Annotated in this window: 53 protein-coding genes (1 of these 53 cut by a window edge); 27 read left to right on the top strand and 26 right to left on the bottom strand. The window is 59.6% G+C overall.

Features of this window, described 5'->3' with window-relative positions; all coding sequences use genetic code 11:
• Positions 1-132: 132 nt before the first annotated feature.
• Positions 133-849 carry a response regulator transcription factor gene (locus ACI514_RS25300; RefSeq protein ID WP_405122600.1) on the bottom strand — a complete coding sequence of 239 codons (717 nt, stop codon included), beginning with the start codon at positions 847-849 and terminating at the stop codon, positions 133-135.
• A 169-nt stretch (positions 850-1018) separates the two neighbouring features.
• Between ACI514_RS25300 and ACI514_RS25295 the strand changes: the two genes are divergently transcribed.
• Positions 1019-2551 (top strand): HAMP domain-containing sensor histidine kinase, encoded by a 1533-nt coding sequence (locus tag ACI514_RS25295; RefSeq protein WP_160054429.1) that lies wholly within the window; start codon positions 1019-1021, stop codon positions 2549-2551.
• Between the two features lie 168 nt (positions 2552-2719).
• Here ACI514_RS25295 and ACI514_RS25290 read toward each other — a convergent pair whose 3' ends face one another.
• From ACI514_RS25290 to glyQ, 4 genes are all read right to left on the bottom strand, one after another.
• Positions 2720-3499, bottom strand: coding sequence for a 1-acyl-sn-glycerol-3-phosphate acyltransferase (locus tag ACI514_RS25290; RefSeq protein WP_160054431.1), 780 nt, complete (start codon positions 3497-3499; stop codon positions 2720-2722).
• An 83-nt stretch (positions 3500-3582) separates the two neighbouring features.
• A complete protein-coding gene (gene gmhB, locus ACI514_RS25285) occupies positions 3583-4122 on the bottom strand; it encodes a D-glycero-beta-D-manno-heptose 1,7-bisphosphate 7-phosphatase (protein WP_174244422.1) in 540 nt (179 codons plus the stop codon).
• 4 nt (positions 4123-4126) lie between these two features.
• On the bottom strand, positions 4127-6181 hold the full coding sequence (gene glyS, locus ACI514_RS25280; RefSeq protein ID WP_405122599.1) for a glycine--tRNA ligase subunit beta: 2055 nt from the start codon (positions 6179-6181) through the stop codon (positions 4127-4129).
• The gene (gene glyQ / locus ACI514_RS25275; protein WP_034152298.1) at positions 6178-7131 is read right to left on the bottom strand and encodes a glycine--tRNA ligase subunit alpha; all 954 of its coding nucleotides are present in this window, start codon (positions 7129-7131) and stop codon (positions 6178-6180) included. Before glyQ ends, glyS begins: the two co-directional genes overlap by 4 nt.
• Before the next feature lie 81 nt (positions 7132-7212).
• Here glyQ and ACI514_RS25270 point away from each other — a divergent pair, with 81 nt between their 5' ends.
• From ACI514_RS25270 to ACI514_RS25260, 3 genes are all read left to right on the top strand, one after another.
• Positions 7213-7770: a DNA-3-methyladenine glycosylase I gene (locus ACI514_RS25270; RefSeq protein WP_405122598.1), complete on the top strand. Its 558-nt coding sequence runs from the start codon at positions 7213-7215 to the stop codon at positions 7768-7770.
• A gap of 40 nt (positions 7771-7810) precedes the next feature.
• Positions 7811-8698: a lysophospholipid acyltransferase gene (locus tag ACI514_RS25265; protein ID WP_405122597.1), complete on the top strand. Its 888-nt coding sequence runs from the start codon at positions 7811-7813 to the stop codon at positions 8696-8698.
• Positions 8699-8771: 73 nt separating this feature from the next.
• Complete coding sequence (locus ACI514_RS25260) at positions 8772-9011, top strand: PilZ domain-containing protein (protein ID WP_095119686.1); 240 nt, start codon at positions 8772-8774, stop codon at positions 9009-9011.
• A 1-nt stretch (position 9012) separates the two neighbouring features.
• On the opposite strand, the gene ACI514_RS25255 is transcribed toward ACI514_RS25260, so the two are convergent.
• The 5 genes from ACI514_RS25255 to def all read right to left on the bottom strand — a co-directional run bounded on the left by ACI514_RS25255 (position 9013) and on the right by def (position 13708).
• Positions 9013-9327: a tetratricopeptide repeat protein gene (locus ACI514_RS25255; RefSeq protein ID WP_095119685.1), complete on the bottom strand. Its 315-nt coding sequence runs from the start codon at positions 9325-9327 to the stop codon at positions 9013-9015.
• 150 nt (positions 9328-9477) lie between these two features.
• Entirely contained in the window at positions 9478-10854 is a 1377-nt protein-coding gene (gene trkA / locus ACI514_RS25250; protein WP_077575169.1) for a Trk system potassium transporter TrkA, read from the bottom strand.
• A gap of 22 nt (positions 10855-10876) precedes the next feature.
• Positions 10877-12187, bottom strand: a complete 1311-nt coding sequence (rsmB, locus tag ACI514_RS25245) for a 16S rRNA (cytosine(967)-C(5))-methyltransferase RsmB (RefSeq protein ID WP_160054441.1) — start codon at positions 12185-12187, stop codon at positions 10877-10879.
• Complete coding sequence (fmt, locus tag ACI514_RS25240; protein WP_405122596.1) at positions 12184-13143, bottom strand: methionyl-tRNA formyltransferase; 960 nt, start codon at positions 13141-13143, stop codon at positions 12184-12186. Before fmt ends, rsmB begins: the two co-directional genes overlap by 4 nt.
• A gap of 58 nt (positions 13144-13201) precedes the next feature.
• Positions 13202-13708, bottom strand: coding sequence for a peptide deformylase (gene def, locus ACI514_RS25235; protein WP_038359594.1), 507 nt, complete (start codon positions 13706-13708; stop codon positions 13202-13204).
• Positions 13709-13868: 160 nt separating this feature from the next.
• On the opposite strand from def, the gene ACI514_RS25230 reads away from it, so the two are divergent.
• The 8 genes from ACI514_RS25230 (at position 13869) to ACI514_RS25195 (ending at position 22030) form a co-directional block, all read left to right on the top strand.
• Entirely contained in the window at positions 13869-14894 is a 1026-nt protein-coding gene (locus ACI514_RS25230) for a LysM peptidoglycan-binding domain-containing protein (protein ID WP_405122595.1), read from the top strand.
• Between the two features lie 80 nt (positions 14895-14974).
• Positions 14975-16075, top strand: coding sequence for a DNA-processing protein DprA (gene dprA / locus ACI514_RS25225; RefSeq protein ID WP_160054447.1), 1101 nt, complete (start codon positions 14975-14977; stop codon positions 16073-16075).
• 55 nt (positions 16076-16130) lie between these two features.
• Positions 16131-16688, top strand: coding sequence for an L-threonylcarbamoyladenylate synthase (locus tag ACI514_RS25220; protein ID WP_160054449.1), 558 nt, complete (start codon positions 16131-16133; stop codon positions 16686-16688).
• A 268-nt stretch (positions 16689-16956) separates the two neighbouring features.
• A complete protein-coding gene (locus ACI514_RS25215) occupies positions 16957-17625 on the top strand; it encodes a hypothetical protein (protein ID WP_160054451.1) in 669 nt (222 codons plus the stop codon).
• Positions 17603-18337 (top strand): iron-containing redox enzyme family protein, encoded by a 735-nt coding sequence (locus ACI514_RS25210; RefSeq protein ID WP_160054453.1) that lies wholly within the window; start codon positions 17603-17605, stop codon positions 18335-18337. Before ACI514_RS25215 ends, ACI514_RS25210 begins: the two co-directional genes overlap by 23 nt.
• A gap of 42 nt (positions 18338-18379) precedes the next feature.
• Positions 18380-19474, top strand: a complete 1095-nt coding sequence (locus ACI514_RS25205) for a DUF3419 family protein (RefSeq protein WP_405122594.1) — start codon at positions 18380-18382, stop codon at positions 19472-19474.
• Positions 19471-20739 (top strand): aminotransferase class I/II-fold pyridoxal phosphate-dependent enzyme, encoded by a 1269-nt coding sequence (locus ACI514_RS25200; protein WP_405122593.1) that lies wholly within the window; start codon positions 19471-19473, stop codon positions 20737-20739. The genes ACI514_RS25205 and ACI514_RS25200 overlap by 4 nt, the downstream gene beginning before the upstream one ends.
• Before the next feature lie 4 nt (positions 20740-20743).
• Complete coding sequence (locus ACI514_RS25195) at positions 20744-22030, top strand: phenylacetate--CoA ligase family protein (protein ID WP_238785188.1); 1287 nt, start codon at positions 20744-20746, stop codon at positions 22028-22030.
• A gap of 55 nt (positions 22031-22085) precedes the next feature.
• On the opposite strand, the gene ACI514_RS25190 is transcribed toward ACI514_RS25195, so the two are convergent.
• Positions 22086-23063 carry an NADPH:quinone reductase gene (locus tag ACI514_RS25190; RefSeq protein ID WP_405122592.1) on the bottom strand — a complete coding sequence of 326 codons (978 nt, stop codon included), beginning with the start codon at positions 23061-23063 and terminating at the stop codon, positions 22086-22088.
• Positions 23064-23213: 150 nt separating this feature from the next.
• On the opposite strand from ACI514_RS25190, the gene hemF reads away from it, so the two are divergent.
• Together hemF and aroE are read left to right on the top strand one after the other, a co-directional pair.
• Entirely contained in the window at positions 23214-24128 is a 915-nt protein-coding gene (hemF, locus tag ACI514_RS25185) for an oxygen-dependent coproporphyrinogen oxidase (protein ID WP_160054461.1), read from the top strand.
• Between the two features lie 9 nt (positions 24129-24137).
• Positions 24138-24959 (top strand): shikimate dehydrogenase, encoded by an 822-nt coding sequence (aroE, locus tag ACI514_RS25180; RefSeq protein ID WP_160054463.1) that lies wholly within the window; start codon positions 24138-24140, stop codon positions 24957-24959.
• Between the two features lie 114 nt (positions 24960-25073).
• On the opposite strand, the gene ACI514_RS25175 is transcribed toward aroE, so the two are convergent.
• The 3 genes from ACI514_RS25175 to betC form a co-directional block, all read right to left on the bottom strand.
• Positions 25074-26642, bottom strand: coding sequence for a SulP family inorganic anion transporter (locus ACI514_RS25175; protein ID WP_405122591.1), 1569 nt, complete (start codon positions 26640-26642; stop codon positions 25074-25076).
• 257 nt (positions 26643-26899) lie between these two features.
• Entirely contained in the window at positions 26900-27820 is a 921-nt protein-coding gene (gene choX, locus ACI514_RS25170) for a choline ABC transporter substrate-binding protein (RefSeq protein ID WP_405122590.1), read from the bottom strand.
• Positions 27821-27836: 16 nt separating this feature from the next.
• Entirely contained in the window at positions 27837-29351 is a 1515-nt protein-coding gene (gene betC, locus ACI514_RS25165) for a choline-sulfatase (protein ID WP_405122589.1), read from the bottom strand.
• A gap of 114 nt (positions 29352-29465) precedes the next feature.
• On the opposite strand from betC, the gene ACI514_RS25160 reads away from it, so the two are divergent.
• Positions 29466-30416, top strand: coding sequence for a choline sulfate utilization transcriptional regulator (locus ACI514_RS25160; protein WP_160054471.1), 951 nt, complete (start codon positions 29466-29468; stop codon positions 30414-30416).
• Positions 30417-30488: 72 nt separating this feature from the next.
• Here the strand turns inward: ACI514_RS25160 and ACI514_RS25155 are convergent, their stop codons facing one another.
• A complete protein-coding gene (locus tag ACI514_RS25155) occupies positions 30489-31154 on the bottom strand; it encodes an NAD(P)-dependent oxidoreductase (RefSeq protein ID WP_405122588.1) in 666 nt (221 codons plus the stop codon).
• Positions 31155-31236: 82 nt separating this feature from the next.
• Between ACI514_RS25155 and ACI514_RS25150 the strand changes: the two genes are divergently transcribed.
• The gene (locus tag ACI514_RS25150) at positions 31237-31563 is read left to right on the top strand and encodes a DOPA 4,5-dioxygenase family protein (protein ID WP_160054473.1); all 327 of its coding nucleotides are present in this window, start codon (positions 31237-31239) and stop codon (positions 31561-31563) included.
• 16 nt (positions 31564-31579) lie between these two features.
• Here ACI514_RS25150 and ACI514_RS25145 read toward each other — a convergent pair whose 3' ends face one another.
• Positions 31580-31981: a GFA family protein gene (locus ACI514_RS25145; protein WP_160054475.1), complete on the bottom strand. Its 402-nt coding sequence runs from the start codon at positions 31979-31981 to the stop codon at positions 31580-31582.
• Between the two features lie 322 nt (positions 31982-32303).
• Here ACI514_RS25145 and ACI514_RS25140 point away from each other — a divergent pair, with 322 nt between their 5' ends.
• The 9 genes from ACI514_RS25140 (at position 32304) to ACI514_RS25100 (ending at position 42791) form a co-directional block, all read left to right on the top strand.
• The gene (locus tag ACI514_RS25140; protein ID WP_095119664.1) at positions 32304-33611 is read left to right on the top strand and encodes a CitMHS family transporter; all 1308 of its coding nucleotides are present in this window, start codon (positions 32304-32306) and stop codon (positions 33609-33611) included.
• Between the two features lie 85 nt (positions 33612-33696).
• The gene (locus tag ACI514_RS25135; protein ID WP_034152222.1) at positions 33697-34464 is read left to right on the top strand and encodes a TerC family protein; all 768 of its coding nucleotides are present in this window, start codon (positions 33697-33699) and stop codon (positions 34462-34464) included.
• 327 nt (positions 34465-34791) lie between these two features.
• Positions 34792-36450: a Na/Pi cotransporter family protein gene (locus tag ACI514_RS25130; protein ID WP_137218434.1), complete on the top strand. Its 1659-nt coding sequence runs from the start codon at positions 34792-34794 to the stop codon at positions 36448-36450.
• A gap of 166 nt (positions 36451-36616) precedes the next feature.
• Positions 36617-38008, top strand: coding sequence for a pitrilysin family protein (locus tag ACI514_RS25125; protein ID WP_160054479.1), 1392 nt, complete (start codon positions 36617-36619; stop codon positions 38006-38008).
• A gap of 191 nt (positions 38009-38199) precedes the next feature.
• Positions 38200-39228 carry a DUF5924 family protein gene (locus ACI514_RS25120; protein WP_405122587.1) on the top strand — a complete coding sequence of 343 codons (1029 nt, stop codon included), beginning with the start codon at positions 38200-38202 and terminating at the stop codon, positions 39226-39228.
• Between the two features lie 54 nt (positions 39229-39282).
• A complete protein-coding gene (locus ACI514_RS25115; protein ID WP_160054483.1) occupies positions 39283-40431 on the top strand; it encodes an ABC transporter permease in 1149 nt (382 codons plus the stop codon).
• Positions 40428-41231 (top strand): ABC transporter ATP-binding protein, encoded by an 804-nt coding sequence (locus tag ACI514_RS25110; RefSeq protein WP_007911797.1) that lies wholly within the window; start codon positions 40428-40430, stop codon positions 41229-41231. The genes ACI514_RS25115 and ACI514_RS25110 overlap by 4 nt, the downstream gene beginning before the upstream one ends.
• 1 nt (position 41232) lies before the next feature.
• The gene (locus tag ACI514_RS25105; protein WP_116028634.1) at positions 41233-42171 is read left to right on the top strand and encodes an MlaD family protein; all 939 of its coding nucleotides are present in this window, start codon (positions 41233-41235) and stop codon (positions 42169-42171) included.
• Positions 42168-42791: an ABC-type transport auxiliary lipoprotein family protein gene (locus ACI514_RS25100; protein ID WP_160054487.1), complete on the top strand. Its 624-nt coding sequence runs from the start codon at positions 42168-42170 to the stop codon at positions 42789-42791. The genes ACI514_RS25105 and ACI514_RS25100 overlap by 4 nt, the downstream gene beginning before the upstream one ends.
• A 116-nt stretch (positions 42792-42907) precedes the next feature.
• Here ACI514_RS25100 and ACI514_RS25095 read toward each other — a convergent pair whose 3' ends face one another.
• From ACI514_RS25095 to ACI514_RS25075, 5 genes are all read right to left on the bottom strand, one after another.
• Positions 42908-44137 (bottom strand): nucleoside recognition domain-containing protein, encoded by a 1230-nt coding sequence (locus ACI514_RS25095; protein ID WP_150731535.1) that lies wholly within the window; start codon positions 44135-44137, stop codon positions 42908-42910.
• Between the two features lie 197 nt (positions 44138-44334).
• Positions 44335-45666, bottom strand: coding sequence for a glutamate/aspartate:proton symporter GltP (gene gltP / locus ACI514_RS25090; protein ID WP_034152229.1), 1332 nt, complete (start codon positions 45664-45666; stop codon positions 44335-44337).
• A gap of 702 nt (positions 45667-46368) precedes the next feature.
• The gene (locus ACI514_RS25085; RefSeq protein WP_160054491.1) at positions 46369-46833 is read right to left on the bottom strand and encodes an inhibitor of vertebrate lysozyme family protein; all 465 of its coding nucleotides are present in this window, start codon (positions 46831-46833) and stop codon (positions 46369-46371) included.
• A 2-nt stretch (positions 46834-46835) separates the two neighbouring features.
• Positions 46836-47000: a DUF1328 domain-containing protein gene (locus ACI514_RS25080; protein WP_003177151.1), complete on the bottom strand. Its 165-nt coding sequence runs from the start codon at positions 46998-47000 to the stop codon at positions 46836-46838.
• Positions 47001-47072: 72 nt separating this feature from the next.
• Entirely contained in the window at positions 47073-47357 is a 285-nt protein-coding gene (locus ACI514_RS25075; RefSeq protein WP_405122586.1) for a hypothetical protein, read from the bottom strand.
• 427 nt (positions 47358-47784) lie between these two features.
• On the opposite strand from ACI514_RS25075, the gene algB reads away from it, so the two are divergent.
• Positions 47785-49131, top strand: a complete 1347-nt coding sequence (gene algB, locus ACI514_RS25070) for a sigma-54-dependent response regulator transcription factor AlgB (RefSeq protein WP_047297450.1) — start codon at positions 47785-47787, stop codon at positions 49129-49131.
• A gap of 10 nt (positions 49132-49141) precedes the next feature.
• Complete coding sequence (locus ACI514_RS25065; protein WP_405122585.1) at positions 49142-50932, top strand: ATP-binding protein; 1791 nt, start codon at positions 49142-49144, stop codon at positions 50930-50932.
• Here the strand turns inward: ACI514_RS25065 and ACI514_RS25060 are convergent.
• The 5 genes from ACI514_RS25060 to ACI514_RS25040 form a co-directional block, all read right to left on the bottom strand.
• The gene (locus tag ACI514_RS25060; protein WP_174244487.1) at positions 50929-52542 is read right to left on the bottom strand and encodes an EAL domain-containing protein; all 1614 of its coding nucleotides are present in this window, start codon (positions 52540-52542) and stop codon (positions 50929-50931) included. The genes ACI514_RS25065 and ACI514_RS25060 overlap by 4 nt on opposite strands.
• 76 nt (positions 52543-52618) lie before the next feature.
• Positions 52619-53401: an N-acetylmuramoyl-L-alanine amidase gene (locus tag ACI514_RS25055; protein WP_405122584.1), complete on the bottom strand. Its 783-nt coding sequence runs from the start codon at positions 53399-53401 to the stop codon at positions 52619-52621.
• A gap of 101 nt (positions 53402-53502) precedes the next feature.
• The gene (locus ACI514_RS25050; RefSeq protein WP_405122583.1) at positions 53503-55578 is read right to left on the bottom strand and encodes a diguanylate cyclase; all 2076 of its coding nucleotides are present in this window, start codon (positions 55576-55578) and stop codon (positions 53503-53505) included.
• A complete protein-coding gene (locus ACI514_RS25045) occupies positions 55575-56453 on the bottom strand; it encodes an endonuclease/exonuclease/phosphatase family protein (protein ID WP_007911779.1) in 879 nt (292 codons plus the stop codon). The genes ACI514_RS25050 and ACI514_RS25045 overlap by 4 nt, the downstream gene beginning before the upstream one ends.
• Before the next feature lie 14 nt (positions 56454-56467).
• Positions 56468-56880, bottom strand: the 3' portion of a protein-coding gene (locus ACI514_RS25040) for a thiol:disulfide interchange protein DsbA/DsbL (protein ID WP_160054503.1). The gene runs 229 nt beyond the window's last position; 413 of the gene's 642 nt are visible here — the last part of the coding sequence; the start codon falls outside the window, past its right edge; it ends in the stop codon at positions 56468-56470.

Below are 56880 nucleotides of genomic sequence, written 5' to 3'. Positions count from 1 at the left end.
GTATTCAACCTGGCGTCAACCGACAAGTGCTCCACCCCATTGATCAAGGCCTGTCGCCGGCAACATCTTGGTCAAGATGGGAAACTTAACTTGGAGCTTGCAGGCGCTTTTGATCAATTTATTGCACGTAACTCACTCGTTTACCGCTGCCACACTCTCCAACCGATACCCATATCCATAAATAGTCAGTAACTGCCACCCTCGATCCGCCGTCAGCCCGAGTTTGTTGCGCAATCTATAGATATGCGTATCCAACGGCCGTGACGATGCCATCTCCTCATGCGGCCAAAACCGCTCATACAGATAATCCCGAGACAATGGCCGGCCCAGATTGCTGAACAGACACCGAGCCAGTCGATACTCACGCTCGGTCATGACGATGGGTTTGCCCTCGCGGGTGACGGTCAGTTCGGCGTCATCGAAGGTCAGGTCATTGAAGCTCAATACTTCGCTAGCCGCCCGTTGCTGGCTATGCCGACGCAACACCGCAGCCACCCGCGCCTTCAACTCATTCGGCCGAAACGGCTTGCTCACATAATCATCAGCCCCGGCATTCAACGCCTGAACAATATCGCTCTCGCCATCACGACTGGTCAGCATAATCGCCGCCGGTGGCGCTTCCATATGCTCGCGGGTCCAGCGCAGCAGGGCCAGACCGGTGAGGTCGGGCAGTTGCCAATCGAGGATCAGCAGGTCGAAGGTTTCCCGGCGCAGTTGGCGCAGCAGGTCCTCACCGCGTTCGAAACTGTGCAGTGACCACGGCTGTTCGCCGGTATCGGCCATCTGCTGCAGGGTTTGCTCGACCCGGCGCAGTTCGGCGGGTTCGTCGTCCAGTATCGCAACGCGCATACGCGATAGTTCCTTGTTGCTTGGGCAGTTGGGCGTCAACCATAGTCGCTTGGTCATCACCTTGAAAGTAAGCGGCCCGCCGTTGGTCGACGTCCGCTATGATTCTTCGGGTCTACGTCTCAGACCTGTGACCTATGAAAGCATTCACCCTGCCCCGCCCTTTTTCCCCATGAACAATCAGCGCCGGCGCGAAAGCCGTGAGCCGAGTCAGGTGCAGCGACTGTTTCGACAGTTGGTGCGTGAGTGGTTGTGGATAAGTCTAGTGCTGTTGCCGCTGACTGCGTTGCTGTCTTATCGCGCGCAGATCAACCTGCACGATGCGACTCCAGTTATGGGCGCGTTGTTGTCAGTTGCTTTGGTGGCGGGCAGTCTTGGATTTCTGTTATGGCGCCCGCGTTGGGCGCTCTGGGTAACGTTGATCGGCATGGCGTGCGCGTTGCTGACCAGTGCAGGTTTAGCGGAAGCGCGTCGTTGGTGGTCGCCGACGCCGGCAGTGCTGGGGATGTTGTTCGGTTATCTGATCTGGAACTGGCGGCGCCTGAGTGTAGTGCTGACCTATTTCGGTTGGGAGCTGGCACGGCTCGACAGCGAGCCGAAAGTTTTCCCCGAACGCCGTCGCTCGCAATTCACGGGTGCTGATCGCCTGCAGGGCCAGATCATGGCGCTTGAGCAAGCCATGAGCCGTACCCGCGATACCCGGCGCTTTATTGCCGACGGCTTGGAGTATCTGCCAGTCGCCACGCTGATCAGCGATCCCAAGGGCCAGATCCTGCTGGGCAATCGCAAGGCTCGCCAGCTATTCGATCACAACTTGGTGGGGGACGATGTTCTCGATCAACTGGCGAGCCTCGGTTACCCGGATTTATCCACAGAAGCGCGACCGACTTTGTCCGCCCTGCCGCTGTTGGAGTTTCGCGATAGCAAGGAACGCAGCCTGCGTCTCGAGCGTGCCGCCCTCCTTCCGGTGGACGGTGACACGCCAATTGGCTGGCTCCTGAGCCTCACTGACCTCAGCGCTGAACGCGAGGCCGAGGAACAACGTAGCGTGTTGCTGCGCTTCCTTTCCCACGACCTGCGCGCCCCGCACTCGGCGATCCTCGCCTTGCTCGATGTGCACCGTCATCAAGTGGGGGCCGATGCGCCGTTGTTCGAACAAATCGAACGCCAGGTACGTCGCGCGCTGGATCTGACTGACGGGTTTGTTCTGCTGGCGCGTGCCGAATCCGAGGCTTACCAATTTCAGCCGACGTTGTTCGCGATGTTGGTGCTGGACGTGCTGGATCAAGCGTTGCCCATCGCCCAGCAGAAACGTATCGAGCTGCTGCATGACATGGATGAAGAGTCGCAAGAACGTCTGATCAATGCTGATCAGGGCTTGCTGACCCGCGCGCTGTTCAACCTCTTGGAGAACGCGATCAAGTACAGCCCGGCAGATACCACTATCACCCTGCGCTTCAGTTGCCGCGAGGAATGGTTGCACTGTGAATTGATCGATCAAGGCAAGGGCATCGCCGCTGATGAATTGCCCGACCTGTTCAGTCAATACCGACGTTTTTCTTCCGCGCAGGGCATCGACGGCGTGGGCCTCGGCTTATCGATGGTCAAAGCGGTAGTCGATCATCACGGCGGCAAAATTGAATGCCGCAGCGCGGTTGATCAAGGCACCACCTTCCTGCTTGAGTTACCGCTTGTCCCCGACTGATCAGGCACAAAAAAACCGGCTATATCAGCCGGTTTTCTTACAACCGAAAAAAACTTATGCACCTTTTACGGTCTTTTATGAGCTTGAGAAATATATAAGTAAATCAATCACTTATTATCAATATTCAAGCGTTTTCAACAAAACCGTACACAGGTTATCCACAAAATCTCAGACAGCCACTTGATCGCTTGCAGCAGGTGCCTGCGGGGCCGGTGGCAGCGAGCCCATTTCGCGCTGAGTCTTCTCGTTCCAGGCTTGCACCCGGTCGTTCAGCTCGGCGATGGCGCGCGGGCCTGTGCCTTCGGCATACATCGGTTCGCCGATGACTACGGTGATCACCCCGGACTTCTTGCCCCAGCCGATTTTCGGCCAGAACTTGCCGGCATTGTGTGCAATCGGCAGCACAGGAAGCGCCGCATTCACCGCCAAAGCGCTACCACTGCGGGAGAACTTGCCGACAGTGCCGTAAGGAACGCGTGTACCTTCCGGGAAGATCAGCACCCAAACGTTGTCCTTCAGCAACTCATCACCCTTCGCCGCGACTTGTTTCAAAGCAGCTTTCGGGTTATCGCGATCAATCGCGATCGGCCGCAACATGGCCATCGCCCAGCCGAAGAACGGCACGTAAAGCAGTTCGCGCTTGAGCACCTGGCTCAACGGCGAGAAATAAGCGGAGAGAAAGAACGTCTCCCAAGTGCTCTGGTGGTTCGACTGAATCACGCAGGGCCTGTCAGGCACGTTTTGCGCGCCTTTGATTTCGTAACGGATACCGAGAAACACCTTGGTCAACCACAAGGCGCAGCGACACCAGTACACGTTGATAAAACGATAACGCGCCTTGAATGGCAAAAACGGCGCGATAAAAAAACTCAAGCTGCACCACAGCAGGGAGGTGGTGCCCAGCAGCAGGTAAAAGAGAAAAATCCTGATGGCCCGCAGTATCGACATAGTGACGTTTACCGTGACGGGGCAATGCCCGAGTGTTCAAGCGCACTCCCGATCAATCCCTGGTCAGGAACTTCAGAAGTACTCTAGTTGTGGATAAGTTCTGCGGCAATCGCCGCCAGATCGTCAAAAATCAGAGTGCCAACCGGCAGGGTTTTGCCCTGAGTCTTTGCGCCTTTTCCGGTCTTTACCAAAACTGGCTGTGAATCGACGGCTTTGGCGGCCTCCAGGTCACCAAGGCTGTCGCCGACGAACCAGACATTGGTCAGCTCGACGTTGTAATGCGCCGCGATGGTTTTCAACATTCCCGGTTTCGGTTTGCGGCAATCGCAGCCTTCGTCCGGCCCGTGCGGGCAATACACGATCAGCCCGACGTCACCGCCCTGCTCCGCCACCAACTCGCGCAAACGCGCGTGCATGGCATCGAGGGTGGCGAGGTCGTAATAGCCGCGAGCAATGCCCGACTGGTTGGTGGCCACCGCCACCGTCCAGCCGGCCTTGCTCAACTGCGCAATCGCTTCGATCGAGCCGGGCAACGGAATCCACTCCGCCACGGACTTGATGTAAGCGTCGGAGTCGTAATTGATCACTCCGTCCCGATCGAGAATCAGCAGTTTCAACAGCAATCCCTCAACCCAGCAGCGAAATGTCGGCAACACCGAGGAACAGGCCACGCAGACGCGCCAGCAGCGCGTAACGGTTGGCCCGCACATTGGCGTCGTCGGCATTGACCATCACCGCGTCGAAGAACGCATCCACCGGCTCACGCAATGCCGCCAGGCGGGCCAGCGATTCGTTGTACTGACGCGCCGCGGCCATTGGCTGCACCGCTTGATCCGCTTGCTGGATCGCCGAGTACAGCGAGAACTCATTGGCGTTGTCGAAATACTTGGCTTGCACCTCGGTCGGCACCGCGCCTTCGAGTTTGCTCAGCAGGTTCGATACACGCTTGTTCACCGCCGCCAGCGCTGCCGCTTCCGGCAGTTTGCGGAAGGCCTGAACCGCTTGCACACGCTGATCGAAGTCCAGCGCCGATCCCGGCTTCAGGGCACGCACCGACAGGTAAGTCGCCACTTCAACGCCTTCGTCTTCGTAACGTGCACGGAGACGGTCGAAGATGAACTCCAATACGGACTCGTTGAGGCCGGCAGCCTTGACCTTGGCACCGAACGCATTCACCGCGAATGCGACGGCGTCGTTCAGGTCCAGATCGAGTTTTTTCTCGATGAGGATACGCAGCACGCCGAGTGCCGCACGGCGCAGGGCGTACGGGTCTTTGCTACCGGTTGGCAGCATGCCGATACCGAAGATACCGACCAGGGTGTCGAGCTTGTCAGCGATCGCGACGGCTGCACCGGTCAGGGTGGCTGGCAGTTCTGCACCGGCACCGCGTGGCATGTACTGCTCGTTGAGCGCCAGCGCGACGTCTTCCGGCTCGCCATCATTGAGGGCGTAGTAATAGCCGGCGACACCTTGCATCTCCGGGAACTCGCCGACCATTTCGGTGGCCAGGTCGCACTTCGACAGCAGGCCAGCGCGAGCAGCCCACGAAGCGTTGCCGCCAATGCGTGCGGCGATGTACGCAGCCAGTTTCGATACGCGTTCGGCCTTGTCGTAGACGCTGCCGAGTTTTTCCTGGAACACCACGTTCTTCAGGCGATCATTGAAAGCTTCGAGTTTCTGCTTCTTGTCTTGCTTGAAGAAGAACTCGGCGTCGGTCAGGCGTGGGCGAACCACTTTTTCGTTACCGGCGATGATCTGCTGCGGATCTTTACTTTCGATGTTGGCCACAGTGATGAAACGTGGCAGCAACTTGCCGTCGGCATCCAGCAGGCAGAAGTACTTCTGGTTGTCCTGCATGGTGGTGATCAGCGCTTCCTGCGGCACGTCGAGGAAACGTTCCTCGAACGAGCACACCAGCGGCACCGGCCATTCAACCAGCGCGGTCACTTCGTCAAGCAGTGCCGGCGGAACGATTGCCGTGCCTTCCTGACGGGTGGCCAGTTCTTCGGTGCGCTTGCTGATGATCTCGCGACGCTCGTTTGCATCGGCGAGTACATAAGCGGCACGCAGGTCGGCGAGGTAGCTCGACGGCGAACCGATGCGCACGCTTTGCGGGTGATGGAAACGGTGACCACGGGAATCACGGCCAGCCTTTTGCGCGAGGATGGTGCAATCGATGACCTGGTCACCGAGCAGCATCACCAGCCATTGGGTCGGACGCACGAACTCTTCCTTGCGCGCACCCCAACGCATGCGTTTCGGGATTGGCAGGTCGTTCAGCGAATCTTCGACGATGGTCGGCAGCAGGCTCGCGGTCGGCTTGCCGGCGATACTCTGGCTGTAACGCAGTTTCGGACCGCTCTGATCGATTTCGCTCAGATCAACGCCGCACTTCTTGGCAAAGCCCAGGGCTGCCTGAGTCGGATTGCCTTCAGCGTCGAACGCCGCCTGACGTGGCGGGCCGTCGAGGTTGATGCTGCGATCCGGTTGCTGGGTCGCCAGCGCGGTGATCAGCACAGCCAAACGACGTGGCGCGGCGTAGACGGTTTTAGTCTCGTAGCTCAGGCCGGCGGCTTGCAGGCCTTTGTCGATACCGGCGAGGAACGCCTCAGCCAAGGTGTTCAGGGCTTTCGGTGGCAGTTCTTCGGTGCCCAGTTCAACCAGAAAATCTTGCGCACTCATTGTGCAGCCTCCAGCTTGGCCAGTACTTCGTCACGCAGATCCGGGGTCGCCATCGGGAAGCCCAGCTTGGCGCGTGCCAGCAGGTAGGCTTGCGCAACGGAACGCGCCAGGGTGCGTACGCGCAGAATGTATTGCTGACGCGCGGTTACCGAGATCGCCCGGCGCGCATCCAGCAGGTTGAAGGTGTGCGACGCCTTCAGGACCATTTCGTAGCTCGGCAACGGCAGCGGCTGGTCGAGTTCGATCAGACGTTTGGCTTCGCCTTCATAAAAGTCGAACAGTTCGAACAGCTTGTCGACGTTGGCGTGTTCGAAGTTGTAAGTGGACTGCTCCACTTCGTTCTGGTGGAACACGTCGCCGTAGGTGACTTTGCCCATCGGGCCGTCAGCCCAGACCAGGTCGTAGACCGAATCCACGCCCTGCAGGTACATGGCCAGACGCTCAAGACCGTAAGTGATCTCGCCGGTCACCGGGTAGCACTCGATACCGCCCGCCTGCTGGAAGTAAGTGAACTGAGTCACTTCCATGCCGTTCAGCCAGACTTCCCAGCCCAGACCCCAGGCGCCGAGGGTCGGCGATTCCCAGTTGTCTTCGACGAAGCGAATGTCGTGGACCAGTGGGTCCAGGCCGACATGCTTGAGCGAGCCCAGGTACAGCTCCTGAAAGTTGTCCGGGTTCGGCTTGAGGACCACCTGGAACTGGTAGTAGTGCTGCAGACGGTTCGGGTTTTCACCGTAACGGCCGTCAGTCGGACGGCGGCTTGGCTGCACGTAGGCGGCGTTCCAGGTTTCCGGGCCGATGGCGCGGAGGAAGGTCGCGGTGTGGAAAGTGCCGGCGCCTACTTCCATATCGTAGGGCTGAAGTACCACACAACCTTGCTCGGCCCAGTATTGCTGGAGCGCGAGGATCAAGTCTTGGAAGGTACGCACGGCTGGCGTAGGCTGGCTCACGAAATTCACCTGTTTCTTGGGCTGCGATTTAAAGAGCGGGAGTATACCCGATTCATTGCTGCGCACGCCCCCTGGAGCCTTATGCCACGCTGCTTTTGGTGTACCGAAGATCCGCTGTACATGGCTTATCACGACCAGGAGTGGGGCACGCCGCTACGCGATGCGCAGGGTTTGTTCGAGTTGCTTTTGCTCGAAGGGTTCCAGGCCGGGTTGTCCTGGATCACCGTGCTGCGCAAGCGCGAGCGTTATCGCGAGGTGTTGTTCGGCTTCGACGTACAGCGTGTGGCGCAGATGAGCGACGCCGAAATCGACGAATTGATGCTTGATCCGGGGATTATTCGCAACCGCCTCAAACTCAACGCCGCCCGTCGTAATGCCCAGGCCTGGCTGGCGCTGGAGGACCCGGTGGCGTTGCTCTGGTCGTTCGTTGGCGATCAACCGATCATCAATCATTTCAAGGATCGCAGCGAAGTCCCTGCGATCACCCCCGAAGCGCTGGCGATGAGCAAAGCCTTGAAAAAGGCCGGGTTCACGTTCGTCGGCCCGACCATTTGCTACGCGCTGATGCAGGCCTCGGGCATGGTCATGGACCACACGCAGGACTGCGACCGCTACGCGCAGCTCGCCAACGGCGGTTAGAATGGCCGCCTCGCGAACCGCACAAGATCAGGAGTGACCTGTGGAAAAGTTTAAAGGCGCCTTGCTGGTAGGCGCTCTGCGGCTGTTTGCCCTGCTGCCATGGCGGGCGGTGCAGGCCGTGGGTTCGGCGATCGGCTGGATCATGTGGAAAACCCCCAACCGTTCCCGCGAAGTGGTGCGGATCAACCTCGCCAAATGTTTTCCACAGATGGATCCGGTCGAACGTGAACGTCTGGTCGGCCAGAGTTTGAAAGACATCGGCAAGTCGTTGACCGAAAGCGCCTGCGCGTGGATCTGGCCGGCGCAGCGTTCGATCGACCTGGTGCGTGAAGTCGAAGGTCTCGACGTGCTCAAGGATGCGCTGGCCTCGGGCAAAGGCGTGGTCGGCATCACCAGCCACCTCGGCAACTGGGAAGTGCTCAACCACTTCTATTGCAGCCAGTGCAAACCGATCATTTTCTACCGTCCGCCGAAGCTCAAGGCTGTGGATGAATTGCTGCGCAAACAGCGTGTGCAACTGGGCAACAAAGTCGCTGCTTCCACCAAGGAAGGCATCCTCAGCGTCATCAAGGAAGTGCGCAAAGGTGGTGCAGTGGGCATTCCCGCTGACCCGGAACCGGCCGAATCCGCCGGGATCTTCGTGCCGTTCTTCGCGACTCAAGCGCTGACCAGTAAATTCGTGCCGAACATGTTGGCCGGCGGCAAAGCCGTTGGCGTGTTCCTGCATGCGCTGCGCCTGCCAGACGGTTCTGGCTACAAAGTGATCCTCGAAGCGGCGCCGGAAGCCATGTACAGCACCGATACCGCCGAATCCTGCGCAGCGATGAGTAAAGTCGTCGAGCGTTATGTGGCGGCGTATCCAAGCCAGTACATGTGGAGCATGAAGCGCTTCAAAAAGCGTCCGCCGGGCGAAGAGCGCTGGTACTGAGCTGATTGGCATGATCTGTGGATAACCTCACTGGTGAGGTTATCCACAACCGTTCATCAAAGGGCGCAAGAAGATGTCCGAACAACGCAAATCCTTCCGCATCAAGATCACCCACGACAGCTTCGGCGAATGCCTCGGACAGACGCGCAACCTGTCGCCTACCGGGGTGTTTGTGCAGCATCCGGTTTTGGCTTCTTTGCCCAAAGGTGCAGTGGTTTACGGCCAGGTGCAGGGGTTACCCACAGGCGCGCCACGGGTGCGCATGGAAGTGGTGACAGTGAATGCCGAAGGCATCGGTCTTCGTTACCTTTGATTCACTGCGCCTGACGATCCAGTTTCTTTAGAAACACCGTCATTTCCTTTTCGGCCTGCTTGTCGCCATGGGCGCGGGCCGCTTCCAGACCTTGTTCCCACGCTTGCCGCGCGGCGACGTGATCGCCCAGCGCCAGATGCGCCTTGCCCAATAGTTTCCATGCCGCCGAATACTTCGGATCAAAACCGACACAGCGCTGGAAATGCTCGGCAGCCTTGGCGTTTTCGCCCAGATCCAGATAACCCTTGCCCAGGCCGAAGCGCAGCAATGAGTTATCCACACCCTTGGCGAGCATTTTTTCCAGGGATTCGAGCATGGGAGATTCCTTGAATGAGGTGTGTCAGGGATGAGTCTTGCTATGGGATACCGCTATCGCGAGCAGGCTCACTCCTACAGGGGAACGCATTCCAAATGTGGGAGCGAGCCTGCTCGCGATGACACCAGTCTGATCCCCCGATAATCCGGATCAGAAGAAGCTCAACCCCACATGAAACAGCTTCTCCACATCGCGAATATGCTTTTTATCCACAAGGAACAGAATCACATGGTCGCCCGCTTCGATCACCGTGTCATCGTGGGCGATGATCACCTGTTCGTTGCGGATCACGGCACCAATCGTGGTGCCCGGCGGCAGGCCGATCTTCTCGATCGGTTTACCGATCACCTTGCTCGACTTCGCATCACCGTGGGCAATCGCCTCAATGGCTTCCGCCGCACCGCGACGCAGTGAGTGCACGCTGACGATATCGCCACGACGGACGTGGGCCAGCAGGGTGCCGATGGTCGCCAGTTGCGGGCTGATGGCGATGTCGATATCGCCGCCCTGAATCAGGTCGACGTAGGCCGGGTTGTTGATGATCGTCATGACCTTCTTCGCCCCCAGCCGTTTGGCCAGCAGCGACGACATGATGTTGGCTTCGTCATCGTTGGTCAGCGCTAGAAAAATGTCGGCGTCGGCGATGTTCTCTTCCAGCAGCAAATCGCGGTCGGACGCGCTGCCCTGCAGCACCACGGTGCTGTCGAGGGTGTCGGAGAGATAACGGCAACGCGCCGGGTTCATCTCGATGATCTTCACCTGATAGCGGCTTTCGATGGCCTCGGCCAGCCGTTCACCGATCTGCCCGCCGCCCGCGATGACGATGCGTTTGTAGGTTTCGTCGAGACGGCGCATTTCGCTCATGACCGCACGAATATTCTCACGGGCGGCGATGAAGAAGACTTCGTCATCGGCCTCGATCACCGTATCGCCCTGGGGCAGGATCGGTCGGTCACGGCGGAAAATCGCGGCCACGCGCGTCTCGACATTCGGCATATGTTCGCGCAACTGACGCAATTGCTGACCGACCAGCGGCCCGCCGTAATAAGCGCGCACCGCCACCAGTTGCGCCGCGCCTTCGGCGAAGTCGATCACCTGCAAGGCGCCCGGATGCTGGATCAGGCGCTTGATATAGTTGGTCACCACTTGCTCGGGGCTGATCAGCACGTCGACCGGAATCGCTTCGTTCTGGAACAGCTGTTCTTCGCGATGGAGGTAAGACGCTTCGCGCACCCTGGCGATCTTGGTCGGGGTGTGGAACAGCGTGTGGGCGACCTGGCAGGCGACCATGTTGGTTTCGTCGCTGTTGGTCACCGCCACCAGCATGTCGGCGTCGTCGGCGCCGGCCTGACGCAGCACCGACGGCAGCGAGCCACGGCCCTGCACGGTACGAATATCGAGGCGGTCGCCGAGGTCGCGCAGGCGCTCGCCGTCGGTATCGACCACGGTGATGTCGTTGGCTTCGCTGGCGAGGTGCTCAGCCAGCGAACCGCCGACCTGCCCCGCCCCGAGGATGATGATTTTCATCCAGTCACTCCATTGAACCCATTTAGCCGCGCGCGGCAGCGATCTTGATCAGCTTGGCGTAGTAGAACCCGTCATGCCCGCCCTGCTGGGCCAGCAATTGGCGACCATGGGGCTGTTTGATCCCGGCACTGGTGGCCAGATCCAGTTCGCGGGCACCCGGCGTACGCTCGAGGAACGCGGCGATGACTTCGGTGTTTTCGGTCGGCAGCGTCGAGCAGGTGGCGTACAGCAGGATGCCGCCGACTTCGAGGGTTTTCCACATCGCATCGAGCAGTTCGCCTTGCAGTTGCGCGAGGGCGACGATGTCGGCCGGCTGACGGGTCAGCTTGATGTCCGGATGGCGACGGATCACGCCGGTGGCCGAGCACGGCGCGTCGAGCAGGATGCGCTGGAAGGGTTTGCCGTCCCACCATTTCTCGGTGTCGCGACCGTCGGCGGCGATCAGTTCCGCGTTCAAGCCGAGGCGTTCGAGGTTTTCCTTAACGCGCACCAGCCGTTTGGCTTCCAGATCCACCGCCACCACACCGGCCAGCGCCGGTTCGGCTTCGAGGATGTGGCAGGTCTTGCCGCCGGGCGCGCAACAGGCGTCGAGCACGCGTTGCCCCGGCGCCAGATCGAGCAGATCGGCAGCCAGTTGCGCCGCTTCGTCCTGCACGCTGATCCAGCCTTCGGCGAAACCTGGCAGGCTGCGCACGTCAGCAGCGGCTTCGAGGATGATGCCGTCGCGGCTGTAAATGCACGGTGTTGCGGCAATCCCGGCCTCAGTCAGCAAACCAAGGTAAGCGTCGCGGCTGTGATGGCGGCGATTGACCCGCAGAATCATCGGCGGATGCGCATTGTTCGCTTCGCAGATTGCTTCCCACTGTTCCGGCCAGAAAGCCTTGAGGGATTTTTGCAGCCAGCGCGGGTGAGCGGTACGCACCACTGGATCACGTTCCAGCTCGGCGAAAATCGTCTCGCTTTCGCGCTGGGCATTGCGCAACACGGCGTTGAGCAGGCCTTTGGCCCACGGCTTTTTCAGCTTCTCGGCGCAACCGACGGTTTCGCCAATGGCGGCGTGGGCCGGCACGCGGGTGTAAAGCAATTGGTAGAGGCCGACCAGCAGCAAGGCTTCGACATCGGCGTCGGCAGCCTTGAACGGTTTCTGCAGCAGCTTTTCCGCCAGCGCCGAAAGACGTGGCTGCCAGCGCGCGGTGCCGAAGGCCAGATCCTGAGTGAAACCGCGATCGCGATCCTCGACCTTGTCCAGTTGCGTCGGCAGGGAGCTGTTCAGCGAGGCTTTGCCGCTGAGCACGGCGGCGAGTGCCTTGGCGGCGGCCAGACGCGGATTCATTGCGCGTCCACCGTTGCACCCAACACAGTGCCGACGGCGAATTTCTCACGACGGCTGTTGAACAGGTCGCTGAAGTTCAGCGCTTTACCGCCGGGCAATTGCAGGCGGGTCAGGCACAGCGCCTGCTCACCGCAGGCGACGACCAGGCCGTCCTTGCTGGCGCTGAGGATTTCACCCGGTGCGCCTTTACCTTCGGCGAGTGTTGCCGCCAGGACTTTCAGCGCTTCACCGTTAAGGGTGCTGTGGGTGATCGGCCATGGGTTGAAGGCGCGCACCAGTCGCTCCAGCTCAACCGCCGGACGGCTCCAGTCGATGCGCGCTTCGTCCTTGTTCAGCTTGTGTGCATAAGTGGCGAGCTCATCATTCTGCACTTCGCCTTCCAGCGTGCCAGCAGCCAGACCGGCAATCGCTTGCACCACGGCTGGTGGGCCCATTTCTGCGAGGCGATCATGCAAGGAGCCACCAGTGTCTTCACCGGTGATTGGCGTGACGACCTTGAGCAGCATCGGCCCGGTGTCGAGGCCGGCTTCCATGCGCATCACGGTTACGCCGCTCTCGGCATCACCGTGCTCTACGGCGCGTTGAATCGGCGCCGCACCGCGCCAGCGTGGCAGCAGCGAGGCATGACTGTTGATGCAGCCCAAACGCGGGATATCCAGCACCACTTGCGGCAGGATCAGTCCGTAGGCGACCACTACCAGCAGATCCGGTTTCAGCGCGGCCAGTTCAGCCTGAGCCTCAGGATTGCGCAATGTCGGCGGCTGCAACACCTGGATATGGTTTTCCAGGGCGAGCTGTTTGACCGGGCTCGGCATCAGTTTTTGCCCGCGACCGGCCGGACGATCCGGTTGGGTGTAAGCCGCAACGATCTCGTAAGGGCTGTTCAGCAAGGCCTTGAGGTGTTCGGCGGCGAATTCCGGGGTGCCGGCAAAAACGATGCGCAGTGGCTCAGTCATGAAGGGCGTCTCTTGAAAAGAAAAAGGCTTGCCGCAGCAAGCCTTTGAAGGAGGGGCATCAAGCGTTCTGGCGGTGCTGCTTTTCCAGTTTCTTCTTGATCCGGTCGCGTTTGAGCGTGGACAGGTAATCGACGAACAATTTGCCGTTGAGGTGGTCGCATTCGTGCTGGATGCACACCGCGAGCAGGCCTTCGGCGATCAGCTCATAGGGCTTGCCGTCGCGGTCCAGCGCCTTGATTTTGACCTTTTGCGGGCGATCGACATTTTCGTAGAAACCCGGTACCGAGAGGCAGCCTTCCTGGTATTGGTCCATTTCTTCGGTCAGCGATTCGAACTCGGGGTTGATGAACACCCGCGGTTCGGTGCGGTCTTCGGAAAGGTCCATCACGACGATACGTTTGTGCACGTTGACCTGGGTCGCGGCAAGGCCGATGCCCGGCGCTTCATACATTGTTTCAAACATGTCATCGACCAACTGACGCACTTCGTCGTCCACTACAGCCACAGGCTTGGCGATAGTGCGCAGACGCGGGTCCGGGAATTCGAGGATGTTTAAAATGGCCATAGGCTTTGATTGCTGCACACGTTGAGTAAAGTCGGGCGATGGCCTGGCAGGTCCGAAGATGCAGGCTACCGTTGTGAAGCGTAGCTTGTGCATTTTGCACAAGCGAGCCACGGGGGCTCTGACGGTTCACGCGAATGCACATGATAAAGGGATTCACTGCATGAGGAAAACACTACTCGCCCTGCTGCTGTTGGCCTCGGCCGGCGTGGCGCAAGGGCAAGTGCAACTCAGGGATGGTTTTCCACAGCAATACACGGTGGTTTCGGGGGATACGCTCTGGGACATTTCCGGCAAATACCTGCGCGAGCCCTGGCAGTGGCCACAACTGTGGCGGGCCAATCCGCAAATCGAAAACCCCAACCTGATCTATCCCGGCGACACGCTGACGCTCAGTTATGTCGATGGCCAGCCGCGTCTGACCGTCAATCGCGGCGAGTCGCGCGGCACCATCAAGCTCTCGCCACGAATCCGCACCAGCCCGGTGGCCGAGGCGATTCCGAGCATTCCACTGAAATCGATCAACAGCTTTCTGCTGAGCAACCGCATCGTCGACAAGGCCGAAGATTTCGACAAGGCGCCGTACATCGTCGCCGGCGATGCCGAGCGCGTGCTCAGCGGCACCGGTGACCGTATATTTGCACGTGGCCATTTCGACCCGAATCAGCCGGTTTACGGGATCTTCCGTCAGGGCAAGGTCTACACCGATCCTGAGACCAAGGAGTTCCTCGGGATCAACGCAGACGATATCGGTGGCGGTGAGATCGTCGCCACCGAAGGCGACGTCGCCACCCTCGCCCTGCAACGCACCACCCAGGAAGTGCGCCTCGGCGATCGTTTGTTCAGCGGCGAAGAGCGCTCGATCAACTCGACCTTCATGCCCAGCGCACCGACCACCAGTATCAACGGCGTGATCATCGACGTGCCGCGTGGCGTCACCCAGATCGGCTTGATGGATGTGGTCACCCTGAACAAGGGCAAGCGCGACGGTCTGGCCGAAGGCAATGTGCTGGTGGTGATGAAGACCGGGGAAACCGTGCGCGACCGTGTCACCGGCCAACCGCTGAAGATCCCCGACGAACGCGCCGGGTTGCTGATGGTGTTCCGCACCTACGACAAACTCAGCTACGGCCTCGTTCTCAACGCTTCACGCTCGCTGGCGGTGCTCGACAAGGTGCGAAATCCGTAAGCTTGCTTAACAAGTTACCAACAGAGTTATCCACAGCTTGTTCCGAATGGTTCGGGGCTTATAACGATCAAGGATGATCCATGATATTGCCTGTCTGTACGCCGGTTTCCCCAGCGGAACTGGAAGCGCGCCTGCGCCTGCACCGCTTGCCGGATGTCGGCCCGAAGCGCTTTGCCAAATTGCTTGAAGCCTTCGGCTCGGCCTCAAAAGCCATCAGCGCTCCGGCCAGTGCGTGGCGTTCGTTGGGTTTGCCGGCGACGTGCGCCGAAGCGCGGCGCTGTCCAGACGTTCGCGACGGTGCCAGCCATGCAATGCGCTGGCTAGAGCGGCCAGAGCATCATTTGCTGATGTGGGATCAAGCCGATTACCCGGCGCTGCTGGCGCAGATTCCTGATCCGCCGCCAATGTTGTTCGTTGCCGGTGATCCGCTGATTCTCGAGAAACCGCAACTGGCGATGGTGGGTAGCCGTCGCGCGTCGCGTCCGGGAATGGACACCGCCGCAGCATTTTCCCGCTGCCTCGCCGGGGCCGGTTTTGTCATCACCAGCGGGTTGGCGTTGGGTATCGATGCCGCTGCGCATCAGGCTGCTCTGGATGTTGGCGGGCTGACCGTGGGCGTACTCGGCACCGGGTTGGAAAACTTTTATCCACAGCGCAATCGACGCTTGGCTGATGCGATGATTGCGTCCGGCAGCGCGGTGCTTTCGGAGTTTCCTCTGGACGCCGGGCCGACCGCGAGCAACTTCCCGCGACGCAACCGCATCATCAGTGGTTTGTCCCTTGGCGTTCTGGTAGTCGAGGCGAGCGTTGCCAGCGGCTCTTTGATTACCGCAAGGCTGGCGGCGGAACAGGGGCGCGAGGTTTACGCGATTCCCGGTTCGATTCATCACCCCGGTGCGCGCGGTTGTCACCAGTTGATTCGAGACGGTGCAGTGCTGGTGGAAACCATCGAACACATCCTCGAAGCGTTGCGTGGCTGGCAGCATTTGCCGTTGTCCACGGATTCTCCGAAAGTCGATCATCCGTTGCTCGCCCTGCTCCACGCCGCGCCGCACACCAGCGAAGGCTTGGCCGACAGCAGCGGCTGGGCATTACCGAAAGTGCTGGCGGCCCTCACCGAACTGGAAATGGATGGCCGTGCGGTGTGCGAAAACGGTCGCTGGTTGGCCAGGACGCGCTAGGTTTTACAAGGAAGATCGGTAAACTGCGCGAAACCTGTTTGCGGAGAGTTTTTTCATGGTCAACAGTTGGCGTGTGCAGCAAGCCGCACGAGAGATTCGCGCCGGAGCGGTGATTGCCTATCCAACCGAAGCCGTCTGGGGGCTGGGTTGCGACCCGTGGAACGAAGAGGCAGTGGATCGGTTGCTGGCGATCAAGAATCGTTCGGTGGTCAAAGGGCTGATCCTGGTCGCCGACAACATTCGCCAGTTCGACTTCCTGTTCGAAGACTTCCCGCAAGAGTGGATCGACCGCATGGCCAGCACCTGGCCGGGGCCGAACACCTGGCTGGTGCCACATCAGGGCTTGTTGCCGGAATGGGTCACCGGCGTGCACGACACCGTGGCACTGCGGGTCAGCGATCACCCGCAAGTGCGTGATTTGTGCTCGATGATCGGGCCATTGATTTCGACCTCTGCCAACCCGCAGGGTCGCCCGGCAGCGCGCACGCGTTTACGGGTTGAGCAATATTTCCGTGGCCAGATCGATCTGGTATTGGGCGGCAGCCTTGGCGGGCGGAAAAATCCTAGCGTCATTCGCGATCTGGCGACGGGTAAGGTTATTCGTCCCGACTGACCCGATTTCCGCCTCACCTGTTTTTAACTCCTCGACTGTTTTGGCGAGGAGTTTTTTTCTGTCTGCGATTTATCCTTGGTAATCTGCATAACTTAAACAATCTGTTGTTTATGTTGTACTGCTGTGTGTCAGATAAATCGATAAGTTAGAAGTTTCAGTAACTTTTCCCACGTCATTATCAGAAGTCGCGTAGTGGCGATATTTCTAAAAGCATCCATTATTTCAATGCGCTCAGAAACTTCGATAAGTTAACGTCTGCGGAGAAGGAATGGATACTACGAACTTACAACTCAAGGATTATCTGCAGGGGCTTCAAGAGACATTAACCAGGCAGCATGCCGATTATCGTATTGTTATGCTTGATGCGGGGTCAGATGCCAGCGAGTTTGAACGATTCATCGGCCGCCAGTTTCGTCTGCGATTAAAGCATTACATGCTGACTTCCAGAGCCCGGGCACTTGAAACAAGGCTGGCGATTTCATCGCGCAGTACACATTTTCTGCTGTATCAACGCGATCAACTGACGGCGGTTTTGCGAGTGACCCCTTCGCCTTTCGAATGGGCTTCGCTGGCGCACCAGTATGTTTCTCCGACCGTGGCGCTGGCGCGTCATGTCGAGTTCAGTCGCCTGATCACGCATTCGCAACAGCACCGACCGGCGCTGACCAATGTGCTGCTTGCAGCCGCCACCGAATGGGCGATCGATCGCGGCTATCAAGGTGTGACGGCCTTGTGCCGATCGCCACAACGGCGACTGTTCCAGCGCTTTGGCCTGACCCCGATCACTTCCAGCTCACTGCATATCGAACACCGCGCGCGCGGCGATTACTGGCTGCTGTCTGCGCAATGGCGGGAAGTCCTCACGGCGCTGCAACAACCTTTCCCCATCAACGGCAACTACCCGGAGAGTCGCGATGAATGCGTCCGTCAGTTTTGAACAACAGCTGATTCTGCTCGATCAGCGCATTGAAAAAGCGTGGGCCGATATTCTGGATAATTCCCGGATGGTCAAGGCTATCCGCGAGGGCAGTGTTTCCAGAGCGTTATATGCGATCTACATGATCGAAACCTTTCATTACACCGCACACAATGCCCGAAATCAGGGTTTGGTCGGTGTGCGGCATGCCGATAATCCTGTTTATGCGAAATTCTGTTTTGAACATGCTGCGCAAGAAGTCGGTCATGAAAAAATGGCCTTGCATGATGTCATGAGCCTGGGATTGAAGAATGAAGTCTTTGATATGCCACCGGCACTTCCGGCGACGGAAGTATTGATTGCTTATTTGTACTGGATTTCTTTTACCGGTAATCCGTTACAGCGGCTGGGATACAGTTACTGGGCGGAAAACGCTTATCACTTTATTACTCCGTTGATCGCCAAGCTGAGTGAAACACTGGCGCTGAAGCCCGCTCAACTGACGTTCTTCATTGCTCATTCGGATATCGATGTCGAGCACTTCAATGAGATCAAACTCATCCTCCAGCGGACCTGCAAGCGTCAGGCTGACTGGGATGCCATTGCCACCGTGATGGAAACCAGTCTGCGCCTGACCGGCAACATGCTCGAAGCCGTTTATGAGCAATATGAAGCCTGGCAAAACGGCCTCGCGCCCCGCTACGAATTCCTCCATGTGCTGGATAAATCATGACGCCTTCCCGTTCATTTTCACGTCGGGCAGGCGGAGGTCGAGATGGCTGACTACTTCGAGCGGTTGAACTACGCGTTGGGGGATGAAGACACCGCACTCGAGTACACGATTTTGCCCGAGCAATCCAGGCATGTGTTGGGTGTAGCCGGCTGCGGCGGGCGGCTTCTGCCGTTGCTGGCCCGTCACCCTGCCCGCATGACTTGCGCTGATATCAGTGCGCCGCAACTGGCCTTCACCCGCTTGCGTTTAGCTTTGCTTGAGCAGACCGATCGCCAGTCGTTCATGGATTTCATGGGCTACTGGCCGGAAACGTCGGTGGCACGGCGCAAATCCATCTTTCGCCTTCTGGATCTGCCTCCGCTTGATCGCCGCTGGCTGGCGGACCTGTTTCATTCCCGTCATTGGCAGGCACCGATTTACCAAGGGGCCTTCGAGCAGACCCTGCAGCGGTTGGCGAAGATCAATGGTTTGTTCACCGGCAAGGCGGGGCGGGCGATTTTCCAGTTTCGTGATCTGGGAGAGCAATCGGCTTATTACCAAAGCCGGTTTCCCCTCAAGCGCTGGAAGGCTGTGATCGCCTTGTTGGGCAACGCAGCGGTGCTCAATTCGCTGTTGTACAAAGGGGCGTTTCCCCGCAACAACCTGGGTATCAGTTCCCGCGAGGTGTATCTGGATATCTTCCATACCTTGTTTACCACCCAGGTCGTGCGCGAAAGCTTTTTCCTGCAAATGCTGTTTTTCGGTGAACTGCGATATCCGCAGGGCTTTCCGCTGGAGTGCAATCCACAGGTTTTTCAACTGGCACGCAAGGCGCAGCAGCAATGCCGGTTGACTGTGGTGCAGGGCGATATCTTCGACTGTGCTTCGAGATGCAGGGATGTCGACTTCGTCTCGTTTTCCGACGTGCCTTCATTCCTGCCGGCGGAGGTTGGCATGGATGTCCTGCAGCGGCTCCGGCCCGCCCTGGGCGAGGATGCGCTGACGGTTATTCGTGGCCATTTGCATGTGGTCAGGCCCGATAGCACAGGCTTCTGCGACGTTACCGCGCAGTTTCAGGAGGCGATCGCACGAGAAAAAACTCAACTCTGGCGAGTACAGGTCTATCGCCAGACATCATCTGTGCAGGTATCTCGATGAACACACCTCATCCGACCGTCAATTGGGTCAAGAACCGTGTCCGTCAGGCGCGTGACGATCAACAGCAATTGTTCGACGCCGGGCTCAATGGCCTGAACCTGGTGCAGCGCGATGGCAAGGTCATAGAGTTGAGCAGTGGCGAGCAGTTGACCGAATTTCTCTCGTGCTCCTATCTGGGACTCGAGAGCGATCCCCGTCTGGTTCAAGGCGCAGTGCAAGCCGTCGAGTCTTTCGGTGTGCAGTTTGCTGCCGCCCGCACCCGAGCGCTGCTACCGCCGATGCGCGAACTCGATGGGCAGTTGAACCGCATTTTCCAGGGGCATACGGTGACATTCAACTCGGTGGGCAGCGCCCATCTGGGTTGTCTGCCGCTGCTGGGCTCCGGTGAGCTGCCGTCGTACCCCCTGCGCCGTGGCCCGGGCTGGATCGTTGACCGCGCGGCCCATGCTTCAATGCAGGTACTGCAAGGCATTCTGTGGCAGTTCGGCCCTGTCCAGCGCTGCGATTGCAGTGATCTTCAGCAAGTCGAAGATGCCTGCTCCACCGCTGTCGCTGCCGGCAATACCCCCATTATCCTGACTGACAGCATCGGCTCGATGCGCGGGCTTTATCCCGTTAACAGGCTGCTGCAACTGGCTGAGCGCTTTGAGGGTTATCTGTATGCGGATGACGCTCACGGCACTTCGATCCATGGCCTGAACGGGGGCGGTTATGCGCTTGATGTCGCCGCTGAGCCGTTGCGCGATCGTTTGATCCTGTTGTCGTCATTGTCCAAAGCCTTCGGCGCAACCGGCGGTGCAATTACGGTGCTGACGTCGGTCGATGCCGAGCTGATTCGGCGTCATGCGTCGACTTATACGTTCGGGGGCCCACTGTCCATGGGCGGAGTCGGTGCGGCAGTCGCCTCGACAAAGATTCATCTATCTGCAGGTTTGCGGGAGTTGCAGGCTTCATTATGGAAAAATGTTGAAGTTATCGATGGTCTGCTCGGGCCGGTTCTGGGCAACCATCAGATTGCTTCACCGATACGTTTCGTCCGGGTCGGAGCCGAAAGAGACGCCATCAGCCTGGCGTTGCACCTGCGTCGGCACGCCATCGCGGTCACCACGGCCTTGTTTCCGGTGGTGGCCAAAGGTGAAGCAATCCTGCGACTGGCCATCAGCGCCAATCACAGCGAGGTTCAGTTGAAGCATCTGGCGAGTGCCGTCAACGAAGGATTCGCTGAGTTGGGCATTCGTCAGGGAGAGCCGCATCATGTGCAGTGACCTGATGCAACGGAGCTGTGCAAAGACCATTCAGGCTGCAGCTGCAGAGGCCTTCGCGCGTAAATTGGACGATGCGCGGTCTCTGCCATGGTTCTGCACCTTGTGTCCGCAGATTCAACACGTACAGACCGCAGAGGATCTGCATCGGCTACCGATCCTCGCCGTGGAGGACGATCAGGGCGGGTTGCTGTTTACTCACCTCAGCGATGCGTCACATCGCGCACCGGGCGGTGGGCTGACCCTGACTTCAGGTGGCAGCACCGGCAATTGCAAGCACATCACCCATTCCTGGGCATTCAACGAAAGCATCGTGCCCTTGGGCGCGCGAGTATTTGCTGCGACCGATGACCTGCCACGAGTCGTCATCAATTGCCTGACGCCTGGTGAAATGCAGGGAGCCTTTCAATACGCGGCGGCCATCGTCCAGCACATTAGCGCGCGTCTGCTGCCTGCAGGCGCGCTGATGGGCATGCAGCGCATAGCCGGGTTGATTCATTCACAAGCGGCCGACGCTTTGATCTGCACGCCCTCGTTCGCCGAGGCGCTGTTCAATCATGCCGATGTCGATGGAGTGCAGCTGCGCAGTTTGAGATGGCTCTACTACATCGGTGAACCTTGCCGTCAGCCGCTACGCGAGCAACTGGCACGAGACTGGCCAGCCCTGAACATACGATCGTTGGGTTATAGCTCGACGGAGACCGGCCCGATCGGTTTCCAGTGCGCGCACCTTGAGCATGGTTTCTACCATCTGCATGCAGATGCCATGCTGCTTGAAGTGGTCGATCCTTTAAGCCTGCAAGCGGTGGTGGACGGTGAACCCGGCGAGTTTCTGCTGACCCCTTTGCTGCCCGATCAGGTGCCTTTGTTGCGGTACCGCATTGGTGATCGTGGGCGAGTTTTGCCCAGGCAATCCGGCTGTGCCTGTGGCAGCGCTTTGCCAATACTGGAACTGCAGGGTCGAATCGAAACTTCGATCAAGCTGGGCGGAGCGATCATCACTCAGCGACAGGTCCTGAGCGTGCTCGCAGAAGCGTTGCCCGAACTGCACGCTTCGGATGTGCAGGTGCAGATTGATCGACAGGCCGACGGTGCGCAGCTGCGGCTGCTTATCGCGGAGGACCGATTACCCGCCGCTGCTGAACGTGTCATCGAACAGGCTTTGCACAACGAGGCGCAAGCGAGCGCATTGCTCAGATTGCCCGGTGTGTTGGGCATGCAGGTACAGCGTCTGCCCCGTGGTGATTTCGCAACCACCCTGGCAGGCAAGACGCCGTTCTTTGTCGAGAGGTGACGTCCCGGGCCAGCCTCGTGAGGCTCGCCCGGGTGCTTCGTTTGATGGCTGCGTTTCAGGGTTGCAGAACGGTGGAGCCGGTAGTGCGCCGCGCCGACAGCTCGGTTTGCGCCTTCGCTGCGTCGGCCAATGAATACCGCTGGCTGACGTCCACTTTCAATTTGCCGCTGATGATCATTTCGAACAATTCATCGGCCATCCGCTGCAGATTCTCGGCATTGTTGGCATAAGTTGCCAGCGTCGGCCGGGTCACGTATAGCGAGCCTTTGGCGGCCAGAATGCCCAGATTGACCCCGTCCACCGCACCGGAAGCATTGCCGAAGCTCACGACCAGACCGCGCGGCGATACGCTGTCGAGCGAGGTCAGCCAAGTGTCCTTGCCAACGCCGTCATAGACCACCGGGACTTTTTTACCGTCGGTCAACTCCAGCACACGCTGGGCGACGTTTTCGTGACTGTAATCAATGGTCGCCCAAGCGCCATTGGCCTTGGCCAGTTCGGCTTTTTCTTTGGAGCTGACGGTGCCGATCAGCTTCACGTCCAAGGCCTTGGCCCATTGGCAGGCCAGCGAACCGACGCCACCGGCGGCGGCGTGGAACAGAATGGTTTCGCCACCCTTAAGTTCATAGGTCTGGCGCAACAGGTATTGCACGGTCAGGCCTTTGAGCATGACCCCGGCAGCGGTTTCGAAACTGATTTCGTCGGGCAGGTGCACCAGATTGTCCTGGGGCAGTACATGCAATTCGCTGTAAGCACCCAATGGGCCGCTGCCATAGGCGACGCGATCGCCGACTTTGAACCTGGTGACGTCGCTGCCCACGGCATCGACGATGCCCGCGCCTTCCGCCCCCAGGCCGGACGGCAAGGCGGGCGGCGCATACAGACCGCTGCGGTAATAGGTATCGATGAAGTTCAGGCCGATGGCCTTGTTGGCGACGCGCACCTGATTCGGGCCGGGTGCGGCGGGTTGGTAATCAACATATTCGAGCACTTCGGGGCCGCCGTGGGCGCGGAACTGGATACGCTTTGCCATCTGCCTGCTCTCCTTGGGTCTTTCGTAAGCCCCCTATCCAACTCTCATGCTTGATCTTCGTCAACTGCGGCGCGCCAGTCTGCGGTGGTATGCTACGCGCCCATTTGCGTCGCCCGTCTGCCGGGGCGCCGCCCGATTCAAGGTGAAGCCATGACGACCCGCACCGACGCCGTAAAGGCCTATCTGCTCGATCTGCAAGACCGCATCTGTGCGGCTCTCGAAACCGAAGACGGCGGCACGCGCTTCGTCGAAGACGCCTGGACCCGGCCTGCCGGCGGTGGCGGTCGCACCCGCGTGATCGAGAACGGCACGCTGATCGAAAAGGGCGGTGTCAACTTTTCCCACGTCTTCGGCAGCGGTCTGCCACCGTCAGCCAGCGCCCACCGCCCGGAACTGGCCGGCCGTGGTTTTGAAGCCCTCGGCGTGTCGCTGGTGATTCACCCGCACAACCCGCACGTGCCGACGTCCCACGCCAACGTGCGATTCTTCATCGCCGAGAAAGAAGGTGAAGAACCGGTCTGGTGGTTCGGCGGCGGATTTGACCTGACCCCGTATTACGGCAACGAAGAAGACTGCATCCACTGGCACCGCGTTGCCGAACAGGCGTGTGCGCCTTTCGGGCCGGACGTATATTCGCGTTACAAGGCCTGGTGCGACACCTATTTCCACATCAAGCATCGCCACGAACCGCGCGGCATCGGCGGTCTGTTCTTCGATGACCTGAACGAGTGGGACTTCGACACCAGCTTCGCCTTCATGCGCGCCATCGGCGATGCTTTCATCGACGCTTATCTGCCGATCGTGCAGCGCCGCAAAAACGCCGCGTTCACCGCTCAACAACGTGAGTTCCAGGAATTCCGCCGTGGCCGCTACGTCGAGTTCAACCTGGTATACGACCGTGGCACGTTGTTCGGCCTGCAATCGGGCGGGCGTACCGAGTCGATCCTGATGTCGCTGCCGCCGCAAGTGCGCTGGGGTTACGACTGGAAGGCTGCGCCTGGCAGCGAAGAAGCGCGCCTGACCGAGTACTTCCTGCAAGATCGCGACTGGCTGGCCGAGGCCTGAGGATTTCTGATGGATCGTTACGTCGTTTTCGGTAACCCGATCGGTCACAGCAAATCGCCGATGATTCACAAACTGTTCGCCGAGCAGACCGGTCAGCGCCTCGACTACAGCGCCTTGCTGGCGCCGCTTGAAGATTTCGCTGGCTGCGCCACGGCGTTTTTCCAGGAAGGTCGCGGCGCCAACGTCACCGTGCCGTTCAAGGAGGACGCTTACCGTTTGGCCAACAGCCTGACTGCTCGTGCGCAACGGGCCGGCGCGGTGAACACCCTGAGCAAACTGGCTGACGGCTCGCTGCTCGGTGACAACACCGACGGCGCCGGGCTGGTGCGCGATCTGACGGTGAACGCCGGATTCAGCCTGACTGGCAAGCGCATCCTGTTGTTGGGGGCGGGTGGCGCTGTGCGCGGGGTGCTGGAGCCTTTGCTGGCGGAGAAACCCGCATCGGTAGTCATCGCCAATCGTACGGTGGACAAGGCTGAGTTGCTGGCGGAGTTGTTCTGCGACCTGGGGCCGGTGTCGGCCAGTGGTTTCGACTGGCTGCGCGAGCCGGTGGACGTGATCATCAATGCCACGTCGGCGAGCCTGACCGGCGATGTACCGCCGATTGCGCCGAGCCTGATCGAGCCGGGTAAAACCCTGTGCTACGACATGATGTACGGCAAGGAACCGACGGCGTTCTGCCGCTGGGCCAGCGAACAGGGTGCGGCGGTGGTGATGGATGGGTTGGGGATGCTTGCCGAGCAGGCCGCCGAGGCGTTCTTCCTGTGGCGGGGCGTCCGACCCGACACGGCGCCAGTGCTGGCCGAACTCCGCCGCCAACTGGCCCAGTAATCCTTGTAGGAGTGAGCCTGCTCGCGATAGCGGAGTATCAGTTGAAACATGTGTATCTGACACTCCGCTATCGCGAGCAGGCTCACTCCTACAGGGTTATGCGGTGATATCAGGTCAATCCTCAAACCGGATCGGGCATTTCTCCGGCCCCTCAAGCTTCCTCAACTCCTCCACCACCTGCGGCCGCGCTCGGCGCAAGGTCAAACTGCGATTCTGGCGCAACAGCCGCCGCGCCTCCTGATGCAGCATCTCCACACCCGAATAATCGATGAAGTTGATCTGCTGCGCCTCGATCACCACCCGCGCGCCATGCATGCGTTGCAGGCGTACCTGCAGGTAATGGCTGGCGCCAAAAAAGATCGAGCCACCGACGCGCAACACATCGTCCTCACCGTCTCGCCAATGCTGCACGCGCGGTTGCGAGGTGCGTTTGAGGTAGAAGAACAACGAGGCCAGCACACCGGCATAAATCGCTGTCTGCAACTCCAGCAGCAACGTCGCCAGACAAGTCAGGGCCATCACCACGAACTCGGCACGACTGACCCGCAGCAAGGCTCGAATGCCGCGATGATCGACCAGGCCCCAGGCAATCAGCAGGATGCAGCCGGCCATCGCCGGGATCGGAATGTGCGCGATCAGTCCCGCGCCAAAAATCGCAAACAACGCCACCCAGATCGCCGAAAAAATCCCGGCCAGCGGCGAGCAGGCGCCCGCCTCGTAACTCAAACCGGAACGGGTAAACGATCCGGCTGACAGCGAGCCGGAAAAGAACGCGCCGACGATATTGGATAAACCCTGCGCGCGGACTTCCTGATTGGCATCGAGCAACTGCTGCGAACGCGCCGAAATCGAGCGGGCAATCGACAGGCTGGTGACCAGCCCGAGCATGCCCACCGCCACGGCGCTCGGCAGCAAACGCAGAATCAGGTCCAGATCCAGCGGCAACGCACTGAACGGCGGCAAACGCCCAACGAAGGCGCTGACCAGATGCACATGGCCGAACATCGCCGGCCACAGCCACACCAGCAGACTGGCCAATGCGAGGGTTATCAACAGCGTCGGCCAGCGTGGCAGCAATTGTTTCAACACCACACCGACGACTACCGTTGCCACACCGAGTACCAACGAAGGTTTATCCACAGCCCTGAGGTGTTGCAGCAGATCCATCAAACTCGCCAGCGCTGTGGCCTTGGCCGGCAACTCCAGTCCCAACAGGTTCGGCAATTGCCCGATGGCGATCACCACTGCGGCACCGAGGGTGAACCCCAGCACCACCGAGTGCGAGACGAAGTTCACCAGCGCGCCGAAACGCAGTAAACCGAGCAGCCACTGGAAAATCCCGGCGAGGAAGGTCAGCAGCAGGATAAGCGTGATGTAGTCCTGCGACGCCGGAATCGCTAAAGGACTGACACTGGCAAACAGCACAATGGAAATCGCCGCCGTCGGGCCGCAGATCAGATGCCACGACGAACCCCACAGGCAGGCGATCAGCACCGGGATGATCGCCGCATAGAGGCCGTACTCGGGTGGCAGACCTGCGATCAACGCGTAGGCAATCGACTGGGGTAACGCGAGAATCGCACCGCTGAGGCCGACGATCAGATCCCGTCCGACGCTGGCGCGGGTTTGCCGCGGTAGCCAGGTGAGGAAGGGCAAGAGAGAGTGGCGGCTGGGGAAGGCCATGGGTCCTCGCGGTTGGGGTTTTGTTCAAGGTTATCAGGGTGCCTGGGGAAAGGCCCCTCACCCTAGCCCTCTCCCAGAGGGAGAGGGGACTGACCGAGGTGTTTGGACTGGCTACATCGACCTGAGGAATCAGCGTCGAACTCAGGTCTCGAATCAAACAACGATCGGCTCCCTTTCCCCCTCGCCCCCTTTGGGGGAGAGGGCTGGGGTGAGGGGGAATAAATCTCAAGCCGTAAACAATTCCAGCAACCCCACGATCAAAGCTTCGCCTTCACCGCCGCCAACGCATCCTTCCCGTCAACCGTCTTCACCCCGTCCAGCCACTTATCCAGCACCGCCGGATTCGCCTTGATCCACGCCTTCGCCGCCTCGGCATTAGTGACCTTCTTGTTCACCACCTCAGCCATGATGCTGTTCTCCATCTCCTGGGTGAACGACAGATTGCTCAGCAATTTACCCACATTCGGACACGCCTCGGCATAGCCTTTGCGCGTCAACGTAAACACGCTGCCGGTATCGCCAAAATACTTCTCGCCACCCTTCAGGTAATGCATCTTCAACTGCACGTTCATCGGGTGCGGGGTCCAGCCGAGGAAGGTGACGAATTTCTGTTTCTTCACGGCCCGCGACACTTCAGCCAGCATCGCCTGTTCGCTGGATTCGATCAGCTTCCACTGGCCCATGTCGAAGTCGTTTTTCTTGATGATTTCCTGCAACGAGATATTCGCCGGCGCGCCGGAGCCGATGCCGTAGATCTTGCGCTCGAACTTGTCCGCGTATTTGTTCAGGTCGGCAAAGTTATGCACACCCGCATCCCACACGTAATCCGGCACGGCGAGGGTGAATTCGGTGCCGTCGAGATTCTTCGCCAGTTGCGTGACATCGCCGGTGGCGACGAACTTGTCATAGAAGCCCTGCTGCGCCGGCATCCAGTTGCCGAGGAACACGTCCACCTGGCCGTCCTTCAAACCGCCAAAGGTAATCGGCACCGCGAGTGTGTCGACCTTGGCCTTGTAGCCCATGCCGTCCAGCAGAAACCCGGTGATCGCATTGGTCGCGGCAATATCGCTCCAGCCCGGGTCGGCCATTTTCACCGTGTCGCAGCCTTGCTCGGCGAAGGCCGATGCGCTGCTCAGCGCGAGCAGGCCAACCGTCACTACTGTGGATAACTTACGCATGGACTTCCCCTTAACATTATTGGTTTTGGCAGGGTTGTGGATAACGTGCTTTGCGTTCCAGATCATCGAGGTCGATGTGGTTGCGCATGTACTGCTGACTGGCGTCCACCAGCGGCTGGTGATCCCAGCTCTTCAGCTTGCCGATGGTCAGCGCCTTGGCAACAAATCGGCGACGGCGTTGGCTGGCGAGGACCTCACGGTGAATCGCCGGAATGTCCCATTTGGCCCGCGCTTCGGCGATAAAATCATCGAACAGCTGGCGATGCTGCGGCGATTGGCTGAGTTCTTCCATCTCACGCGGATCGTTGTCTACGTCGAAGAGTAAGCAAGGGTCGCTTTCACTGTAGATAAATTTGTAGGCACCGCGACGGATCATCATCAACGGGCTGATGGTGCCTTCGGCCATGTATTCGCCAAACACTTCGTCATGACCGCCCTGCCCTTGCAGGTGTGAAACCAGTGAGCGGCCGTCCAGCGGCAAGCCCGATTCCAGCGTGCCGCCGGCCAGTTCAACGAATGTCGGCAGCAGGTCGGCGGTCGACACGGCAGCGCTGACGCGGCCCGATTCGAACTGCCCCGGCGCACTTATCAACAGGGGCACACGGGCTGCCATTTCGTACCAGTGCATTTTGTACCAGAGGCCTTTCTCGCCCAACATGTCGCCATGGTCGCCTGAGAAGACAATGATGGTGTCATCGATTAACCCGGTTTCTTCCAGCGTTTGCAGAAGTTTGCCGACGTTGGCGTCGATATAGCTGCACGCACCGAAGTACGCCCGGCGTGCATCACGAATTTTATCCACAGGCAATGGCTTATCCCACAGGTCGTAGACCTTGAGCAGACGCTGCGAGTGCGGATCGAGTTCGTGTTGATCCGGCGTTGTCGGAAGCGGGATTTCGCCATCGTCGTACAAATCCCAAAAAGCCTTGGGAATTGTGTACGGGTCGTGTGGGTGAGTCATCGACACGGTCAGGCAGAACGGCTGATCGCCATCTTCGCGAATGTGATCGAACAAGTATTGCTGCGCCTTGAACACCACCTCTTCATCGAAATCCAGCTGATTGGTGCGTACGCACGGTCCGGCCTGCAGCACCGAAGACATGTTGTGATACCAGCTCGGCCGCACATCCGGCTCGTCCCAGTTCACCGCCCAGCCATAGTCGGCCGGGTAGATGTCGCTAGTCAGGCGTTCTTCGTAGCCGTGCAACTGATCGGGGCCACAGAAATGCATCTTGCCCGACAGCGCGGTGCGGTAGCCGAGACGGCGCAGGTAATGGGCGTAAGTCGGCACATCGGCGGGGAAATCGGCAGCGTTGTCATAGGCGCCAATCTTGCTCGGCAATTGGCCGCTGACCAAGGTGAAACGAGACGGCGCGCACAACGGGCTGTTGCAGTATGCGGCGTCGAATACCACGCCTTGAGCGGCGAGGCGGGAAAGATTCGGCAGTTTGATCGGCGAAGGGCCGTAGAACGGCAACATTGGCGCGGCCATCTGATCGGCCATGATGAAAAGAATATTCTTGCGCTTCATGTGATCGCGGCATTCCATAGTGAATATTTATGCGACATTGCTGCGATCGAGCATGGAGTTCATGCTTTGTCTGGTAAAGCCCGCGCCCGACAATGACTAGGATAAGCACAGCTTATGTATGACGCCTTGGGTGATCTGTCCCTCGACCTGCTGCGCGCCTTTGAGGCGGCCGCTCGCCAGCGCAGCTTTACCGCCGCGGCGGTAGAGCTTGGCACTACGCAACCAGCAATCAGTCAGCAGATCAAACGGCTGGAAGAACAGCTCGGCACACGGCTGTTTGATCGGATTTACCGAGGGATCGAGCTGACCGAAGTCGGTGCGATCCTGTTCGAGCAAGTTACCCTTGGTTTGCAGAACATCGACGCAGGATTGAGCGCGATCAGCTCACAACAGCAACACGAGGTCCTGCAAGTTGCCACCGATTTTGCCTTCGCCGCTTATTGGTTAATGCCGCGGCTACATCGTTTTCACGAGGCCAATCCGCAGGTCGACGTCAGCCTGGTGACCAGTGAACGCAACCACAACATGCTGCGCACCGATATCGACGTGGCGATCCTGTTTGGCGATGGACGCTTTAAACAGGGCGAAAGCCATTGGCTTTTCAGCGAAGAAGTGTTCCCGGTGTGCAGTCCGCAGTTGCTCAAGGATCGCGCCCAGCCCCTGCCGGCTCAGGCGTTACTGGAGTTTCCGTTGTTGCACCTGCGCGGGCAAAACAGCAGCAACTGGTTTGACTGGAGTGGTCTGTTCCGTGAACTCGGTATCAATACACCGCCGGCGCCGGGGCAATTGCGCTTCGACAATTACACGCTGTTGATTCAAGCGGCGATTGGCGGCCAAGGCGTGGCGATTGGTTGGCGCCACCTTGTGGATAACTTGCTGAGTCAGGGTTTGCTGTGCCGTCCCATCGCCGAAACGACCCTGTCGCGCCTCGGTTATTACGTGGTGCTGCCGCAACGCAAACGCCGGGGTGCGTTGATTCAGCAGTTTGTCGATTGGCTGATGGCGGAACAGGCGAGCAGCGCGGAGTCCTTGAGTGGGCTGGCGCTGCCTTCGATTGCGGTTTGAGGATCAAAAGATCGCAGCCTGCGGCAGCTCCTACACCGATCTCATGTAGGAGCTGCCGCAGGCTGCGATCTTTTACGAATCTGAAGCCGCCACGAAATTCACATGCTGGCCCACATGCAGATTCAACCGCAGCTCATCAGCAATCCCCACCGCCACGCGATTCAAACGCTCCAGCGGTTCGGCCAGACCCGGTTCCAGATTGCCGCCGACCTGACTGAAATGCTCAATCGTCAGGCCCGCGACGCCATGTGGCGCATTCACCAGCGTCCAGTGCAGCGGACTGCTTTGCACGGCTTCGCGAATTTCCTCGGCGGCATGGCGTTGCAGGCGATCATCGACATCCGGTTCATCAAGAACGGCAAAATCGCCCACCAGAAACAGCCGCGACACATTGGCCGCTTGCAGCCCATCGACCAGCGCATCGACGGCCAGCACCTGCTCGACCGGCCCGAGCACGACGGCCCGTTCAACATGATCGCTACTGAACGGCAACCCCGGCGCATCCAGTAAACAGATGACCGCCGAACTACCGGCCACGCTATGATTGATCCGCTCCGAGTCGAACAAATCGCCGGTTTTGGTGCGCAAACCCGGACGCGGTGCCAGTGCGGTCAAATCGTCGAGGATGGCAATGACTTCGTGCTGACGGCGCAGCAACTCAGCCATCAACGCGCTGCCCAGGCTACTCATGGCACCATAGAGCACCACTTTTACCGCCGGGGTTTCGGCATTTTTCATGGCTGATCCCTTTTCTTATCCTTTGTATGGCGTGTGACATACGAGCAACGCCGAGGGTTCGAACCGATTCAGAGGCTTTCAGATGCAAGCGATCAAGGGTTATCACGCCCATGTCTATTTCGACGCCAGGACCATCGAGCAGGCGCGGGCCTTGTGCGAGCAGGCCGCGCAATTATTTGCGCTGAAAATGGGCCGCGTCCACGAACGCCCGGTCGGGCCGCATCCGGACTGGAGTTGCCAATTGGCCTTCGGCCCTGAGCTGATCGGCGATGTGCTGCCGTGGCTGGCGCTCAATCGCAAAGGCCTGGTGGTGTTTTTGCACCCGGACACTGGCGATGACTTGCTCGATCATACTGAGCACGCGATCTGGATGGGCGCGATCCGAACGCTGGATCTGTCTATTTTTTGATCAGGCTCTTGTAAACCTACAGCGTTTCTTCGGCTTCGCCTGGCAGATGCTCGTCCAGATGCAGCCAGGGCAATTGGCTGTCAGTCCAGATATGCCGCTCGGCCGGCGCCAGTTGCGGCTGATCAAGGGTAGCGATGGTCACGTCGATGCTATCGGGGCTAAGCCGCGTCACCAGCGCCAGTTGCGCACCGCAGTTCGGGCAGAAGAACCGCGCGCAACTACCCGACGAGTCATATCGCGATGGCGCGGCGGCCAGCCACTGGAAATTCGCCACCGGCACGGTGATCCAGGTCGTGACAATCCCGCCACTGACCTTGCGGCAAATCGAACAATGGCAATGGGCGATATCCTGCAACGCCCCGCTGAACTGATAACGAATGTGTCCGCAATGGCAGCCGCCGCTGTGCAATTCGCTCATTTCGAAGCTCCCCTTCCCGTGTTTATTGACTCTGGTTCGCATCCGACGGCCGGTTGACCGTTCACCCAAAGCTTTCTTCAACGAAAGGTAGCTGAAAGCTTCCCCGATTAGCATCGCCTCCACTTCCGGCAACAGACCGGTTGGCCAATGCGTGTGATACCTCGCACGAACGGCCCAATTAACAACAACAATGGTGATTCTGATGTCCTCTGTAACCCGCCTCCTCGCTTCAACTCCGCCCGTACGTCTCGTGCTTCCCGTTCTGCGCTGATCCCGTCCGATCTGCTCATTTAACTAGCCGCGCTACGCCTGGAGTATTCCCATGCTGACTTTCCTTGGCTTCGCCATGGTCATCACGTTCATGTTCCTGATCATGACCAAGCGCCTGTCCGCGCTGATCGCTCTGATCATCATCCCGATCGTCTTCGCCCTGTTCGGCGGTTTTGCACCGAAGATCGGTCCGATGATGCTCGAAGGCATCACCAAGCTTGCGCCGACTGGCGTGATGCTGATGTTCGCCATTCTCTATTTCGCCCTGATGATCGACTCTGGCCTGTTTGACCCGGCCGTGCGCAAGATCCTCAAACTGGTCAAGGGCGACCCGCTGAAGGTTTCGGTCGGCACCGCCGTACTGGCGCTCGTCGTTTCCCTCGATGGTGACGGCGCGACCACTTACATGATCTGCGTGGCCGCCATGCTGCCGCTGTACAGCCGCATCGGCATGAGCCCGCGGATCATGGCCGGTCTGATCATCCTCGCCGGTGGCGTGATGAACATGACCCCGTGGGGCGGCCCGACTGCCCGTGCCGCCAGTGCTCTGCATGTCGACCCGTCGGACATCTTCGTGCCGATGATTCCGGCGATGGCGGCTGGTGTTCTGGCGATCCTGGTCATCGCCTACTTTTACGGTAAGCGTGAGCGTGCACGTCTCGGTGAGCTGCATCTGGTTGGCGATGATGTCGATCACAGCGAAATCAGCGTCTCGCAATTCCCCGACGCACGCCGTCCAAAACTGATCTGGTTCAACGGCGCCCTGACCTTCGGCCTGATGTGCACGCTGATCGCCGGCCTGCTGCCATTGCCGGTGTTGTTCATGGTGGCGTTCAGTATTGCCATGATCGTCAACTACCCTTGCCTGCAGATGCAGAAGGATCGCGTCGCGGCTCACGCCGGTAGCGTGCTGGCAGTGGTCGGGCTGATCTTTGCGGCGGGTATCTTCACCGGTATCCTGTCCGGCACCGGCATGGTCGATGCGATGTCGAAGAGCCTGTTGGCAGTGATTCCGGATTTCCTCGGCCCGTATCTGGCCGTGATCACGGCGCTGGTGAGCATGCCCTTCACCTTCTTCATGTCCAACGATGCGTTCTACTATGGCGTGTTGCCGGTGTTGGCCGAAGCCGCCAGCCACTACGGGATCACCGCAGTCGAAATGGCCCGTGCCTCGATCGTCGGTCAGCCCGTCCACTTGCTGAGCCCGTTGGTGCCATCGACCTATCTGTTGGTGGCCCTGGCCGGCATTGATTTCGGTGACCACCAGCGTTTCACCCTGAAATGGGCGATCCTGGTATGTATCTGCATCCTGATTGCTGCACTGCTGTTGGGGACTTTCCCGGTGTTCAGCACTCTATAAGCCCAAGACTCACCGTTTCGGGTCCTGGCTTCGCGGTTTGAAGCCCGGACCTTTTTCGGTTTAACAATCGCTCAAAGGAATACACATGGAATGGCTGACCAACCCCGAAATCTGGGTTGCCTTCTTCACCCTGACCGCCCTGGAAATCGTCCTCGGCATCGATAACATCATCATGATTTCGATCCTGGTCAGCCGCATGCCCAAGCACATGCAGCAGCGCACCCGGATCTTCGGTCTTGGCCTGGCCATGATCACGCGCATCCTGTTGCTGCTGTCGATCACCTGGGTCATGCGTCTCACCGCCGACCTGTTCGAAGTGTTCGGCCAAGGCATTTCCGGCCGCGACCTGATCCTGTTCTTCGGTGGTCTGTTCCTGCTGTGGAAGAGCTCGCAAGAGATGTACCACGCACTGGAAGGCGAAGACGAAAGCGACGACACCCCCGGCGGCAAGGGCGGCAACTTCCTCTACACCATCATCCAGATCGCGATCATCGACATCGTCTTCTCGCTGGATTCGGTGATCACTGCCGTGGGCATGGTTTCCCACGTGCCGGTGATGGTTGCGGCGATCGTTGTGGCCGTGCTGGTGATGATGCTGGCCTCGGGCAAGATCAGCGAGTTCATCGACAAGCACCCGTCGCTGAAGATGCTGGCGCTGTCGTTCCTGCTGGTGGTCGGTACCGTGCTGATCGCCGAGTCGTTCGACGTGCATGTGCCGAAGGGCTACGTCTACTTCGCCATGGCGTTCTCGCTGGCGGTGGAAGCGATCAACATCAAGCTGCGCGGCGCGATGGCCAAGAAAAAACAGCAGCAAGACCCGGTGAAACTGCGCAAGGACATCCCGGGCCAGTAACCCGGTAGTCTGGCAATACGCAGTACCCCTGTGGGAGCGAGCCTGCTCGCGAAGACGGAGTGTCAGTCGACAGAAATGTTGGCTGATCCACCGCTTTCGCGAGCAGGCTCGCTCCCACATTTGTTTTGGGCAACACACGGGAACCGTGTCGGATTCAGGTGGGTGGATGAAGCGCCTTTCATGACACTTTTGTTTCAATCGACACTTTAGCTGTGCAATGCTGGCGCCCAGACCGTTAGCCAACTACAGCTTAAGTATCAAAAACGTAGAAACCGCGCGGTACCGTCAACTTGCCCCTCTGGGGCGCTGCTACTACAGGGGGTTTGTATGCTCACCCTGCTCAATCTGCTTTCCGCCGTGGCCCTGTTGATCTGGGGCACGCACATCGTCCGAACCGGCATCCTGCGGGTGTACGGCACCAACCTGCGCCATGTGATTGGCCAAAACATGTCCAAGCGCTGGCTCGCCTTTGTCGCCGGCATCGTCGTGACCGCGATGGTGCAAAGCAGCAACGCCACCGCGATGCTCGTCACTTCATTTGTCGGCCAAGGACTGATGGCGCTGACCCCGGCGCTGGCGACCATGCTCGGCGCCGACGTCGGTACCGCGCTGATGGCGCGGGTGCTGACGTTTGACCTGTCATGGCTGTCGCCGCTGCTGATTTTTCTCGGGGTGATTTTCTTTCTGTCGCGCAAACAGACGCGGCTCGGACAGATGGGCCGGGTGTCGATCGGGCTCGGGCTGATCATTCTCGCGCTGCAATTGATCGTCGAAGCCGCCGCGCCGATCACCCACGCTCAAGGCGTGAAGGTGATTTTCGCCTCGTTGACTGGCGACATCCTCCTCGACGCCTTGGTCGGCGCATTATTCGCGATGATTTCCTACTCCAGCCTCGCCGCCGTGCTGCTCACCGCGACGCTGGCCGGTGCTGCGGTCATCAGTTTGCCGGTGGCAATTGGTCTGGTGATCGGCGCCAACATCGGCAGCGGCGTGCTGGCGTTCATGAGCACCAGCATGCAGAACGCCGCTGGCCGTCAAGTGGCGCTGGGCAGTCTGTTGTACAAACTGATCGGCCTGCTGTTGATCATCCCGGTGCTCGACCCGCTGGTGCACTGGATCGACAGCCTCGACTTCAGCCCGCAGGAAATGGTCATCGGCTTCCACTTGCTCTACAACACCGCGCGCTGCCTGATTCTGCTGCCAAGCGTCGGCCCGATGGCGCGCCTCTGCGCGTGGCTACTGCCGGAACGGCCGGAGGTCAACGGCACTGCCAAACCGCGTCATCTCGACGCGACTGCACTGGTCACACCGAGCCTGGCGCTGGCCAACGCCGCGCGGGAAACCCTGCGCATGGGCGATCTGCTGGAGAACATGCTCGACGCCACTCTTGATGTACTGCGCGGCAAGCAGACCGCTGTCACCCAGGAAATACGTCGGCTGACCGATGACATCGAATCCTTGTACAGCGCAATCAAGCTGTATCTGGCGCAGATGCCCCGCGAAGACCTCGGCGAGCAGGACAGTCGACGCTGGGCCGAGATCATTGAGCTGGCGATCAACCTCAAATTGGCTGCCGACCTGATCGAACGCATGCTGCGCAAGATCCAGCAGCAGAAGACCTCGCAGCGCCGTTCGTTTTCCGAGGAAGGTCTGGAGGATCTGGCCGGATTGCAGCAGCAACTGATTTCTAACTTGCGTCTGGGCCTGTCGGTATTCCTCAGTGGCGATCGTGAAAGCGCCCGGCAGTTGCTGCGCGAGAAACGCCGCTTTCGCGCACAGGAGCGCCGTCTGGCCCATGCGCATGTCAGCCGTTTGCAACGCAAGATCGTCCAGAGTATCGAGACCAGCTCGCTGCATCTGGAGTTGATTGCCGACATGAAACGCCTGAATTCGCTGTTTTGCGGCAGTGCGTATGTGGTGCTGGAAACGGCGGACACCGGAGCGCTGGCGGCGGATGATATTGCCGACATTACGCATTCGCCTTGAACGACTGGGGCTGGGTTTAGTCAGTTACATTGATTCAGCCTTAAGACCTTCGCGAGCAGGCTCGCTCCCACATTTGAAATATATTCCCTTGTGGGAGCGAGCCTGCTCGCGAATGGCGGCCTGAATAGCGACACGGATCTCCAAATCAGCCGTACGGAAGCCTGTTATGCGTTGCCTGTTGTTCGCCTGTCTGTTGCTCGGTTCCCTGCCCGCCTTTGCCCTGGATCGTTTTCAGGTCGAAGGCTATGCGCTGCCCAACGGTTTGCAGCTGATGCTCAAACCCGGCACCGAACGCGGGCATGTGGCGATTCGCTTGGTGGTTGGCGTTGGCCTCGATGATTTCGATTGCGCTGAAAAAGAGCTGCCGCACCTGCTCGAACACCTGTTGTTCAGCGGCATCGACGCCACTGGCGAAGGCGGTCTGGAGGAGCGCATGCAAGCACTGGGCGGTGACTGGAATGCCTTTACCAGCAACGCCGATACCACGTTCGTCATCGAAGCACCGGCGAAGAATCAGCGCAAGGTCCTCGACCTGCTGCTCGCTCTGCTCACGCAAACGCGCATTGACGACAATGCGATCAACGCCGCCAAACGCGTGGTCGAGCGTGAGGACGGTGGCCATTACACGCGCCTGCAACGCTTTCTCGATCGTCAGGATCTCGGCCACACCGCGAGCAATCAGCTCGCCGTCGAACTGGGCCTGAAATGCCCGCAGCGCGCCGAGGTCGGTCACCTGACTCAGGAGCAATTGGAGAAGGTGCGCAAGGCCTGGTATGCGCCGAACAATATGACCCTGATTGTCGTCGGCGAACTCGACAAACTGCTGCCGGCCTATCTGGAGCGCACCTGGGGCGCGCTCGAAGCGGTTGAGCCGAGCGAGCACCGTGCACTGCCGGACATCAGCACCAGCGCCGCCCATGAACGCACCCTCACCCGTGGCTTTATCGGCGACAGCGCCAAGTTGCACTGGCTGGTGCCGGAACCGATGCTCGATGATCAGTACGACCAGACCTTCGACATTCTCAAGGATTACCTCGACTGGGCGTTGTACCGACAGATCCGCCTCAACCACGGCTTGTCTTACGGGCCATGGGCTGAGCGTGAGGTATTTGGCGGTGTGGGCTTCATGAGTCTGAACGCCGATCTGGATCGTGATGACGTCGACGAAGCCATTCAGGTGCTGGAAGACCTCAAGGCCGACCTGCTGAAAAACGGCCTCGATCCGGACACCTTTGCGCGGATCAAACAGGCTTCCATCGCCCATCAGACCTGGGCGGTGCAGGGCAACAGTGCGCTGGCGGATTACTACTGGAGCGCCCTCGGCGATTATCAGGACGGCCGCTTTGCCAACCCGGCGCGCGAGCTTCAAGGCGTGACGCTGGAAGCGGCGAACAAGGCCATGCGTGAGTTGCTGTTGCAACCGGGGTATCTGCGGATCGAGAAGCCGTTGATCAGTGATGATCAGGTGTTGTGGCTGAGTGCGGGTGGCTTGGGTCTGGTGTTGCTGGTCCTGATCGGTTGGCGTTTGCATCACCGCCGCCGGCCGGCCGAGCACTAATCCTGTAGGAGTGAGCCTGCTCGCGATAGCGGTCCTTCAGTCACCATTTCTTCGGCTGATACACCGCTATCGCGAGCAGGCTCACTCCTACAAGGGAATGCGTTGGTTTTAAGTGACCGGCAGCCTCGCCACAGCGCCCGGCGGGCGCTACTCTGTCGAGGTTTTTTCCTATCCAGTCGTGAACCGCCCAAATGCCAAAAATACAGCTCCTGATCCAGCGCATTCTCGAACTGATGAAGCGCTATCCCGGGGTCATTGCGCTTGGCGGGTTCATCTCCGGGGTCGGCAGTTTCATCATGGTCGATCGTCAGCAGGGTCTGGCGAGCTGGGTCACCGTGATCATGCTGCTCAGCTGGATCTGGCTGATGCTGGAGAACACCCTTACCGGCCTCTTCACTCGCATCTTCAAACGCGAGATCCCCCAGCCGCTGCTGCGTTACGCGACGCAGATGATCCATCAGGAAAGCCTGTTTTTCGTCCTGCCGTTTTTCTTCATCACCACGACCTGGAACAGTGGCCAGTTGTTTTTCACCGGCCTGCTCAGCGTGGCGGCACTGATCTCGATCGTTGATCCGCTCTATTACAAATGGCTGGCGCCACGGCGCTGGGCGTTTCTCGCGCTGCACACCCTGACCCTGTTCGCCGCCCTGCTCACTGCGTTGCCGGTGATCATGCACCTGACCACCGCGCAGAGCTTCAAGTGGGCGCTGGGCATTGCCGTGCTGTTGTCGTTCCCGAGTCTGGCGTCGATCTTCCCGATCCGCACGCTGCGCAATGCCTTGGCGATCCTGTGCATTACCGTTGGTATTGGCGGCGTCGGTTGGGCGCTGCGTTCGTGGGTGCCGCCGGCGACGCTGTGGATGACCGACGTGGCGATCAGCACGCAAATGCAGGACCGCACCCCCGGTGCCAGCCTCGACACGGTCAGCGCCGAGCAGATTCGCGGCGATGGCCTGTATGCCTACACCGCAATCAACGCGCCGCGCGGGCTGGATGAGCGGATTTATCACGTCTGGCAATTCAACGGCAAAGAGGTCGACCGCATCGCCCTCGATATCCACGGCGGGCGCAAGGAAGGCTACCGGGCGTGGACGCACAAGCAGAACTTCCCCGGCAACCCGGCGGGCAAGTGGCAGGTGCGGGTGCTGACCGAGGATGGCCAGGTGATCGGCGTGCTGCGCTTCGAAGTCACGGACAGCACAGTGAACAAAGAAAAGTAATCCGGTTCGTGCTATTACGTTAGTTCGCATAAAGGCCGAACAAGCACGGAGCTTATGACCAGCAGCTCGATCAGCGGTAATGCCCAACTGGACACGTCGATAACCCCTGCCCGCCTGCGGGTCACGGGGGACTGGACGCTTGCCCATTACGCCGAGCTCAAGCAACTGAGCGAAAAGCTCCACGGCCAGTACGATGCCAACACCCCGATCGACCTCAACAGCCTCGGCGCCCTCGACACCGCTGGCGCTTCGTTGCTGGTCGAACTGCTCGGCTCCGAGCGCCTGGGCAAATCCGCCGAACACCCCGATTGCACCCTGACCTCCGCCGACCGCGCGCTGCTGCAAACCGTGTACTGCTCGATGACCGATTTCTGCGTGCCGATCAAGGAAGCGGAAATCAGCGTCAGCGTGCAGCTGCTGACGCGCATTGGTCGCGCGGTCGACACGGTCTGGCAAGACACCCTGCAACTGCTCGGGTTCGTCGGCCTGATCATGGAAACCATCGCTCGCAACCTGTTCCGGCCCAAGCGCTGGCGCATCACCCCAATGATTGCGCACATCGAGCAGACCGGCCTCGACGCCGCGCCGATTGTGGCGTTGCTGACCTTTCTGGTCGGTGCGGTGGTGGCGTTTCTCGGGGCGACGGTGCTGGCCAGTTTTGGCGCGACGATTTTTACCGTGGATCTGGTGGGCTTCTCGTTCCTGCGCGAATTCGGCGTGCTGCTCACGGCGATCCTGATGGCCGGGCGCACCGCCAGCGCGTTCACCGCGCAGATCGGCTCGATGAAGGCCAACGAAGAAATCGACGCAATCCGCACCCTTGGCCTCGACCCGATGGAGCTGCTGGTGGTGCCGCGCGTGCTGGCGATGCTGGTGGCGCTGCCGATGCTGACCTTTCTCGCCATGCTCTGCGGGATCATCGGTGGCGGCGTGGTGTGTGCGGTGTCGCTGGATATCTCGCCGGCGATGTTCCTGACGCTGTTGCAGTCGGACATCGGCGTGCAGCACTTTCTGGTTGGCTTGGTCAAAGCGCCGATCTTTGCCTTCATCATTGCCGCGATTGGTTGCCTGGAAGGCTTCAAGGTCAGCGGCAGTGCCGAGTCGGTCGGCGCCCATACCACCTCCGCTGTGGTGCAATCGATTTTCGTGGTGATCGTGCTCGATGCGGTGGCCGCGCTGTTCTTCATGGAGATGGGCTGGTGAGTCGTCTACCCCGCGCGCCCTCGGAGGCGGTGATCGAAGTCCGTGGCCTGTGCAATCGCTTCGGCAGCCAAAGCGTGCACGAGAACCTCGATCTGGATTTGTACAAAGGCGAGATTCTTGCCGTGGTCGGTGGCTCCGGCAGCGGCAAATCGGTGCTGCTACGCAGCATCGTCGGTTTGCGCCGGCCCAGCGAAGGCATGGTCAAAGTGTTCGGCAAGAACCTGCCGAGCCTGTCCGAGCATGAGCGCTCGCTGGTCGAACGACGCTTCGGTGTGCTGTTCCAGAAAGGCGCGCTGTTCTCCTCGCTGACGGTCACCGAGAACGTCGCCCTGCCCCTTATCGAACATGCGGGCCTCAGCCGCAACGATGCCGAGCACCTGGCGGCAGTGAAACTGGCGTTGGCCGGATTACCGCTGTCGGCGGCGGACAAATACCCGGCGTCGCTGTCCGGCGGCATGATCAAGCGTGCTGCGCTGGCGCGGGCCTTGGCGCTGGATCCGGATATTCTGTTTCTCGACGAGCCGACTGCCGGCCTTGATCCGATAGGCGCTGCGCAGTTCGATCAACTGATTCTGACCCTGCGCGATGCGTTGGGTCTGAGCGTATTTCTGGTGACCCACGACCTCGACACGCTCTACACCATCACCGACCGCGTGGCGGTGCTGGCGCAGAAAAAAGTCCTGGTCGCAGGTCCCATCGACGTCGTTTCGGAAACCGACGACGCGTGGATTCACGAATACTTCCACGGCCCGCGCGGCCGCTCGGCGCTGGACGCCGCCAAATTGCTCAACGAGGTCTGACATGGAAACCCGAGCCCATCATGTGTTGATCGGCCTGTTCACGGTGATTGTGGTGGCAGGCGCCCTGCTCTTCGGTCTGTTCCTGGCCAAGTCCAGCGTCGACACCGAATTCAAGGATTACGAGATTGTCTTCAGCGAGGCGGTCAGTGGCTTGTCCAAGGGCAGCCCTGTGCAATACAGCGGGATCAAGGTCGGCGATGTGATCAACCTGCGCCTTGATCCAAAAGATCCACGGCGGGTGCTGGCGCGGATTCGTCTGGCCGGTGATACGCCGGTCAAGGAAGACACCCAGGCCAAGCTGGCGCTGGCCGGGATCACGGGGACGTCGATCATCCAGCTCAGCGGTGGTACCCCGGAAAGCCCGAAACTGCGTGGGCATGACGGTAATCTGCCGACCATCGTCGCGTCGCCCTCGCCTATTTCGCGCTTGCTCAATGACTCCAACGATTTGATGACCGGCATCACTGCGCTGCTGCAGAACGCCAATCAGATGTTCTCTGCCGAGAACGTCGAGCGCGTCAGCAAAACCCTCGCCCATCTGGAGCAGACTACCGGCACCATCAATGATCAGCGCGGTGACATCAAGCAAGCCATGCAGCAACTGGCGACCGTCGGTAAACAGGCCGGCAGCATGCTCGAACAGACCTCGTTACTGATGCGCAACGCCAACGGCTTGATCAACGATCAGGGCAAGCAAGCGTTGGGTAGCGCCGAGCAAGCGATGAAGTCGCTGGAGCAAAGCACAGCAACCATCAGTACTTTGCTCAGCAAAAACGAAAACTCCCTCGATAACGGCATGCAGGGCCTCAATGGCCTGGCCCCGGCGATCCGCGAACTGCGCGAGACGCTGACTTCGTTGCGCGCCATCTCGCAACGCCTTGAGGCCAACCCCAGCGGCTACCTGTTGGGCCGTGACAAGAACAAGGAATTCACACCATGAAGCTGACTCGACTTGCCCTCCTCGCCGGCTTCACGCTGATCAGCGCCTGTTCGATTCTGCCCCAGTCCGAGCCGTCGGATGTCTATCGCCTGCCGGCCGCACAGGCGCCCGCCTCGGCCAGCTCGGCGGCAACGCAGCAGTGGTCGTTGCGGCTGAACAAGCTGCAGGCCAGTGAGGCGTTGAACCGGCCGACGATTGCGGTGATTCCGCAGGGCGATGTGATCAGCAGCTACAAGGGCTCGCGCTGGAGCGATCCGGCGCCGGTGCTGGTGCGTAATCGTCTGCTGGATGGGTTTCAGAGTGATGGTCGGGTGACGTTGCTCAGTACCGATGACAGCAACTTTGCTGCGGATCTGGAATTGGGCGGCAGTTTGCAGGCGTTTCAGACCGAGTATCAGGGCACGCAGGCCAGCGTCGTGGTGCGGGTTGATGCGTTGCTGGTGCGTGGTTATGACCAGCGGATTCTGGCCAGTCGCCGCTTTGAAGAGCGTCAGCCGTTGAGTGATGTTCAGGTGCCGGCGGTGGTCGCCGGGTTTGGCCAGGCCAGTGATCGCCTCACCGCGAAAGTCGTCGCGTGGGCCGTAGATCAAGGCCAAAGACTTGCCCCACCGAAACCTTAAGCCAGGCATCAATCCCTGTGGGAGCGAGCCTGCTCGCGAAGGCGTCGTGTCAGACACATCAACGTGAATGACACACCGCTTTCGCGAGCAGGCTCGCTCCCACATTGGATATTTGTTCAGCCGAAGAACCAGTAGCAGACGAAAATGGCGCCAACGACACCAGCAAACTCCGCCAGCAACGCACACCCCACCGCATGCCGCGCCCGCTGAATCCCCACCGCGCCGAAATACACCGCCAGCACATAGAACGTGGTCTCGGTACTGCCCTGAATCGTCGCCGCGACCAGCGCTGGGAAGCTGTCGACCCCCGAGGTCTGCATCGTCTCGATCAACATCGCCCGTGCCGCGCTGCCGGAGAACGGTTTGACCATTGCTGTCGGCAGCGCATCGACAAAGCGCGTGTCCCAACCGGCCCACTCGACCAGATGGCGAATTCCGTCCAGCCCGAAGTCCAAGGCACCAGAGGCACGCAACACGCCTACAGCACAGAGCATTGCCACCAGATACGGCAGCAGATTCTTCGCGACATCGAAGCCCTCTTTGGCGCCCTCTACAAACGCCTCGTAGACCTTCACTTTCTTTAACGCGCCGATCAGCAAGAACAGCATGATCAACCCGAACAGCGTGAGATTGCCGAGGATCGACGACAATCCTGCCAGAGCCGTCGCCGAAAGGGTGCCCAGCAGCGCCATGAAACCACCCAGTATCAACGCCCCGGGAATCAGATACGCCAACACCACCGGATCCCAGATCCGCAAACGCTGCATGAACGCCACCGAGAGGAAGCCGACGATCGTCGAGCAACTGGTCGCCAGCAGGATCGGCAGGAACACCAGTGTCGGGTCCGGCGCGCCTTGCTGGGCGCGGTACATGAAGATCGTCACCGGCAGCAGGGTCAGGGAGGAGGCGTTGAGCACCAGGAAGAGGATTTGCGCGTTACTGGCGATGGTGGCACTGGGATTGAGCTCCTGCAGCGCCTTCATGGCTTTCAGGCCGATCGGCGTGGCCGCGTTGTCGAGGCCCAGACCGTTGGCGGCGAAGTTCAGGGTGATCAGGCCAAGGGCAGGGTGGCCGGCCGGGACTTCCGGCATCAGCCGCAGGAACAGCGGGCCGAGTACCTTGGCCAGCCATTCGACGATCCCGGCCTTCTCGGCGATGCGCAGAAAGCCCAGCCACAGGGTGAGGGTGCCGAACAGCAGCACCATGACTTCGACCGAGAGCTTGGCCATGGCGAAAATGCTTTCCACCATCGCCGCAAAGATCCCGGCGTTGCCGCCGATCAGCCACTGCGCGAGCGCCGATACGGCTGCCACGATGAAGAAGCCAAGCCACAGGCCATTAAGCATCAGTCAAATCCCCCGAAGAATGCGGCGAATGATAGCGGGGTCGCCAGAAACGACAAACCCCGGATTTCTCCGGGGTTCGTTTGGCTGACTCGGTCCACTGTAGGAGTGAGCCTGCTCGCGATCGCGGTGTATCAGACAACAGAGATGTTGAATGTACAGCCCTCATCGCGAGCAGGCTCCCCCTACAGGGATTTGTGTCAGTTCTTGGAGATTTCGCCTGCTGGCAGTTTTTCCTTGCTGCGCCAGTGCGGCAGGGAGTTCCAGTAGCGCTGGCCCTTGGCGTCGTCGTACATGCCTTCCCAACGTGCGATAACCAGTACCGCCAAGGCGTTACCAATCACGTTCAGAGCGGTACGCGCCATGTCCATGATGCGGTCGACACCGGCGATGAACGCCAGACCTTCCAGCGGAATACCGACGCTGCCCAGAGTGGCCAGCAGTACCACGAAGGACACGCCCGGTACGCCGGCGATGCCTTTGGAGGTGACCATCAGGGTCAGGACCAGCAGCAGTTGTTGGCTGATCGACAGATCGATGCCGTACAGCTGAGCAATGAAGATCGCGGCGATCGACTGGTACAGGGTCGAACCGTCGAGGTTGAACGAATAACCGGTCGGTACCACGAAGCTGCAGATGGCTTTCGGTGCGCCGTAGGCTTCCATCTTCTCGATCACCCGTGGCAGCACGGTTTCCGAGGAGGCAGTGGAGTAGGCCAGCACCAGCTCATCCTTGAAGATGCGCATCAGCTTGATCACCGAGAAGCCGAACAGCTTGGCGATCAGGCCCAGTACCACGAAGGCGAAGAAGGCGATGGCGACGTAAACCAGGATCACCAGTTTGGCCAGCGGCAGCAGCGAGGCGAAGCCGAAGTTGGCGACGGTCACCGCGATCAGTGCGAACACGCCGATCGGCGCATAGTTCATGATCATGTGGGTGACTTTGAACATGCTTTCCGAGACGCCCTGGAACATCTTCACCAGCGGCTCGCGCAGGTCCGACTGCAGGCTCGACAGACCGAGACCGAACAGCACGGAGAAGAAGATGATCGGCAGCATTTCGCCGCGGGCCATGGCCGCGAAGATGTTCGACGGGATCAGGTTGAGGATGGTCTCGATGAACGCGTGTTCATGCTGTACCTCGGCGGCGGTTGCCTGGTACTTGGAGATGTCCACCGTGCCGAGGGTGCTCATGTCGATGCCTGTGCCCGGATGGAACAGGTTGGCCAGCAACAGGCCGACGACGATGGCGATGGTGGTGACGATTTCGAAATAGATGATCGTCTTCAGGCCGATACGCCCGAGCTTCTTGGCGTCGCCCACGCCGGCAATGCCGACAATCAGGGAAGAGATGACGATCGGGATCACGATCATCTTGATCAGACGGATAAAGATATCGCCTGCCGGTTGCAGGACGTTGCTGATCCACCAGGCCTTCTCGGCACTGAAGTGGTTGAGCAACGCACCAATTGCAATACCCAAAACCAGACCGATGAGGATCTGCCAGGCGAGGCTAATTTTTGCCTTCTTCATTATCTTTACCCTTACTTGCGTTTGACTCAGGCACATGCAGGAACTGGAACGCTCATTAGCGGAAAAGTCTGTGCATCTGCCTCCGTATAAGGTGCCCCGAAGCGCGTGATTACGGCTCTTCGGCAGGCGAAAAAAGGCGCAACTATTCCGATGCAAGGTTGCGCCGTCTAATGCCGTAAACGCCTACCCTATGCCGAATCGGCATGAGCTTTTTTAAATGAAACTGGCGTCCCAACCGGTTCGATTGTGACATTTCGGCCGGCATAAGTGCCGTGAACCGGTCTTTACAGCGTGGGTTGGTTATTTTTTGAACGAGAAAAATCGACAAAAAATCTAGGAAAAAGCCTACGCAGGAAGACTAGAAGTCCTACTGTTTAAACGGTCTCTTTGTCGATATACGGTCGCCGTGAAACACCGCGTAATGTTTTTGCGCGCAGTGTCAGCGATAAAAAGGATGAGCTGGACGCTCTGGATCAATGTTTTGCGTGTTTGAAAGCTCAGCGCAAGTCCGTCGAACCACTGTGGGTCGGCGAACCTGCGGCGCAGCTTTTACCCTGACCCGGCCCTCGCGCAGGCACTCCCTGTACCCGTAGGTCACTCCGACCCTGCAACAGTCAGAACGTCCCGGCCCCCTGGTCATGCGCCAGCCTTCCTCAGGTCGGCGCAATGGAAGACAGCAGGGCTGCTGTCTTCATGTGCAGATCAGTACCACTTCGGATCTTTTTTCAGGGTTTCCATCAGCAGATCCTGCATGCCCTGGTCGGGTTTGCCGAGGAAGCGGTAGGTGGCATGTCGCGTTGGCGACTTGTCGGCCGGCAGTCCCTCGGGCACATCAACGAGCATGGCGTAAGCGTCTTTCTTGTCGAAACTGAACGCGACGATCAAGCGGTGGTTCAAGCACTTGTCTGCGGATTCGCAGAGCGGCCCGACCAGATACTGGTCGCCATCTTCAGTTACGGCATTCATTTGCTGGTCAGGCGTGCCGGACAGGTTCATCACCCATTCCGGCAGGCGCTCTTCCTTCTTCACCACGCCTTCCCAGGTTTCCCGGTATTGCGGGTCGGAACTCAACAGTTCGTTGACTCGCGTCTGGCCGTCATTGGCCGCCATCGCCATGGCACTACCGCCCAGAAGCAGGGCGGCTGCCAGTGTCTTTAACACACTCATCGTTAACCTCGGCCGCGACGGCCAAAGAAGAAGGAAGCGATGAACATCACCAGGAACACGACAAAGAGAATCTTGGCGATACCCGTGGCGGTGCCCGCGATACCACCGAAGCCCAGTACTGCAGCGATGATGGCAATGATCAAGAATGTAATTGCCCAGCTCAACATGGTGATTCTCCTTACTTCTCTATTTGGGGGTGTTACGTGTTCCGGCGCTCTGCGCCCGAATTCGTTTGCTCTTTAGAAAACCCAGCGCTCTTCACGTGGCAGTTGATCCAGTGGCTGCGCCTGATCGACGTCCATCATGCGCATCGAGGCGCTTTCGGCCTGACTGCTGCTGACGGCGCTGAAGTGCGTTTGCGTGTTGTGCTGGATCGAAATCAACGGCTCAACCTGCTGGCTGTTTTCCCAGCGCAGGTATTGCTGGCAGGCGATCAGGGTGATCAGCAGCGCCAATACGCCAAACAGACCTTGCTGGATGTACAGTGGCGAGATACGCACTTGGGCGGCACGTGGGCGAGTCATCCTGGGTTCCTCACTCTTATTCGGTTGGGGCAGTTCTGATCTGCCCGGGATGAGTGAGATATTGCAGCCTGCATGCCAGTTTTTTATTTGAAAAATATTCAATAAAATCAATGAGTTGTAAGCATGATGAAAAACGTCTGCGACGCATCCTGCACGATGGGTCCTCTGGGGTCGTGCGCAATGCACGATTTTTTCGTAGGAGAATTCATTCTTATGGAATTGAGAGCAGGGCGTAGATGTCAGAAAAGTACGCAGGGAATGCCCTGCAAATCTGAATTTGTTTAAAAAACCAGCAAAACCAACAACTTGGCTGTAAAGGCAGGAGAGAGCTACCCTCCTATGGCTGGCATCGTTCAGAATCAACCATGCAACTTGCCCGATTTTTCCGGGACTAACCCAAGACCAATCACTATGGAGCGTAGGAAAAATGGAATCTGCCACTGAGCATCAAGGCCGCATTCTGCTGGTGGACGACGAATCCGCCATCCTGCGTACTTTCCGTTATTGCCTCGAAGACGAGGGCTATACGGTGGCCACCGCCAACAGCGCGGCTCAGGCCGAGGCATTGTTGCAGCGCCAGGTCTTCGACCTGTGCTTCCTTGATTTGCGCCTGGGCGAAGACAACGGTCTCGACGTGCTGGCGCAGATGCGCATTCAGGCGCCGTGGATGCGCGTGGTCATCGTCACCGCGCATTCGGCTGTCGATACCGCCGTCGATGCGATCCAGGCGGGCGCCGCCGACTATCTGGTCAAGCCGTGCAGCCCGGATCAGTTGCGTTTGGCCACCGCCAAGCAACTGGAAGTGCGCCAACTGTCAGCGCGCCTCGAAGCGCTGGAAGGCGAGATCCGCAAACCGAAGGACGGGCTCGATTCCCACAGCCCGGCGATGAAAGTCGTATTGGAAACCGCCCGCCAGGTCGCCGGCACCGACGCCAACATTCTTATCCTCGGCGAGTCCGGTACCGGTAAAGGTGAGCTGGCCCGAGCGATTCATGGCTGGAGCAAACGTGAGAAGAAATCCTGCGTGACCATCAACTGTCCGTCGTTGACCGCCGAACTGATGGAAAGCGAGCTGTTCGGCCACAGTCGCGGTGCGTTTACCGGCGCCAGTGAAAGCACGCTGGGCCGGGTTAATCAGGCCGACGGCGGTACGCTGTTTCTCGACGAGATCGGCGATTTTCCCCTGACTTTGCAACCCAAGTTGCTGCGTTTCATTCAAGACAAGGAATATGAGCGGGTAGGGGATCCAGTCACCCGTCGCGCTGACGTACGCATTCTGGCTGCGACCAACCTCAACCTGGAAGACATGGTCCGTGACGGGCGTTTCCGTGAAGACCTGCTCTATCGCTTGAACGTCATCACCCTGCACTTGCCGCCACTGCGTGAGCGCGCCGAAGACATTCTGACTTTGGCTGATCGCTTCCTCGCTCGCTTCGTTAAAGAGTACGCACGTCCGGCACGGGGCTTCAGCGACGAGGCTCGCGAGGCGCTGCTGGGCTACCGCTGGCCGGGCAACATTCGTGAGCTGCGTAACGTGGTTGAGCGGGCGAGCATCATCTGCCCGCAGGAACGCGTGGAAATCAGCCACCTCGGCATGGCCGAACAACCGGCCAACAATGCGCCAAGAGTCGGTGCGGCGCTGAGTCTCGACGAGTTGGAAAAAGCCCATATCGGCGCGGTGCTCGCCACCGCCGGCACGCTGGATCAAGCGGCGAAAACCCTGGGCATCGACGCCTCGACCCTGTATCGCAAGCGCAAGCAGTACAACCTGTGAGCGCCGGGCGATGAAACTGGCGATGAAGTTGCGCACGCGGTTGTTCCTGAGTATTTCCGCCTTGATCACGGTGGCCTTGCTCGGGCTGTTGCTCGGGCTGGTCAGCGTGATGCAGATGGCCGGCACTCAAGAAGCTTTGGTGCGCAGCAACTTCGTCACTCTGGATCTGGGGCTTAAGTTGCGGCAGACGCTGGGTGATCAACTGATCATCATGCTGGCCGAAAAGCCTGATCCCGTGGCGTTCGAAGCGTCGAAACAGCATTACTTCGAGTTGCTGGACCAAGGCATCGCCCAAGAGCAAGAGGGCGATGGTCGGCTATACGGCTTCAGTCGGGCAAAAGCGGATTATCTGAGCTTCCTGGAAGCTTTCGATTTGTCGCGTGACCCGGCCGGCTCCATAAGCAGCAGCGCTGACTTCAGGGAGCGCTTCAATACGTTGCGCAACGGACTGATCACCGAGCACAAGCATGCACTGGATAACATCAACGCGGTACAGCGTGAGGCGCGTGACCGTGCCTTGTTGATTGCGGGTCTGCTTGGATTTGTCGGATTGGCGGTGCTGATCATCGGTTTCATCACGGCCCACGGGATTGCCAGGCGTTTTGGCGCGCCGATCGAGGCGCTGGCGCAAGCGGCGGACAATATCGGCCAAGGCAATTTTGAAGTGACCCTGCCGATTTCGTCGGCGATGGAAATGAATCAGCTGACCAAGCGTTTCGGCATGATGGCTGAGGCACTGCGCGAACATCAGGCGACCAACGTCGATGAATTGCTCGCCGGCCAGCAACGCTTGCAAGCGGTACTCGACAGCATCGATGACGGCTTGCTGATGATCGACCGCCAGGGGAATCTGGAGCACCTCAATCCCGTCGCTCAGCGGCAGTTGGGTTGGGGCGATGATCGTCTCGGCCAGGGACTGGGCACGGCGCTGGAACGACCAGAGCTGGATGCGCAGCTGCAACTGGTGCTGCGCGGCGGCACGCTGGAGCGGGCGCCGGAAGATTTGAGTATTGAGGTTGACGGCGAATCACGCCTGCTGACCTACAGCCTGACGCCGGTCAGTCATACCCAAGGGCATATTCTCGGCGCGGTGATGGTGCTGCACGATGTCACCGAGCAGCGTGCCTTCGAACGGGTGCGCAGTGAATTCGTGCTGCGCGCTTCACATGAGCTACGCACGCCGGTTACCGGCATGCACATGGCCTTCGGTTTGTTCCGCGAGCGAGCGAAGTTTCCAGCGGAGTCGCGCGAGGCTGATCTGCTCGACACCGTGAATGAGGAAATGCAGCGCCTGATGCAGTTGATCAATGACTTGCTTAACTTCTCGCGTTATCAGAATGGCCTGCAGAAACTCACATTGGCGCCATGCTCCATCGAAGACTTGCTGGAGCAGGCGCAGCTGCGCTTTGCCGATTCGGCGGCGGCCAAGGGCATCGCCCTGAATGTCGAAGTACAGGCGCCGCTGCCACGTTTGCAGGCTGATCAGGCGCAACTCGATCGCGTGCTCGACAACCTGATCGACAACGCCCTGCGCCATACCGCCCGCGACGGTCAGATTCGCTTGCAGGCACGTCGGCATGGCGAGCGGGTGATAATCAGCGTCGAAGACAACGGTGAAGGCATTGCCTACGGCCAGCAAGGGCGAATCTTCGAGCCGTTCGTGCAGGTCGGGCGCAAGAAGGGCGGCGCTGGACTGGGTCTGGCGCTGTGCAAGGAAATCGTCCAGCTGCATGGCGGACGCATGGGGGTTTATTCGCGGCCGGGGCAGGGCACGCAGTTCTATATGGCGCTCGCGGTTTAGGCTTCGTCGTCCATACGCCTTCCCGCGAGGCGTCGGCCACGGGTGATCAGTTCGATGAACTGCACCGCGCTCAGCGCATGGGCGAACAACCAGCCTTGACCGAATTTCACGCCTTCGCTACTGAGCAGCTCAGCCTGTGATTCCAGTTCGATGCCTTCGGCAATCACCTTCAGATCCAGCGCCTGGGCCATGTGAATGATGTGCGGAGCGACGCCGCTGCTGGCGGCGTCATGACCCAGTGCATCAATAAACGCTTTGTCGATCTTCAGGCAGTCCACCGGCAAGGTTTGCAGGTAGGCGAGGCTGCAATAGCCGGTGCCGAAGTCGTCGATCAACACCTGATGGCCGACATCGCGCAAGGCTTGCAGGTTTTCCCGCGCCACCACCACGTCAATCAAGCCACGCTCAGTGACCTCGAAGGCTATCTGCCGCGCGGCTACACGATGGAGCGTTAGCAGCCGCGCCATGACCTGGCCGATGCGCGGCACCATCACGTCGCAGGCAGCCAGGTTGACCGAGATATACAGTTGCGGATTGGCTCGCAGCACCGGACCCAGTTGCTCCAGCAAACGCTGGAGGACAAAGTCGGTCATCTGCCGAATCTGCCCGGTATTTTCCGCCATGGGGATGAACAGGTCCGGGCTGGTCAGTGTGCCGTCGGGGCGGCGCCAGCGCAGCAGCGCTTCGGCGCCGACGCAGTTGCGGCTGTCGAGGTCGAAGATCGGCTGGTAGAGCACCTGTAGCTCGCCCCGGCGAATGGCGCCATTGAGTTCGGCGTCCAGTGACTGGCGCTGGCGCACCAGCAAGAACACAAAGAACCCTAGGAATGCGCCGAGCACTAGACAGGCCGGAACCATCCACCACCAGATCGCAGGGATGTGCATGCCGGTGCGCGGCGTGATCAGCACCAGTTGATATTCCGGGTTGTTGGTGGGCATGCGGTAGATCAGCCGAGTCTGAGTGACTTGTAATGACTCGCGGCTTTTCGGTGGCCAATGTTCGGTCGGTGGCCAGGCCTGCGCCGTACCGAGGACCGGGATCGCCCGGGTGCCGTGATCGAGAACCACCAAAAGGCTGCTGCCGGGCGACAGATCGACCATGTCGGTCAGATGCCCACGTGATGTGGCCACACGAAAATTGCCGCGGCCCAGCATCAGCGCGGCGCGGTTTTCATCGGGTTCGGTGGTGGTATTGAGCCAATAGCTGTAAGTCGGCCCTCTGATATCCGGCGCCCGTACTACCGACACGCCTTCCTGACGTGGGCGGTTGGAGCAGATCCGCGTGGCGTCCATGTAAGCCGCTTCGTAGACGAAGCGATAGTTGAAGGTGACTTGCTGCAGGGTCGCGATCATTTCATCGTCACAACTGCGCAATGGCTGCGCTTCGAGATCGTCAAGACTTTCGCGTAACTGGCCGAACAATTGTTCGAGGCGGGCGAGGAAACGTTCGCCTTGCGCGTTCATTTCCTGACTTTCGCTTTGCTCGACCTGTCGCATTGCCACGAACATTCCGCCGGCGATCAGCAGGCAGGCACTGAGGACAGCCGCGATCATCGCCAAAAACCACGGGCGATAAAACCAGCTACGCAGCGTCTCTCGGGTAGCAACCATCATGGAATATCCGAAGAATTACCAATGAGTTATAGCTGCTGATTGCGATTTCGCCCTAACCGTCGGGCGGGCGTCATTATTTTGTCTGGTTAAGTACCAGCAACAACGCTGCCGTTTGCGCATCCGGCGTGCCGTCGAAGCGCGAGGGCCGGAAGTGCATCTGGAACGCGGCGAGGACATGGCGCGTGGCGACGTCCAGCTCGCCGGTCTGTGGTGTGTCATAACCCAAGTGCGCCAATTGCGCCTGGAACCAGCTGATGCTTGGCAGCTCGCTGCTGTTGAACAGCATCTGCTGACGCGCAACCGCCTGTTCGTTCGGCCATATGCCCAGGCCTTCGGCAGCGAGGCGCTTCCACGGGAACAATGGGCCCGGATCGAGTTTGCGCAGTGGTGCGATGTCGCTGTGGCCGATGATGTGCCGCGGGCTGACGCCGTTGCGCTTGCTGATGTCCTTGAGCAGGACGATCAACGATTGGATCTGCGCTTCGCTGTACGGATACCACAGACGCCCGGTCGGCGTGTCTTTGAAGCCTGGATTGACGATTTCAATGCCGATCGAGCTGGAGTTGAGCCAGGTACGGCCCTGCCATTGGCTTTCGCCGGCATGCCAGGCGCGCTGGTTCTCATCCATCAGTTTATAGACGGTGCCGCCCTTGTCGTCGCCGATCAGGTAATGGCTGCTGACCTCGCCGTGGGTCAGCAATTGCAGAGAGCGCTCCAGCGAGGCCGACGTGTAATGCACGATCACGAACTGGATACGGCTGTCGTAATTGGCCGAAGGATGGCTGATGTCGTAACGCGGGCTGCTGGAACAAGCGGCCAGAACGAGCAGCGAAGCGAGGAGGGCAAAGAATTTCATGGCAGAAGGCAGTACACGCAAGACAGTAATGCAACAGTGTAACGTACTGCCTTGCGTCTCGACGGCCAGTGGGCGGATTTAAACAAAATGGAACAATTTGCTCAGCCCAGCTCGACCCGATTGCGTCCTGCATTTTTAGCGCGGTATAGCGCCTGATCGGCTCTTTTCAGTACCAGATCGCTGTGCTCTCCAGCGCGGAATGATGCCAGTCCCATGGAAATGGTGATCGTCACCCGCTCGCCCTTGAAGTGAAACGGGCAAGCTTCGATCGCTGCGCGCAGGGCCTCCAGCAGTTTGGCGCCTACTGCCGGCGGCGTTGCCGGCATCAACAGAACGAACTCTTCCCCGCCGAAACGGGCAATGAAGTCCGAGCCGCGCAGGCGTTTGCGCAACACGGTGGCGATGATTTTCAGCACCTTGTCGCCGGCCAGATGGCCGTAGTTGTCGTTGATCCGTTTGAAGTGATCGAGGTCGAGCATGGCCAGGCTCAGGGTGTTGCCGTGTTGTTGCCACTGCTGGATTTCGTGCTCGAGGCGTTCGCTCCACGCGGCGCGATTGGGCAGGCCGGTGAGCGGATCGATCAAGGCTTTCTGTCTTTGTACTTCAAGATGTTCGCGGAAACCTTGGGCTTCCTGTTCCATATGCGCTACGCGCTCTGACAGGCTTGTCAGCCGCGTGGCGACTTCCTGCTCGCGGGCGTCGCGCTGCTTCTGGTGCTGATCCATGGTGCCGAGCAGGCCTTCGAGATGGTTCTCCAGCACGTGCTTGAGGTCTTCCAGATCCGCTGCTTCCTGCACGCTGGTCTGCAGGCCGTCGACTTGCTCGCGGATCTGCGTGTCCATTGCCCGCGCCGCCGAGCTGTTGTCGGCATGGCCTTCGCTGGCCGCTTGCAGGTTGCTCTGGAATGCTTCGAGGCGTTCGTTGAGCTGTTGCAGATAGGCTTCGAATTCGTGCTGACCGCTGTCGGTGATCGCCAGCATCAACGTCGCAAGATCGTCGAGGATCGGGATCAATTCGTACCAGTTCAAACCGTGTTTGAGCCGTTCACGCATGGCTTCGGCTTGTGGACGGTGACGTTCAGGCAGAGTCAGGTCGTCGAGCAGCCCGATCAGGGTGTCTTCGATGTGTTTGGCCACGGAGCTATAGGATGGCTCGGGGGTGTCTGGCAGGGCGAACAGGATGTCGTGCTCGGGCTGCTCCGGGTCGATGGCGGCCAGCGCCAGGGCAATTGGCTCGGGCAGTGGCAAGCTGTCGAGGATCAGTGGAGTCGGATCGCCGGGGTGGATCAGTTCATCGGGATTGATGGCGGCAGGCGCGATTTCATTCTGAGCAGGAGCCGGGGTGAAAACAGGCTCAAGCTTGATGTGCTCAGCCTGCGGTTCGACCGGATGGCTGCTGACTTTGCTGACGACCGTGGGTGGTACAAAGTTAACCACCTCTGCCGGTTCCGGTTCCAAATGAGCCTGGGTGGCTGGCGTCGTTGTTTCGACGGGCGTAGGCGGATCGATGGTGGGAGCTACCGTCACGGCTTCAATCGCTGCGACTGGGGCGGGCTGTGCGGCCTCTGACTTGGGTGCCGGCGGGTCAAGTGGTTGCAGTGGCGGCGTGGCTTGAAGCGGCGCGGGTGATTCCGTTGCTGGCGCTTCTTCGCTGTCGCGGCTACCGAACAAACGTTGCAACAGACCCGGGCGACCCGGCTCTGCCGGGGTGTCCAACTGACTCAACGCCTTGCCCTGCAAACCACTGAGCTCACTCAGCAGCAGCGGCATTTCCCGCGCCGAGCCGACGCGGCCATCCAGTTGTTTGGCGAACTTCTTCAAGGGCTGGGCGACTTCACGTGGCAGCGGCAAAGCCTGCAACTGCGTGACCAGCGATGTCAGCGCGCTGCTGACTTGATCAATGCGGGTTTCGCGGCGCTGCTCGGAATCGAGCACGGCTTTTTCCAGGCGCGGCAAAAGGGCGGCCAGGCCGGCGTCCATGTCGTCGGTGCGCACCACGTCGCGCATCTCTTTCATGCACTGATCAACGACCTTGTCGGTACCTTCAGCCGCCAGTGTGCTGCGCACCAGACCGCGACGCAGCAAGTCGAGCCTGGCGGCCCAGCGGCGTTCGAGTTTGTCCTGCTGTTCGATGCTTTTGAGGTACTTCTCTTTCCAGCGCTGGGCGTCGTCGCTCATTCAGGGGTTCCGCGAGGGGCAGGACTCAACGCGGGCAATGCATCGGCCGTGAGCGAACCCGGCAGACGAATCTCTACCGCGACCGGCAGGTGATCGGAAATCGGTTGGGCCAGCACTTCGACCTTTTCCAGGGTCAGGGTCGGGCTGAGCAAAATATGATCAAGGCAACGTTGAGGACGCCAGCTGGGGAAAGTCGCTTCCACCTGCGGGGCCAGTAGGCCGAGATCGCGTAACGGAGAGTGTTGTAGCAGATCGCTGGCGTGGGTGTTCATGTCGCCCATCAACACCTGGTGTTTATAACCACCGATCAGCTCACGAATATAGGCCAGTTGCAGGCTGCGTGTTCGCGCACCAAGGGCCAGGTGCATCATTACCACCACCAACGCTTCCGGGCCTTCGCCGAAACGCAGCAGAATCGCCCCGCGACCTTTCGGGCCGGGCAGCGGGTGATCTTCGATCGCCGACGGTTTCAGGCGACTGAGCACGCCATTGCTGTGCTGAGCGAGTCGGCCGAGGTTGCGATTGAGTTGTTGATACCAGTAAGGGAAGGCGCCGAGTTGGGCCAGATGTTCCACCTGATTGACGTAGCCCGAACGCAAGCTGCCGCCATCGGCTTCCTGCAGAGCGACCAGATCGAAGTCGCCGAGCAAGTCACCGATCTTTTGCAGGTTGCCTGAACGGCCGTTGTGCGGCAGCAGGTGCTGCCAGCTACGGGTCAGGTAATGCCGATAGCGCTCGGTGCTGATGCCGACCTGGATATTGAAACTGAGCAGACGCAAACGCTGGTCTGCGGGCAGGCCCGTGGACTCCAGGTGATGCTCGTTGACCTGCGGATCATGCAGGCCAACGATGCGTTCAGACTTCCAGCGGCGCATGGCGGTAGCCGCGCTTAGTTGGCAGCAGCCTTGGTTGCCGCTCGCTCTTTGGCGACCAGTTGGTCAGCCAGTTGCAGCGCTTGTTCGGCACCACCGGCGGAGCCGATGTCAAAGCGGTACTTGCCATTGACGATCATGGTTGGCACGCCAGTGATTTCATACTTCTTGGCCAGTTCGCGAGCTTTTACGATCTGACCTTTGATGGCGAACGAGTCGAACGTGGCGAGGAATTTGTCCTTGTCTACGCCCTGGGTGGCGAGGAAGTCAGCCATGTCGTTCTTGTCGGTCAGCTTCTTGTGTTGTTTCTGGATTGCTTCGAAAACGGCGTTGTGAACCTTGTGCTCGACACCCATGGCTTCGAGGGTCAGGAACATCTGGCCGTGAGCATCCCACGGGCCACCGAACATGGCAGGGATGCGCACGAAGT

This window comes from Pseudomonas sp. M20, from assembly GCF_045037865.1.
Taxonomy (GTDB): Bacteria; Pseudomonadota; Gammaproteobacteria; order Pseudomonadales; family Pseudomonadaceae; genus Aquipseudomonas.
Note: the sequence above shows the minus strand (reverse complement) of the source record. Positions and strands in the feature narration are given on the sequence as shown.

Coding starts and splice junctions, on each gene's coding strand:
- ACI514_RS25160 (WP_160054471.1), top strand. CDS start 29,466: ATGTATGACGCCTTGGGTGATCTGTCCCTCGACCTGCTGCGCGCCTTT.
- ACI514_RS25300 (WP_405122600.1), bottom strand. CDS start 849: ATGCGCGTTGCGATACTGGACGACGAACCCGCCGAACTGCGCCGGGTC.
- dprA (WP_160054447.1), top strand. CDS start 14,975: ATGATATTGCCTGTCTGTACGCCGGTTTCCCCAGCGGAACTGGAAGCG.
- ACI514_RS25065 (WP_405122585.1), top strand. CDS start 49,142: ATGAAACTGGCGATGAAGTTGCGCACGCGGTTGTTCCTGAGTATTTCC.
- ACI514_RS25220 (WP_160054449.1), top strand. CDS start 16,131: ATGGTCAACAGTTGGCGTGTGCAGCAAGCCGCACGAGAGATTCGCGCC.
- ACI514_RS25210 (WP_160054453.1), top strand. CDS start 17,603: ATGAATGCGTCCGTCAGTTTTGAACAACAGCTGATTCTGCTCGATCAG.
- ACI514_RS25125 (WP_160054479.1), top strand. CDS start 36,617: ATGCGTTGCCTGTTGTTCGCCTGTCTGTTGCTCGGTTCCCTGCCCGCC.
- choX (WP_405122590.1), bottom strand. CDS start 27,820: ATGCGTAAGTTATCCACAGTAGTGACGGTTGGCCTGCTCGCGCTGAGC.
- trkA (WP_077575169.1), bottom strand. CDS start 10,854: ATGAAAATCATCATCCTCGGGGCGGGGCAGGTCGGCGGTTCGCTGGCT.
- ACI514_RS25205 (WP_405122594.1), top strand. CDS start 18,380: ATGGCTGACTACTTCGAGCGGTTGAACTACGCGTTGGGGGATGAAGAC.
- ACI514_RS25200 (WP_405122593.1), top strand. CDS start 19,471: ATGAACACACCTCATCCGACCGTCAATTGGGTCAAGAACCGTGTCCGT.
- ACI514_RS25055 (WP_405122584.1), bottom strand. CDS start 53,401: ATGAAATTCTTTGCCCTCCTCGCTTCGCTGCTCGTTCTGGCCGCTTGT.
- ACI514_RS25095 (WP_150731535.1), bottom strand. CDS start 44,137: ATGCTTAATGGCCTGTGGCTTGGCTTCTTCATCGTGGCAGCCGTATCG.
- algB (WP_047297450.1), top strand. CDS start 47,785: ATGGAATCTGCCACTGAGCATCAAGGCCGCATTCTGCTGGTGGACGAC.
- ACI514_RS25215 (WP_160054451.1), top strand. CDS start 16,957: ATGGATACTACGAACTTACAACTCAAGGATTATCTGCAGGGGCTTCAA.
- ACI514_RS25120 (WP_405122587.1), top strand. CDS start 38,200: ATGCCAAAAATACAGCTCCTGATCCAGCGCATTCTCGAACTGATGAAG.
- aroE (WP_160054463.1), top strand. CDS start 24,138: ATGGATCGTTACGTCGTTTTCGGTAACCCGATCGGTCACAGCAAATCG.
- ACI514_RS25195 (WP_238785188.1), top strand. CDS start 20,744: ATGCAACGGAGCTGTGCAAAGACCATTCAGGCTGCAGCTGCAGAGGCC.
- ACI514_RS25190 (WP_405122592.1), bottom strand. CDS start 23,063: ATGGCAAAGCGTATCCAGTTCCGCGCCCACGGCGGCCCCGAAGTGCTC.
- ACI514_RS25115 (WP_160054483.1), top strand. CDS start 39,283: ATGACCAGCAGCTCGATCAGCGGTAATGCCCAACTGGACACGTCGATA.
- ACI514_RS25295 (WP_160054429.1), top strand. CDS start 1,019: ATGAACAATCAGCGCCGGCGCGAAAGCCGTGAGCCGAGTCAGGTGCAG.
- rsmB (WP_160054441.1), bottom strand. CDS start 12,187: ATGAATCCGCGTCTGGCCGCCGCCAAGGCACTCGCCGCCGTGCTCAGC.
- ACI514_RS25260 (WP_095119686.1), top strand. CDS start 8,772: ATGTCCGAACAACGCAAATCCTTCCGCATCAAGATCACCCACGACAGC.
- gltP (WP_034152229.1), bottom strand. CDS start 45,666: ATGAAGAAGGCAAAAATTAGCCTCGCCTGGCAGATCCTCATCGGTCTG.
- ACI514_RS25290 (WP_160054431.1), bottom strand. CDS start 3,499: ATGTCGATACTGCGGGCCATCAGGATTTTTCTCTTTTACCTGCTGCTG.
- fmt (WP_405122596.1), bottom strand. CDS start 13,143: ATGACTGAGCCACTGCGCATCGTTTTTGCCGGCACCCCGGAATTCGCC.
- ACI514_RS25130 (WP_137218434.1), top strand. CDS start 34,792: ATGCTCACCCTGCTCAATCTGCTTTCCGCCGTGGCCCTGTTGATCTGG.
- def (WP_038359594.1), bottom strand. CDS start 13,708: ATGGCCATTTTAAACATCCTCGAATTCCCGGACCCGCGTCTGCGCACT.
- betC (WP_405122589.1), bottom strand. CDS start 29,351: ATGAAGCGCAAGAATATTCTTTTCATCATGGCCGATCAGATGGCCGCG.
- hemF (WP_160054461.1), top strand. CDS start 23,214: ATGACGACCCGCACCGACGCCGTAAAGGCCTATCTGCTCGATCTGCAA.
- ACI514_RS25060 (WP_174244487.1), bottom strand. CDS start 52,542: ATGGTTGCTACCCGAGAGACGCTGCGTAGCTGGTTTTATCGCCCGTGG.
- ACI514_RS25135 (WP_034152222.1), top strand. CDS start 33,697: ATGGAATGGCTGACCAACCCCGAAATCTGGGTTGCCTTCTTCACCCTG.
- ACI514_RS25145 (WP_160054475.1), bottom strand. CDS start 31,981: ATGAGCGAATTGCACAGCGGCGGCTGCCATTGCGGACACATTCGTTAT.
- ACI514_RS25105 (WP_116028634.1), top strand. CDS start 41,233: ATGGAAACCCGAGCCCATCATGTGTTGATCGGCCTGTTCACGGTGATT.
- ACI514_RS25080 (WP_003177151.1), bottom strand. CDS start 47,000: ATGTTGAGCTGGGCAATTACATTCTTGATCATTGCCATCATCGCTGCA.
- ACI514_RS25050 (WP_405122583.1), bottom strand. CDS start 55,578: ATGAGCGACGACGCCCAGCGCTGGAAAGAGAAGTACCTCAAAAGCATC.
- ACI514_RS25230 (WP_405122595.1), top strand. CDS start 13,869: ATGAGGAAAACACTACTCGCCCTGCTGCTGTTGGCCTCGGCCGGCGTG.
- ACI514_RS25255 (WP_095119685.1), bottom strand. CDS start 9,327: ATGCTCGAATCCCTGGAAAAAATGCTCGCCAAGGGTGTGGATAACTCA.
- ACI514_RS25175 (WP_405122591.1), bottom strand. CDS start 26,642: ATGGCCTTCCCCAGCCGCCACTCTCTCTTGCCCTTCCTCACCTGGCTA.
- ACI514_RS25085 (WP_160054491.1), bottom strand. CDS start 46,833: ATGAGTGTGTTAAAGACACTGGCAGCCGCCCTGCTTCTGGGCGGTAGT.
- ACI514_RS25270 (WP_405122598.1), top strand. CDS start 7,213: ATGCCACGCTGCTTTTGGTGTACCGAAGATCCGCTGTACATGGCTTAT.
- ACI514_RS25075 (WP_405122586.1), bottom strand. CDS start 47,357: ATGACTCGCCCACGTGCCGCCCAAGTGCGTATCTCGCCACTGTACATC.
- ACI514_RS25045 (WP_007911779.1), bottom strand. CDS start 56,453: ATGCGCCGCTGGAAGTCTGAACGCATCGTTGGCCTGCATGATCCGCAG.
- ACI514_RS25155 (WP_405122588.1), bottom strand. CDS start 31,154: ATGAAAAATGCCGAAACCCCGGCGGTAAAAGTGGTGCTCTATGGTGCC.
- glyS (WP_405122599.1), bottom strand. CDS start 6,181: ATGAGTGCGCAAGATTTTCTGGTTGAACTGGGCACCGAAGAACTGCCA.
- ACI514_RS25100 (WP_160054487.1), top strand. CDS start 42,168: ATGAAGCTGACTCGACTTGCCCTCCTCGCCGGCTTCACGCTGATCAGC.
- ACI514_RS25140 (WP_095119664.1), top strand. CDS start 32,304: ATGCTGACTTTCCTTGGCTTCGCCATGGTCATCACGTTCATGTTCCTG.
- ACI514_RS25150 (WP_160054473.1), top strand. CDS start 31,237: ATGCAAGCGATCAAGGGTTATCACGCCCATGTCTATTTCGACGCCAGG.